Origin of the sequence: Rathayibacter sp. VKM Ac-2754 (assembly GCF_009807095.1) — a bacterium.
GTDB lineage: Bacteria > Actinomycetota > Actinomycetes > Actinomycetales > Microbacteriaceae > Rathayibacter.
Genome location: NZ_WUCC01000011.1, coordinates 1 through 53,987, shown reverse-complemented (window position 1 = coordinate 53,987; position 53,987 = coordinate 1). Strand labels below are relative to the sequence as shown.

Genomic DNA, 53,987 nt, shown 5'->3' with positions numbered 1-53,987 from the left:
ACTGCGGGTCTCCTACGGCTCCGTGACCGCCGTCGAGGACGCCGACCTCGTGGTCCACCGCGGCCAGCGGGTGGCGATCGTCGGTGAGTCGGGATCCGGCAAGACCAGCCTCGGGAACGCGATAGGCGGGTTCATCGATCCGCTGGCGGGACAGGTGACCGCCGAGACCCTCCTGCTCGACGGGCGCCCGCTCGAGCGGACCTTCGAGATCGGGACGCCGGAGCGGATCCCGCGCCGCACTCCCGGGCTCTCGATGGTGTTCCAGGACGCCATGTCCTCCCTCGACCCGGTCTGGACGATCGGCAGTCAGCTCACCGCGGTGCTCCGAGGTGTGCGCGCGATGTCGATGAAGCAGGCCAGGCTCGAGGCCGTCGCCTGGCTCCGCGAGGTCGGGATCACCGAGCCGGAGCGGGTGATGCACGACCGTCCGCACCAGCTCTCGGGAGGGATGCGGCAGCGCGTCATGATGGCGATCGCGCTGTCCTCGAAGCCGAGCCTCCTGATCGCCGACGAGCCGACCAGCGCACTCGACGCTTCGCTCGCGGTGGTGGCGATGGAGCTCATGGTGGATCTCGCGCAGCGCGAGGGGACAGCTGTGCTGATGGTCACCCACGACATCGCGCTGTGCCGCAGGTTCACCGATGTGGTCGTGGTGATGCATCGCGGCAGGATCGTCGAGACTCTCGCCTCGACCGACCTCGACCGGGCGCAGCACCCCTACACGCGCGGACTCGTGCAGTGCGTGCCCACGCTCGCCTCTGCGGGGCTCGATCGCCTCCCCACGCTCGAGTCGGTAGCTGGAGCGGCGGCGTGAGCGCCGTCTCCGCGCCGAGCCCCTCCGGTGTGCGGATCGAGTGCTCGCACGTCCGCAAGGAGTACCGGAGCACGACCGCCGTCGACGACGTGAGCTTCGCCGTCGACGCGGGAGCACGCGTCGGCATCGTCGGCGAATCGGGCTCGGGCAAGTCGACGATGGCGAAGATCATCACCGGCCTCGAGCGTGCGACGAGCGGCACCGTGACGGTCGACGGGACGGATCTCGCCTCGCTCCTCTCGACCCGCGCAGGACGTCTCGAGTACCGACGGCGCGTGCAGCTGATCGCTCAGGACACCACCTCGACCTTCGATCCGAAGTCGCGCATCCGAGAGTCGCTGCGCGTCCCCGCGCAGATCCTCAGCGGCCTCGACCGCGCCGGCGCCGACAGCGCGATCGACGCGATCACGGCCGAGCTCGAGATCGACCCGTCCCTCGTCGACCGCTACCCCTCGGCGCTGTCGGGGGGTCAGCGGCAGCGGATGGCGATCGCACGGGCGCTCGTCGTGCGTCCCGGGCTCCTCGTGTGCGACGAGGCGGTCAGTGCACTCGACGTCTCGGTGCAGGGCGTCGTCCTGAACCTCCTCAAGCGCTACTCGGAGGACCACGGTGCGGGGCTGCTCTTCGTCTCGCACGGACTCCCCGCGACCGCGTTCCTCACCTCGGAGCTCGTCGTCATGCACTCGGGCACTGTCGTCGAGGCCGGCCGCACCCACGAGGTGATCACGAACCCCGCCCACCCCTACACGTCCCAGCTCGTCGGCGCCTACACGGCCCTCGAGACCCGGGCCTGAGCCGCTCGTCGCGGCATCCGCATCCCCGATCCACCCACACATCTCTGGAGTTCACATGTTTCATCTCGCTTGGTTCCTCGGCGACGGCTTCGGCATCCACGCGTGGAGCTCGACGAACGGCGACGGCCCCTGGGCCGGGAACGGCGCCTCCGAATGGATGAAGCCGGGCATCCACATCGACCTGGCCACGAGCCTCGAGCGGGCCGGCTTCGACTACATCCTCATCGAGGACACCGCCATGGTCGAGGACAGCTACAACGGCAGCGCGGACACCAGCCTCCGACGCGGCTTCATGGCTCCCAAGAACGACCCGATGCCGCTCGTTCCTCTGATGACGCAGGCCACCAAGCACATCGGCATCGTGCCGACCGTGTCGACCATCCAGTACCCGCCGTACCTCGCGGCGCGCCTGTTCACGACGCTGGACCACTTGACCGAGGGGCGGGTGGGGATGAACGTCGTCACGAGCGTCACCGACCGGGTCGCGCAGAACTTCGGCTACGAGCGTCACCTCGAGCACGATGAGCGCTACACGATGGCGATGGAGTGGACCGAGGTCGTGCAGCAGCTACAGACCTCGTGGAAGCCCGGAGCCGTGATCGCCGACGGCGAGGCCGGGATCTACGCCGACCACACCAAGGTGGAGCCGATCGACTTCGAGGGGACCTACTTCCGGTCGCGCGGGCCGCTCAACACCATCCCCGGGCCGCAAGGACTCGTGCCCATCTGCTCGGCGGGCAGCTCGCCGGCGGGGCGAGAGCTCGCGGCGAAGTACGACGACACCATGATCTCGATGGTCAAGACCGGAGCGCTCGGTCGGGCCTACCGGGAGGACATGCGGCGGCGGGTCGCCGAGCTCGGTCGCGACCCCGACGCCGTCAAGTTCATGTTCCTGATCAACCCGATCCTGGGTGCCACCGATGCCGAGGCGCAGGCCGCTGCAGACGCCTACGCCGCCTACCGGCGCAGCGACAAGGGCATCGAGTACAACCTCTGGAACATGTCGTACACCTCGGGCGGTCGCATCGACTTCGGAGGCATCGACCCGGACACCCTGGTCAGGGACATCGACCTTTCGAAGCAGAACGGCGAGCACACGTCGATCCTCGAGCTGTTCCGCGGTTACGAGGACCGGACTCTGCGCGAGGCGGTCTCGGAGTCGCACCAGGTCTCGGACATGGGGCTGATCGGATCCCCCGACACGGTCGCGGCGAAGATGGGCGAGCTGATGGACGAGATCGGCGGTGACGGGTTCCTGGTGTACATGCCCACCACGCGCGTCAACATGGCGATGGTGGCGGACGGTCTCGCACCCGCTCTGCGGCGCCGCGGTCTGATCCGCGAGGAGTACACCGGCGGCACGCTACGCGACAACCTGCTGCAGTTCTGACTCGCAGAAGGCCTGAGGTCGTTCCGCGCGCTAGCCCTCACCCCAGCGCGCGGAACGCCTCGTCGGCGACGTCGAGCGTCCGCGCGATGTCGGCCGAGGTCAGCGCGGCGTTGACGAAGTGGTTGTGGTGAGAGCTGAAGAAGACGCCGCGGCGCACGCACTGGGCGATCCACTGCTGGTGCAGCATCAGCGAGCCGTCGTCGACGAGGCGCAGGTAGAACAGGGCGGGCTCGCCGGAGGTGACGAGGGTGCGGCCGTGCGAGGACGCGACGTCGACGAGTCCGGTCGTGAGCTCGGTGCCGAGCTCGCGGAAGAGCCGGGGGGCGTCGAGCTCGACGAGCCGGCGCTGCGTCGCGATGCCCGCGGCGAACGGCACGGCGCTCATCCAGTAGCTGCCGGTGTAGGTGATGCCGCCGACCGTCGCCCGCAGGCTCTCCTTCCCGCACAGCGCCGAGACGTTGTAGCCGTTCGCGATCGCCTTGCAGAAGCAGATCAGGTCGGCCTCGAAGCCGTAGTAGTGGTCGCTGCCGGCCAGGTCGAGGCGGAAGCCGGCGCGGACGTCGTCGATGATCAGGACGACGCCGAACTCGTCGCACAGCGCGCGCACCGCGGGCCAGTACCCCTCGGCGGGCAGCTCGTTGTCGGCGAAGTTGCCGTGCATGTAGGGCTGCCCGATCAGGGCGGCGATCTCGCCCCGGTGCTCGGTGAAGACGGCGCGCAACGCGGCGAGGTCGTTCCACGGGATCTCGAGGTTGCCCTCGACGTCCTGCGGGAGGACGCCCGGGTAGTCGAGCTTCTGCGACCACGGGTCGACCCCGTGGTAGTAGCCCGAGATCATGACGATGCGCTGCCGGCCCGTCGCCGCCCGCGCGGTCATGATCGCGAGCGTGGTGACGTCTCCGCCGTTCTTGGCGAAGAAGGCCCAGTCAGCGCTCGCCACCTGGTCGACGAGCAGCTCGGCGAAGTCGATCATCACGGTCGAGGGGAGCGACACCACGTCCTCGTGCGCGGTCTGCGCGGCCGCCGCGGCGGTCACGCCGGGGTCGACGTAGCCGAGCACGTTGGGCCCGTAGCCGCACATGTAGTCGAGGTACTCGTTGCCGTCGAGGTCCCAGAACCGCGTGCCCTCGGCGCGCTCGGAGAACAGCGGGTAGGCCGAGCGCGGGATCATGCCGCCGCCGGCCGGGCCGAGGTGACCGGGGACGCCGCCGGGGATGACCCGCGAGGCGCGGGCGAACGCCTCCTGGCTGCGCGGATACGTGAAGGGGACCGTGGTCATGATGCTCCGAGGTAGGCCCCGACGCGGTCGAGGAGTCGATTGGTGTTGTCGATGAGGGGGATGTAGCCGCGCATCGTGACCCGGCCGTCGCCGACGCAGGCGAGCGCCGTCTCGCGGCCCGAGAGCACGTCGCCGGCGACGCGGAGGTCGTCGAAGCGCAGGGCGGCGCGCGGGCAGCCGACGGGATCGCTCAGGCGGGAGAGACGGTGGTCGCGGACCCGGATGCGGTAGCGGAGGTCGTCGCCCACCTCGATGTCGAGGTCGCCGTCGGCCATGTGCGCCGCCGACACGCGGCCCGAGCGGTCGCCGTTCGCGACGACGGTCAGGGCGGAGGCGACGACCTCGAGCGTGAGCAGGGTCGTGCGCTCGGTGACCGCCGGGTCCTCGGACTTCAGTGCCTCGCCGAGCAGCGCGCTGATCGGCGTGAACACGTTGGCGAGGAAGGCGATCCCCCGAGGCCCGGCGACCGGAACCGGCTGCGCGGCGCCCGCGATGACGGCGTTGAGGTGCTTCGCCGAGGTGAACAGCAGCGTCGGTCCGGACGCTCCCCCACCGCGCCGGATCGCGGTGCTGGTGAAGGTGTAGCTCGCGCGGAGGCCGCCGGGGGCGATCAGGGTCAGCGTCGTGGGCCTCGCCACCGGAGCGAGAGCGCGAGCGGCCTCGGGCGACAGCTCGACGAGGCGCGGCAGGGCGCCGAGGACGGCGTGCAGGTTGATCGCGGCGAGGACGCGGTCATCGATCTCGGTGAGCATCGTGTCCTTCGGGAGTGGGGTCGGCGGGAACGGTGAGCGCCGCGAAGGCGCCGGCGACGAACGCGATGTAGGCGCGGGCGGCGTCGCCGTCGCGGTCGGCGAGCCAGGTGAGGGTGAGGCCGTCGAGCGAGCGGGTGAGGGAGTGGGCGAGCTCGTCGACGGGACGCGTCCAGCGGACGTCGGCGATCTCGGCGGCGTAGGCGAGCGCCTCCTCGGACGCGGCCCGGTAGACCGCCCACTGCGCGCGCACGGCGTCGGGGTCGTGCCGGACGGCGTAGAGGGCGACCTCGAGGAGCGCGAGCTCACCGCTGGGCGAGCTCTCGAGGAGCGCGAGGTAGCCCTCGAGGCCGTCGGTGAGCACCGCGGCGATGTCGGCCGGGTGCTCCGCGTCGGCGTGGTCGGCGTGCAGGATCGCGGCGAGGCGCTCGCTGTCGGTCACCTGCTCGATCACCGCCGAGACGAGCTCGTCGCGCGAGTCGAAGGAGTAGTGGAACGCACCGAGGGGCATGCCGGCCTCGGCGACGATGGCCCGCGTGGTCGCGGCGGCCAGCCCGTCGCGGGCGATGACGCGGATCGCGGCGTCGACGAGCTCGGCGCGGCGCTGGGTGACGGGGATGCGGCGCATCAGCGCGACCCCGTGAGCCGGGCGCCGACGGCGAGCGTCAGCCACCGGGGGGCGAGCGTGGCGCCGAGCGCGCGGATCCGGTTGCCGAGTCCGACAGTCAGCACCGGCCCCGTGCCGCGGTCGAGGTGCCGGAACGCCGCGTCGACCACCTCGTCGACGGTGTCCACCGAGCCGACCTTGAAGCTGTCGGAGCCAGCGGCCTCGAAGAACTCGGTCTCGGTCGGGCCCGGGCACAGCGCCAGCACGCGCAGCCCGCTCCCCCGCGTCTCCTGCCAGATCGCCGCCGTCAGGGAGGTGACGAAGGCCTTGCAGGCGGCGTACGCGGCGGCACCGGGCAGCGGCTGGAACGAGGCGGTGCTCGAGACCATCAGCAGGGTCCCGCGGGGTGAGGCGAGCAGATCGGGCAGGAGGAGGCGCGCGAGGAGCGCCGGGGCGAGCACGTCGACGACGATCTCGTCCGCGAGCCGCGCGGCATCCTCCTCGGCGAACGGCCCGGCCGTGCCGAACCCGGCGCAGTTCACCAGGACGTCGGCGCGGAGCCCCTGCGCGCGCAGCGTCTCGACGATCGCGGACGGGGCGGCGGGGTCGGCGAGGTCGGCGGTCACGACGGAGACCGCCGCTCCGAAGCGCTCGCGGACGTCGGCGGCGAGGGCCTCGAGGCGGTCGCGGCGGCGCGCGACGACGACGATGTCGTGCCCGCGCTCGGCGTAGCGGAGGGCGAACTCGCGGCCGAGTCCGGAGCTGGCTCCGGTGACGACGGCGAGGGGGCGGTGGTGCGGCATGGATACCTCCGTGGAGTTGGACGGCTGTCCAACTCCGTCGAGTAAAGCCTGCTGAGCGGCGGGCGTCAAGGACGGGGTCCACCCCTCCGCCCCTCGTTTCGGCCGCGTTTCGGATGCGTGAAGACTTCTCGTCGCGCTTGCCCGCACCCGCCGCCTGGGCTTCTCTTGACCAGAGTTGGACAACGGTCCAACTCTGCCGCACGACCGCAGCCCAGGAGCCGCCCGTGTCCGTCCTCACGCCTCCGCGCACCCGCAGCGGCACCGATCCTCGCGGCCTCGCCATCGGCGCCGGTTTCGCCGCGCAGGGGCTCGGCTACGCGGCGATCATGACCTCGCTGCCCTCCTCCTCCGCGCGCTGGCAGCTCGATGCCGCGGCCGTCGCTCTCATCGTGCTGGGCACCTGCGTCGCGGCCGCCGTCGGATCGCTGCTCGCGGATCTCGTCGCCGTGCGCCGCGGCAGCCGGGCGGCGATGTGCCTCGCCCTGCTCGTGCAGGCCGTCACGATCCTCGGCATCGCCGTCGCCCCGGTCTTCCCGGTGTTCCTCGCGGCGATCGTGGTCTACGGAGTCGGGCTCGGCATGCTCGACGCCGCGCAGAACATGCAGGGCGTGCTGCACGAGCGCTCCGGCGGCCGGGCGCTGATGGGCCGCTTCTACGCGGCGTACACGGCCGCGGCCATCGTCGGCGCGCTGTGCATGTCGGCGTTCCTCGCCTCCAGCGGGGCGATCACCGGGGCCCTCGTGGTCGCGGCGGCGGTCGATGCGGCCGTCCTCGTGATCGGGATGCTGTGGCTCGATCCGACGCGGGCGGCCCGGCCCGCGGGCGCCGTCGATCGGGCCCCGCTCCCGCGCCGCCGACTCGTCGCGGTCGGGATGATCGTCCTGGTGGCGTTCCTGCTCGACTCCGCCGTCTCGACCTGGAGCACGGCCTATCTGCAGACGGGGCTCGGAGTCGCGGCGGCGATCGCGCCCCTCGGCTACGCCGCCTACCAGGGCGCGATCCTGCTCACCCGGCTGACGACCGATCCGCTCGAGTCGCGGCTCGGACGCGAGCGCCTCGCGGCCCTCGCCCTCGCCGCGGGAGTGCTCGGGCTGGTCGTGGTCGCCGCCGTCCCGTCGGCCGTCGGCGCGATCGTCGGGTTCGCCGTGGCCGGGCTCGCCACGGGAGCGCTCGTGCCGCTCGCCTTCAGCGCGGCGGGCACGATCGTGCCCGCGCGGAGCGACGAGGTGATCGCGCGGGTGAACCTGTTCAACTACGGAGGCGCCGTGGCGGGCGCGGTCGTGCTCGGGCTGATCGCGGCCGGGCCGTCGCTCGGTCCGGCGTTCCTGCTGCCGGCGGTGGCGCTGCTGCTCTGCCTGCCGCTCCTGCGCGCGCTGCGACCGGTCTGAGCCGCCGAAGGAGCTGTCGATCGCCGTTCGCCCTGACATGTTGAGGAGTCTTCACCCGATCTGGTAGGAAGTTCGCGTGAACGGGGTGCGCGGGCGGGTATCGGCGATGCTGGGGGCGGCTGTCGCCGTGGTTCTGACGGTGAGCGCCTGCACGGCGTCTCCCGTCGATCCTCCGCCGAGCACTGCCGCTGCAGAGCCCGCCTCGACGAGCCCGGCGCTCTCGACGCCTCCCGAAGTGGAGCCGGTGCCGACCCGGAGTGCGTCCGACGGCTTCCGCGAGTGGCTGACGGCCTCCCGCGCTCCGGACGCGGCCACGGCCTGCGCCCGGCTCTCCCCGGAGCTCGCGGCGCGGATGGTGGATGAGCTCAACGCCACCGGCCCGCTCCAGGTCGCGAGCTGCGACGAGATGATCACCGCCACCGCGGAGCTCTACCGCGCGACCGGTCAGAGCGCCGAGGTCGACATCGAGGTCGAGCAGGAGACAGCGACCGCCGCCACTCTCTTCGTGACCTACCTCTCCTCCGGCGACTGCGGCACCGTGGTGCTGGAGCGCCCGGCGACGACCTGGATCCTCACGGAGCAGTCGCAGGAGTGCGCCGGCTGAGACCGACGCGGCTCAGCGCCCGAGCAGCCCGCGCAGCCCCTCCACGACGAGGTCGTGGTCGTCCATCGACGCGAGGCCCGAGACGGTGGCCGCGGCGACGACTCCGACGCCGCGCACCCTGAGAGGGAACGAGCCGCCGGTGAGGGCGTAGTCGGGGCCGAGCCAGCCGCCGGTCGAGGGGTCTCCCCCGCCCGCGGTGAAGCGGGCGGCGGCGAGGGCGCTGCTCGACTCCAGGCGCAGCACGACGGCCGACTTGCGGGCGATCCACGACTCCTGGTCGGGGACGCTGCCGGGGAGCGCGGCGCGGAAGAGGATCAGCCCGGGGCGGCGGATGTCGACCGCCACCGCGGCTCCGGCGGCGCGGGCGAGCTCGGTGATGCGGGAGCCCAGCTCCCACGCGGTGTCGTGGTCGAAGGCGTCGAGCACGAGCTCGCGCTCCTGCTGCTCGAGTTCGGCGAGGGCGTCGGCGTCGGTCACGGGGCCTCCTGGGGATCGGGCGGGACTGTCCCTCCTGAGGGAACCACGTCGCGGCGGGTCGGCACGACGGAGGGCGCCCGGGGTTGCGCCGCCGAGGATCCCGCTGCCGACGGCAGACTGGAGGGCACGGTGCGGGCAGCGCTCCGCCGACTCGAGGACGAGAGCGAGGACCCGATGACCGAGGAGACACTGCTGCACGGTGACGGGACGCTGGAGCGACTGGCCACGGGTGCCGTCTGGAGCGAGGGTCCGCTCTGGATGCCCGCCGAGAGACGTCTGCGCTGGAGCGACATCCCGAACGACCGGATCCTGCAGTGGGACAGCGCCACCGGCGAGACCTCGGTGCACCGCGAGGGCGTCGAGTTCACCAACGGCCGCCTCCTGGACGCCGACGGGAGTGTCGTGCAGTGCTCGCACGGGCGCCGCCGCCTGGAGCGCGAGCGGCCGGACGGCACACTCGAGGAGCTCGTGGCGAGCTGGGACGGCGGGCGACTCAACTCCCCCAACGACGTCGCGCAGGCGCCCGACGGCTCCTACTGGTTCACCGATCCGGACTACGGCATCAGTCAGCCGCGCGAGGGACACCCGGGCGAGCTCGAATACGGGGCCCGCTGGGTGTTCCGATGGTCGGCCGCGGACGGCCTCTCTCCCGTCATCACCGACATCGTCCAGCCGAACGGCATCGCCTTCTCTCCCGACGGAGGGACGGTCTACGTGACCGACACCGCACGCGCGAACGACGACGGCCCCGGCCACGGGATCCGCGCCTACGACGTCGTGGATCGCGGGGCCGGCGCCCGGGAGGGCCGGCTCTTCACCGACCTCGACCGCGGCGTCCCCGACGGCATCACCGTCGACGAGGCCGGGCGGGTCTGGTCGTCGGCCGGCGACGGCGTGCACGTCTTCACCCCCGACGGAGCCGAGGTGCTGTTCGTGCCCGTGCCCGAGGTCGTGTCGAACGTCTGCTTCGGCGGCTCGGACGGGAGCGATCTGTTCCTCACGGCGACGACGAGCCTGTACCGCCTGCGGACGCGCACCCGGGCGGCGGGAGCGGTCGGGGGCCGGCGCGAGGTGTCTGAGGCGCGAACCGGCCCGCTCGACGATACGGTCGCAGGATGAGCGAGACGTTCCTCGAGATCCACGTGCCCCTGACCCGCGAGCCCGGAGCGCCGGAGCAGGCCGACGACGACGAGTACCTGTTCCCCTGGATCGACGAGATCGAGACGCTGCTCTCGGATCTCGAGGGGCCGGTCGAGGAGTACGACAGCGGTGAGGAGTGGGCGAACGCCGCGGGCGAGCCCGAGTACCTCTTCTTCGTCACGGGCGGCACGGAGTCGGAGCTCTCGGCGGTCGCGCGCAGCGTCGCGCTGCTGCCGAACGTGCCGACGGGCGTCTACGCGACGATGAACGACTCCGCCGGCGAGATGGGCGAGGGCACGCCGGTCGACATCGGGCTGTAGCGCCGTTCGGCGTTCGGAACCGAGGGTGGGACGAGCTGTCGCCGCGTCAGGCGGTCGTCACCCCTTCTGAACCTCGGTTCTGCACGCGGTCAGGAGGCGCCGGGCGCCAGCAGGCCGCTCTCGTAGGCCAGGATCACCAGCTGCGCGCGATCGTGCGCTCCGAGCTTGGTCATCGTGCGGTTCACGTGCGTCTTGGCGGTGTGCGGCGAGATGAACAGCTCCTGCGCGATCTCCTGGTTGGAGCGCCCGCGCGCCACGAGCAGCAGCACCTCGCGCTCGCGCTCGGTCAGGTGCTCGAACTCGGGCGGCACGATCAGCGTCGACGACGGCGCGAGGACGTAGCGGGTGATCAGGCTGCGGGTCGCGGCGGGCGAGAGCAGGCTGTCGCCCGCGTGGACGGAGCGGACGGCCGCGGCGATCTCCTCGGGCTCGGCGCCCTTGCCGATGAAGCCGCTGGCCCCGGAGCGCAGGGCCGAGACGAGGTACTCGTCCTCCTCGAACGTGGTGAGGATGAGGACGCGCGTGCCGGCGAGACCGGGGTCGGCGCAGATCTCGGCGGTGGCGCCGATGCCGTCGAGCTCGGGCATGCGGATGTCCATCAGCACGACGTCGGGGCGGAGGCTTCGCGCCAGATCGACGGCCTCGCGCCCGGTGCGGGCCTCGCCGACCACCTCGATGTCGGAGGTGCCTCCGAGGATGTCCGACACGGCCTGGCGGATGAGCGCCTGGTCGTCGACGACGAGCACGGTGGTCATGAGGGGCCGTCCGTTCCGTGGTCGTCCGGTGCGAGGGAGGGAGAGGCAGCAGGATGCGCGTGAGTCAGCGGCAGGGGCAGCGCCGCCGCGAGGCGGTAGCCGCCGGGCGCCGGGCCGGTGGTGACGGAGCCGCGCACGGAGGCGACGCGCTCGCGGAGGCCGAGCAGGCCGTGGCCGGCTCCCCGGGGCGCGGGCGCGGACTCGGCCGGCACGGGGTTCGTGACGACGATCTCGACGCGGTCGTCGCCGACATCGACGAGGACGTGGGCGCGGTGCTCGGCGCCGTGCTTGTGGGCGTTGGTGAGCGCCTCCTGGACCACACGGTACGCGACGAGATCGACCGCTCCCGTGACCGCGTCCGGCTCGCCCTCGGTGCGCAGGGTGACCTGCAGGCCGTCGGCCTCGAAGCGGCGGACCAGCTCGTCGAGGCGGTCGAGCCCCGGCTGCGGGCCCGCGGACTCGGCGATCCGCTCGTCGCTGCGCAGCACCTCGAGGAGGTCGCCGATCTCGCCGAGCACCGAGCGCGCGGCCGTCCGGATGGTGCCGAGCGCCTCGCGCGCCTTCTCGGGTCTCGTCTCGAGCGCGGAGGAGGCCACTCCGGCGTTGAGGCTGATCACCGAGATCTGGTGGGCGACGGCGTCGTGCAGGTCGCGGGCGATGCGCAGCCGCTCCTCCGTGACCCGTCGCCGGGCCTCGGACTCGCGGGTCTGCTCGGCGCGCTCGGCCCGCTCGGTGACGGCCTCGATGTACTCGCGGCGCGAGCGGGTCGCATCGCCCGCGGCCGCGGCGAACGCGATGACGACGGCGAACTGGACGACCCGCGCGTCGAGGGCGCCGACCGTCGCCGCCAGGAGGCTGAGGAGCAGGATCGAGGCGGCCGTCGCGAGCATCACGATCAGGCTCACCCGCCGGGGATGGCGGTTCGACACGGCGAACATCGCGACGGCAGCTGCGACGGCGACGCCCGGCGACAGGGTGCCGGTGAGGGCCGCCGCCCCGTAGAGCGCGACGACGGCGACGAGCACGGCGATCGGCCGGCGCCTCCGCAGCGGGAGCAGCACGATCGGGGTGAGCGTCAGGCCGAGCGCCAGAGCGCTCGTCGCGCGGTACTCGCGCCCCGGGAACGGGGCCAGGGCGAGCGCCGCGATGACGACGGCCGCGATCACGTCACCGACCCACCCCGGGGGCCTGCGGCGCCCGGGGAGGTGCCAGGGTCCGACCGTCTCCATGCCCTCATTCTCCCGGGCCCGGTCCCGGGGGCGAGTCCCCCGGGCGCGGTGCGGCGACTACCGCGGCTGCGGTACGCGGATGGCGCGGGCGGGGGACGCGGCCGGCGGCCCGCTCGCCGAGTCTGGACGGAGCGCCCCGGACCCTCCGGGCCGCACCGCGAGGGAGAACCCCATGAGCACGCCCATCATCTCGGTGAGAGATGTCCACCGGTCCTACGGGAAGGGCCAGAACCGCTTCGAGGCACTCAAGGGCGTGAGCTTCGACATCCGCGAGGGCGAGAGCGTCGCGATCGTCGGCAAGAGCGGATCGGGCAAGTCCACGCTGATGCACGTCCTGGCGCTGCTCGACGCGCCGTCGTCGGGCGTCGTCGAGCTCGAGGGGGTCGACACGCGCACGCTCAAGGGCCGCCGGCTCAACACCACGCGCAACCGCACCTTCGGCTTCGTGTTCCAGCAGTTCTTCCTGACCGCCAACGCCTCGGTGCTCGACAACGTCGTGCTGCCGATGAAGATCGCCGGAGTAGGCCGGGCCGAGCGCAAGCGCCGCGGCATCGCCGCCCTCGCCCAGCTCGAGCTCGACGACAAGGCGAGGAACAAGGCGGTCGACCTCTCGGGCGGCCAGAAGCAGCGCACCGTGATCGCGCGGGCCCTCGTCAACAACCCGCGGATCATCTTCGCGGACGAGCCCACCGGCAACCTCGACACGGCGACCGGAGCCGTCGTCGAGGACATCCTGTTCGCGCTGAACCGCGAGAACGGCATCACCCTGATCGTGGTGACCCACGACGAGGAGCTGGCGGCGCGCTGCGACCGGCGGATCCTCATCCGCGACGGCGTGCTCGTCGAGGACTCGGCGGCGGTGGCCGCATGAAGACCGTCGACCTCATCGGGACCGCCGTCGCGAACACGTTCCGCTCGAAGACGCGCACGCTGCTGACGATCCTCGCGATCTTCGTCGGCGCCTTCACCCTCACCCTCACCAACGGCCTCGGCACGGGCATCAACGCCTACATCGACGACACGGTCAACGGCGTCGGCGCCTCCGACGTGATGACCGTCACGAAGACGTCGGACGAGGCGGCCGGGCTCGACTCCGGCCCCACCGAGTACGACCCCGACGCGATCGCGAGCGGCGGAGTCGGCGCGCCCGGCCGGACGGTCGTCGCCCTCACTCCCGACGACCTCGACGCCCTCGCCGGCATCGACGGCGTGCTCGACGTGCAGGCGGTGAAGTCGATCTCGGCCGACTACATCGCCGAGGGAGACGGCACGAAGTACGTCGCGAGCGTCGGGAGCCTCGTCGAGGGCCAGACGATCCAGCTGACGGCGGGCGAGGACCCGGACGACTCCTCCTCGGCGCTGCAGGTCGTGCTGCCCACCTCGTTCGTCGAGCCGCTCGGCTTCGCGGACGACGCGGCCGCCGTCGGGCAGACGCTCTCGATCGGCATCACCGACGCCCAGCGGACGCAGCACGTCGTCGAGGCGACCATCGTCGGCGTCGCGGAGGAGAGCGTCGCCTCGCCCGCCGGTGCGAGCATCGTCCCGAACGACTCCCTCACCGACGAGCTCTTCACGACGCAGAGCATCGGAGTGCCGGCCGACCAGGTCGATCGCTACGCCCAGGCCAGCGTGCGGTTCGCTGCCGATGCGAGCGACGATCAGATCACGGCGCTCAAGGACAGGCTCGCCGACGCCGGCTACACCGGCTCGACGGTCGCCGACCAGCTCGGCACCGTCAAGACCGTGGTCGACGGCATCGTGCTGGTGCTCAACGCCTTCGCGATCATCGCGCTGCTCGCGGCGAGCTTCGGCATCGTCAACACGCTGCTGATGAGCGTGCAGGAGCGCACCCGCGAGATCGGCCTGATGAAGGCGATGGGCATGGGCAGCGGACGGGTGTTCTCGCTGTTCAGCATCGAGGCCGCGTTCATCGGCTTCCTCGGCAGCGCGATCGGCGCCCTGCTCGCCGTCGTGGCGGGCACGGCGATCAGCGGGGTGCTCTCGGGCTCGCTGCTGGCGGATCTGCCCGGGCTCGACCTGATCGCGTTCGATCCGGGGTCGATCCTGCTGGTGATCCTCGTCGTGATGGCGATCGCGTTCCTCGCCGGGACGCTGCCGGCGGCGCGGGCCGCGAAGGCCGATCCGGTGACGTCGCTCCGCTACGAGTGACGCGGGGGAACCGGTTCGTGCTCGACGAGCGCAGAACCGGTTCCCTCGGCGGAGCCCGCACGCAGCAGGCGCTCGCCGACCTCCGTTAGCGCCGCGCGCAGGTCACCGCCGTCGAGCACGTCGAAGTCGATGCCCGTCGTGCCTATGTACAGCGCGAACTGCTCCGGAGACTCAGCTCCCGCCTCCAGCTCGCAGGAGTCGTCGTCGAGGGCCGTCACCCTCGCCACCGCCGGCCCGAAGAGCGCCGAGATCCGGGCGGCCGGGGCGTGCATCCGCACCCGGTAGCGATGCGGGTAGGGCGCGACCGAGATGCTGCGGGAGGCGAAGTCGCGGACCGCCTCGTCGGGGATCTCCTGCGGCGTGAAGGGCTCGGCGAGCGGGAGGCGCGGCACCAGCCGGTCGAGGCGCAGCGTCCGCCAGGCGTCGCGGTCGGCGTCGCGCGCGACCACGTACCAGCGCGCGCCGGTGTGCACGATCCGGTGGGGCTGGATCGTGCGGCGCACCTGCTCGCCGTCGTGCCGGGTGTAGTCGATCCGGAGGCTCCGCGAGTCGCGGATGGCCCGCGCGATCGTCACCACCGTGTCGAGATCGACCGGGTCGACGGAGCCGCCGAGGGTCAGCACGGCGCGCTCGATCGCAGTGATCCGCTCGCGGGTCCCGGCCGAGAGCGACTGCTCGAGCTTGACCAGAGCGCGCGCCGCCGCATCCTCGATGCCGGTGACCGTCGTGCTCGCGGCGGCGCGCAGCCCGACGGCGATCGCGACCGCCTCCTCGGTCGACAGGACCAGCGGAGGCACGGACGCGCCGATCCCGAGGCGGTACCCGCCGCCGACACCGGGCACCGAGTCGATGCCGTAGCCGAGGCCGCGGAGATCCTCGATGTCGCGGCGGAGGGTCCGCGCGCTGACCGCGAGCCGCGAGCAGAGCTCGGCGCTGCTCCAGTCCCGGCGGGTCTGCAGCAGCCCGAGCAGATCGAGGGTGCGTCCGGTGGTGCGGGTCATGCTCCATCGTGGCATTGCGGCCGTGTTCTGACCGCGATGGCAGGCACGCTCGAGTCATGACCGAAGCAGCGAGCATCCACCCCTTCCGCGTCGACATCGCGGCGAGCGCCGTCGACGACCTCCGCATCCGGCTCCGGAGCACGCGCCTCCCCCAGCCCCTGCCCGGTGACGACTGGGACACCGGGGTCCCGAACGGCTACCTCCGCGGACTCGTCGAGGCGTGGGCCGGGTTCGACTGGGCCGAGTACCAGGAACGGCTGAACCGGGTGCCGCAGTTCACGACCGGGATCGACGGGCAGACGATCCACTTCGTGCACGTGCGGTCCCAGGCGCCCGGCGCGGTGCCGCTGCTGCTCACGCACGGCTGGCCCGGCTCGTACCTCGAGCTGCTCGGGCTGATCGAGCCGCTGACCGAGGCGGGCTTCGACGTGGTGATGCCCTCGCTCCCGGGCTTCGGTTTCTCGGCGCCGCTGACCTCCGGCGGCTGGACGACGCGGCGGATCGCCGAGACCTGGGCGACCCTGATGACGCGGCTCGGCTACGACCGGTTCGCGGTACAGGGCGGCGACCTCGGCGCCGGAGTGTCGCCCGAGGTCGCGCGGGTCGCCCCCGAGCGCGTGATCGGCGTGCACGTCAACGGCACCCTCGGCTTCGTGCCCGAGGTCGACGACGAGACCGCCGCCTCCCTCACTCCGCTCGAGCAGGACCGGCTGCGGCGGATCGGCGAGTTCATGCGGGACGAGTTCGGCTACATCGCGCTCCAGTCGACGCGGCCGGGACTCGTGGGCGAGCTGCTCGGCGACTCCCCCGTCGCGCAGCTCGCGTGGATGATCGACAAGTTCCGGGCATGGACGCACCCGCTGGAAACCGCAGCGGAGGACGTGGTGGGGCTCGAGTTCCTGCTCGCGAACGCGTCGCTGTACTGGTTCACCGCGACGGGGGGCTCGGCCGCGTACGTCGGCTACGCGCAGGAGTCGGAGTGGGGCGCCGTGCCGGAGGACTCGGGCGTGCCGACCGCGGTGATCTGCTTCGCCCACGACATCGGCATCCGCCGGTTCGTCGAGGACGCGCACACGATCGTGCGGTGGACCGACGTGCCCGACCGCGGCGGCCACTTCGCGGCGCTCGAGGAGCCGGAGCTGCTGGTGGCGGACATCCGCGAGTTCGTGCGCGGCCTGCGGGAGAGCTGACTGCGCACGGCGGGATCCGGCCCGCTGTTCGAGCCCGCAGCCCTGCAGGCGCGTATCGAGCAGCGAAGCCGCTTCGCGTCTCATTCGAGCGGTGGGGGAGAAGTCGGCGCCCGTCGCCACCCCCGCTGGTCGAGTAGCCCCGCAGGGGCGTATCGAGACCCACCAGCTTCAGCAGATCAGGCTTCTGATCCGGCCTTCTGACGCTGGTGGATCTCGATACGCCCGCTGCGCGGGCTACTCGATCAGCAGGGAGGGGGCGAGCCGCGGCTCACCTCCGGGAGAAGAGCAGCGTCCGCAGCGGCGGAGCGATCGACTCGCGCCGGAGCACGGCCGTGGCCAGCAGCAGGAGCAGCAGCACGGAGCCGCGGACCAGGCCCTGCCAGTAGAAGGAGACGCCGAGCAGCACGAGGCCGTTGTTGATCAGGCCGAAGATCAGCACGCCGATCGCGGTGCCGAGCACGTTCGGCCGCCCGTGCGCCGAGAGCGTCGCGCCGATGAACACGGCTCCGATCGCGTCGAGCACGTAGAGCTGGCCGCTCGCCGGCGAGTAGCCGTAGCTGCGCGACGCGAGCACGACGCCGGCCAGAGCGGCGATGAGCGCCGCGACGACGAAGGCGGAGGCGAGCGAGATCCCCACGCGGCGGCCGGCGATCCGGGTGGCGCCCGACTGCTCCCCCGCCGCGGTCACGACGCGGCCCCAGCGGGTGTGGTCGAGCAGCAGCCAGACCACCACGGCGGCGCCGATCGCCAGCAGCACCGGCACGCCGATGCCGAGGACGGTCGCGTTGCCCCAGGCGGCGAAGGCGTCGGGCGTCTGCTGACGGCGCAGGTAGATCGGCGCGCCGCCTCCCGTGAGCAGCTGCTGCGCGCTGGTGCCGATGAACCAGACCGAGAGCGTCGCGAGGAACGCGCGGATGCGGAGGACGACCACCAGCACCGCGTTGACGACCCCCGCGAGCGTCCCGAAGCCGAGCCCGATCAGCACGGCGAACCAGGTCACGTAGCCGTCGGCGATCAGCGCCGTCGACGCCAGAGCGGCGAGGTCGATCGCGATGCCGATCGACAGGTCGATGCCGCCGGCGCGGACCACGAGGGTCATCGCGCAGGCCGCCATCAGCAGCAGCGCGCCGGCACTGGCGACGTTGAGCAGGTTGGTCGGCGCGAAGTAGCCGGGGACGCCGGCGCCGAAGACGGCGAGGAGGATCACGACGGTCGCGGGGGCGAGCAGGCGCACGGCGAGCGCGCGGCGCGACTCCCCGAGCGGCAGGGCGATGGCGGTCACGAGCGGACCCCTCTCTCGCGGAGCGCCGCGAGGCCGAGGACGAGGAGGATGAGCAGCCCCTTGATCGCGCCGACCCATTGACTGTCGACTCCGATCAGGGTGAAGCCGTTGCCGAGCGCGGCCACGAAGACCGCGGCGAGCAGCGTGCCTCCGATGGTCACCACGAAGCGGCGAGAGAACACGACCGAGAGGTAGGCGGTGACGATGATGTCGAGCAGGATCTGGTTGCCGATCCCCGGCACCGCGGCGGCGAGTCGGGCGGCGAGCAGCAGCCCCGCGATGCCCGCGAGCAGCCCCGAGAGCAGGTAGCTGGTGAAGACGTAGCGCCAGACGGCCACTCCCGCGACGCTCGCCGCGGTCGGGTTCTGCCCGACGGCGTAGCTCCGTGTCCCCCACGGCGTCCGCCCGACGGCGAGCGCCGTCACCAGGGTGACCACCGCGAGCACCGCGACGGGCGCCGGGACGCCGAGCACGGCCCCGCCGCGCAGCCAGTCGAACAGCGGATCCGCGACCGGCACCTTCACGTTGTCGGTGGCCAGGAAGACCACGGAGCCGACGATGCCGGACACGGCCAGGGTTGCCAGCAGCGGCCGCAGCCCGAGCACGACGGCGGTGCCGCTGATCGCGCCGAAGCCCACCGAGACGAGCAGGGCGAGCAGCACGGCCGGGATCGCCCCGAGACCGGCGGTCAGCGCGACGGCCGCGACGACTCCCGAGAGGCCGACGATCGGGCCGGAGGCGAGGTCGATGCCGCCGCGCACCACGTCGTCGCCGCCCGTGATCACGACGATCGCCAGGCCGAAGCCGGCGATCGCGGGCACCACGGCCTGGATGAGGATCGTCGAGACGTTGCCGCCCGTCGCGAACACCGGCGAGGCCACGCTGAACAGCACGATCTCGACGAGGACGACGAGGTAGCCGATCAGGGCGAGCGCCCCGATGCCGCGACGTCGCGCCCGCGGCGCGGGAGGCGCCTCCGTCCGACTGGGCGTGTCGATGAGGGTCATGATGCGTGCTCCAGGGCGCCCGACGCGATCGCGAGCACCCGGTCGATGCTGAGCTCGGCGCGCGGCAGCTCGGCGCGAACCTCGCCGCGGTGCAGCACCACGACGCGGTCAGCGAGGCCGACGAGCTCCTCGAGGTCGAGCGAGACGAGCAGGATGCCGGCGCCCTCGTCGACGAGCCGGTTGACCAGTGCGTACAGGGCGGCGCGGCTGCCGACGTCGACGCCCGCGGTGGGCTGGTCGAGCACGAACACGCGCGATCCGGCGGCGAGCCACTTGCCGACGGCGACCTTCTGCTGGTTGCCGCCGGAGAGCGTGCCGACCACGGCCTCGGGATCCGCGGGACGCACGTCCAGCGCGGCGATCTGCTCGGCGGCGACCGCCCGGTCGCGCCGGCGGCTGGGCACGATGCCGCCCAGGCTGATCCGGCCGAGGGAGGCGATCGAGAGGTTCTCGCGGACGGTGTGCGCCACGAGCACCCCGTCGCGGCGACGGTCGCTGGGCACGTAGCCGCCGCCCGCGGCGACGAAGGCCCGAGCTGTCGCGGTGGCCCGGCCGGCCACGCGCACCCGGCCGCCGCGGCGGACGAGGCCGACCACGGCATCGGCCAGCACGTCGACGCCGGAGCCGACGAGGCCGGTCACTCCGACGATCTCGCCGGGCCGCAGCACCAGGTCGAGCGCGGCGAGGGCACCCGGCACGCTGAGCGCCTCGAGCTCGAGAAGCGGGGCGACCTCGGAGGCGACCGTGCGGTCGGAGCGGATCGCGAACTCCTCGACGTCGCGGCCGAGCATCAGCTCGACGATCCGGGCGCCCTGCTCGGCGTCGCCCTCGCGCAGGTCGATCTCTCCGACGTTGGCGCCGTTGCGCAGCACCACCACGCGGCTCGCGATGCGCTGCACCTCCTGCAGGTAGTGCGAGATGTAGATCACCGAGACTCCGCGCGCCTGCAGCCGGCGGATCGACGCGAACAGTGCCGCCACCTCGGCGGCGGCCAGCGGCGCGGTCGGCTCGTCGAGCACGAGGATGCGCGGCTCGACCAGCAGCGCCCGCGCGATCTGCAGCTGCTGCTGCTCGGCGACGGTGAGATCGTCGACCAGGGTGTCGCCGCGGACGGAGAGTCCGACCAGGTCGGCGAGCACCGACTCGGCCGAGACGCCCCTGCGGCGGAGCCTCTCGTGACCGAGGTAGAGCTGCTCGGCCACGGTGAGCCGCCCCGCCAGGTGGCGGTCCTGGTGCACGACCCGGATGCCGGCCCGCTCGGCGTCGCGCGGCGCGGTGATCGCGACCGGCGCGCCGTCGATCGCGATCGATCCGTCGTCGGCCGAGTACAGCCCCGTGAGGATCTTGATGAGAGTCGACTTGCCGGCGCCGTTCTCGCCGACGAGCGCGACGACCTCGCCGCGGCCGAGGGTGAGCCCGACCCCGCGCAGCACCGGCACCCCGGCGAAGGACTTGGTGACGCCCTCCATCACGAGGGCCGGCGCACTACTCACTGAGACCGAGCTCCTCGGTCTTCTCGGCGATGTTCGCCTTGTCGATCAGCACCGGCGCGAAGTAGGTCGTCGGAGTGACCGCGTCCGCCTCGCCGCCGAGGAAACGGGCGACGTTGTCGGCCGAGCCCGCGCCGATGGCGACGTTCTGCTGCGCGACGGTGGCGGTGTAGGAGGAGTCGGGGTCGGCGATCAGGTCGAGCGCGCCCTGGTCGGCGTCGACTCCGTAGATCTTGATCTCGTCGCGGCCCGCGGCGTCGACGGCCTGGGCGGCGCCGATCTGCGGGGTGTCCCAGCACGACCAGATCGCCGAGATCTCGCCCTCCGGGTAGCGCGAGAGCGCGTCGCCGATCTGCTGCTTCGCATCCTCGATCGTGCCCTCGTACTTGTCCTGCAGCTCGGGCTGGATGATCTGGATGTCCGGGTAGTCCTCGAGCACGAGCTTCAGCTCGTTGTAGCGGATGCGGCAGGGCGCGACGCCCGGGAAGCCGTTGAAGACCAGGATCTGGCCCGAGCCGCCGATGTCCTCGGCGATGGTGCGGGCGAGCGTCGAGCCGATCTGCCAGTTGTCGCTGGTGACGTTGTTCTCGGAGTACTCCGACACGTTGTCGATGGTGAACAGCGGGATGCCCGCGTCGTGCACCTCCTTCAGCGCCGGCGCGAGGGTCGTCGCGTCGCCGAGGATCACGATGATCGCGTCGGGCTTCTGCGACACCAGGTTCTCGATGTCCGAGACGTGCTTGTCGTCCTTCGCCTCGGCCTGCGTGGCGACGACGGTGCCGCCGAGCGCCTCGACCCGGTCCTGGACCGACTGGTACACGATGCGGGAGAAGTCGTGCACGATGTCCTTCGCCGCGATGCCGACCGTCTTGCCCTCGAGGCTGGGGACGTCGGCGGTGGAGGTGGTCGCCGCCGCGTTGGCCGCGGTCTCGGCGGAGGCGCCGGACGACTCCTCCTTCAGGGAGCAGCCGGTGAGGACCAGAGTCGCTGCGGCGAGGATCGCCACCGCGGAGGAGAGGGTGCGGAATCGCATGGGGTGCCTGCTTCGGGAGTGAGGGATGCCGTGGGAGCCCCGCGGAGGATCGGAGGGGCCGCACCACATGGTCGCGGCGACGCGCTCCCGCGTCATTCCGGCCGGTCACGTGACGCAACCGAGCGTCACACGGCGCAAACAGGGCGGGCGGATCGCGCGGTTCTGGTAGAGGAACCGCATCGGCGCCCTGCGTTACGCCGGGTTGCGCCCGATCCGGCGCGCCCGCCGCCCGCTCGCCTAACGTCCGGGGCGGAGTATTCGCGAACCGAACGGAACCACACATGGCGTCCCGCATCGTCCTCAACGCCTTCGACATGACCTGTGTCGGCCATCAGGCGCCCGGCCTCTGGCGGCACCCCGACTCGCACGCCGACCGCTACAACGACCTCGAGTACTGGGTCGACCTGGCGAGGACTCTCGAGCGCGGCACCTTCGACGCCCTCTTCCTCGCCGACGTGCTGGGCGTGTACGACGTGTACCGCGGCTCCGTCGGCCCGGCGCTGATCGACTCCGCGCAGGTCCCGGTCAACGACCCGCTGCTGCAGATCCCCGCGATGGCCGCCGCCACGACGAACCTCGGCTTCGGCGTCACGATCTCGCCGACCTACGAGCAGCCCTACGCCCTCGCGCGCCGCCTCTCGACCCTCGACCACCTCACCAAGGGCCGCATCGGCTGGAACGTGGTCACCTCGTACCTCGAGTCCGCCGCGCAGAACCTCGGGCTCGAGCGGCAGATCCCGCACGACGAGCGCTACGAGATCGCGGAGGAGTTCCTCGACGTGGCCTACAAGCTCTGGGAGGGCTCGTGGGAGGAGGGTGCGGTGCTGCGCGACCGCGAGCGCGGCGTGTTCACGGACCCGCGGAAGGTGCATCCGATCGGGCACTCCGGCACGCACTACCGCGTGCCCGGGATCCACCTCTCGGAGCCGTCGCCGCAGCGGACCCCCGTGATCTTCCAGGCCGGCGCCTCGCCGCGGGGCATCGACTTCTCGGCGAAGCACGGGGAGGCCGTGTTCATCAACGCGCTCCAGCCCGAGCTGACCCGCCGCACCACCGACGCGATCCGCGACCGAGCCGAGGCGCACGGCCGGAAGCGCACGGATCCGAAGATCCTCATCCTCGCGACCGTGATCGTCGCCGAGACCGACGCGGAGGCGCAGGCGAAGTACGCGGACTACAAGACCTACTCGTCCCGCGAGGGCGCGATGGCGTTCTACGGCGGCTGGTCGGGCCTCGACCTCTCGCAGTTCCCGGCCGACGAGCCGCTCGGCTACGTCGACACGGACGCGGTGCGCAGCGCCCTCTCGATCTTCACCAAGGCCGACCCCGACCGCGCCTGGACCCCGAACGACATCGCCGAGTACCTCGGCATCGGCGGCATCGGCCCGGTGATCGTCGGCTCGCCGAGCACCGTCGCCGACGAGCTCGAGCGCTGGGTCGACGTGGCCGGCATCGACGGGTTCAACCTCGCCTACGTGGTCACCCCCGGCACCTTCGAGGACTTCGTCGACCTCGCCGTGCCCGAGCTGCGCCGCCGCGGCCGGGTCTGGGAGGAGTACGAGGGCTCGACCCTCCGCGAGTACCTGAGCGGCCCCGGTAGCGCCCGCGTCGCGGACTCGCACCCCGCGGCCGCCTACCGCGGCGCCTACGTCGGTGCCGCCAGCGCCGCCGACGGCCTGCCCGAGGACGTCCTCCGCCTCCTCCCCGACCTGGAGCCCGCACGATGAATCAGCCACGTTCCCACTGGAACCACGTCGCCACCGCCGCCGAGCACGAGCACTGGGACGCCGTCGCGTACGGCGTCGCCGAGACGCTCGCCGAGGACGTGCTCGACCGCGACCGCGCGAACCTCGACCCGACGGTGGAGCTCGAGCCGCTGCGCTCCTCCGGACTGGTGAACCTGCTCGACCCCGCCGAGTACGGCGGCGGCGGCGCGGTCTGGAGCACGGGGTTCCGAGTGATCCGCATCCTCGCGTCGGCGGACGCGTCGCTCGCGCAGATCCTGCTGTACCACTACGTCAACTCGTCGAACATCGCGTTCTCGGCACCTGAGGCGGAACGCGAGCGCTTCTTCCGCGCGACGATCGAGGGGCAGTGGCTCTGGGGCGACTCGGTGAACCCGGTCGACCCCGATCTGGAGCTGACTCCCGCCGGCGACGGCTTCGAGCTGAACGGGCTCAAGCGCTTCTCGACCGGGGTCTCCTCGGGCGACGCGGTGCTGGTCAACGCGGTGATCGCCTCCGGAGACCGCGCCGGCGAGACGCTGACCTTCGTGATCCCGCGCGACCGCGAGGGGATCGAGCCGCTCGGGGACTGGGACTACCTCGGGCAGCGGCAGAGCGCCTCCGGGTCGGTGCGCTTCACCGGGGTTCGGGTCGACGCGTCCGAGATCCTCGGCGCACTGGTCGACGAGCCGTTCGCGACCCTGGTCACGCCGTCGATCCAGCTCGGCTTCGGCAACCTCTACCTCGGGATCGCGCAGGGCGCGCTGGCGAAGGGGCGCGGGCTGACACTCGCGCGGAAGAACTCGTGGTTCCTCTCGGGCGTCGAGACGTACGCCCAGGATCCGTTCGTGCGGAGGCTCTACGGCGAGCTGGTCGCGCACACGGCCGCCGCGGAGGCGCTGGCCGACCGCGCGGGTGCGCTGCACGACGCCGAGATCGCCCGGGGCTGGGACGTGACGGCCGAGTCGCGCGCCGCCCAGGCGATCGAGATCGCCAAGGTGAAGATCGTGACGGATGCGCTCGCTCTCGACGTGACGACGCGCATCTACGAGGCCACCGGCTCCTCCTCCGCGAAGAGCTCGGTGGGCCTCGACCTCTACTGGCGCAACGTCCGGACCCACTCGCTGCACGACCCGGTGGACTACAAGAAGCTCGAGGTCGGCGCGAACTACCTGACCGGCGACGTGCAGCCGCTGTCGCTGTACACGTGAGCGCCGGACACGTGAGCATCGCGGAGGCGCGGGCCGCGTTCCGGCCGATCTTCGATGAGATCGCCGCGGGGGCCGTCCAGCGCGAGATCGATCGCGAGCTGCCGTTCGAGCCGATCGCGCGGCTGCGGGAGGCGCGCTTCGGCGGCCTCCGGGTGCCGGCGCAGTTCGGCGGCTGGGGGCTCACCCTGCGCGAGACCGCGTCGCTCCTGATCGAGCTGGCGACAGCCGACTCGAACGTCGCGCAGGCGCTGCGCGGGCACTTCGCGTTCGTCGAGGACCAGCTCTCGTTCGCGCCGTCGCCGTCCCGCGACGGCTGGCTGCGGAGGCTCGCCGCGGGCGAGCTGGTCGGCAACGCGTGGAGCGAGATCGGCACCGCCGCGGTCGGCGTCACGCAGACGACGCTCACCCGTCGCGGCGACGACCTGGTCGTCAACGGCACGAAGTACTACTGCACCGGCACGATCTTCGCCGACTGGACCGACGTCACCGTGCGTCTCGAGGACGGCACGGACACCGCCGTGGTCGTCCGCGTCGATCAGCCCGGCGTCGTCGCGACGGACGACTGGACGGGCTTCGGCCAGCGGCTCTCGGGCAGCGGCACGACCGTCTTCACGGACGCGCGGGTCGAACCGGAGCACGTCTTCGACTCGATCCTGCGGGCCCCACACCAGACGCCGTTCTTCCAGCTGGAGCTGCTCGCCGTGCTGGCGGGCATCGCCGCGGCGGTCGAGCGGGACGCGGTCGCCGCGGTGCAGGGGCGCTCGCGGGTGTACAGCCACGGACTCGCCGACCACGGTCGCGACGACGCGCAGATCCAGGAGGTCGTCGGCGAGGTCTCGGCGATCGCGTTCGGGGCGCGCGCCGCGGTGCTGATCGCGGCGGAGGCGGTGGGCGAGGCGGCGGCGGATCCGTCGCTCGTGCCCGCGGCGGGCGCGGAGGTGTACCGGGCGCAGGTGCTGCTCACCGAGTCGGTGCCGCGGGCCGCGACCCTCCTCTTCGACGCGCTCGGATCCTCCGGAGTCGCCGCCGGCGCCGCGCTCGACCGGCACTGGCGCAACGCCCGCACCGTCGGCGCGCACAACCCGGTGATCTACAAGCAGCGGATCGTGGGCGACTGGGCCCTGAACGGCACGCCGCCACCCCTCGCGTGGTCGATCGGCGTCGGCCGCCCGCGCTGATCCCAGGCTCCCGTCCGACCCGATCGATCCGGCACTAACGCACCGTCCGAGTCGACGACACGGTGCATCTGCGCCGGATCGATCGGCGTCAGCGGGGGGGCGCAGCACGCTCGCGACCGGGCCCGTCTTGGGTGAGGACGCCGTTCAGGCGACCGACTGCGTGGGCTCGAGCCACACGTCGAGCGCCACAATTCCTTCTGGGTACGGCGCGAGGCGTGCTGCCAGACGCGGAGTGATGTGCTGCACCCAGGCCGTGACCCGATACCGTCCCTGCGAGTCCATCCCCTCGCCGGACATGAACAGCCCCGCGGGTTCCTCCTCGTCGGACAAGATCTGGTCGACCGCGTCGAGATCAGCCCGTGACCATCGGCTCGGCACCACTACCAGGGCGTCCTGCAGCATCGGCCGCAACGCACGCTCCACCTGCGCCGGATCGACCGCATTCACCACTACGGCAACACCGTTTCCAGAACGCACGCGTACGAAGTGCAGGACGGCCCCGACGTCGATGAGCGATCCGATCACGTCGTTGGCCGAGGCCGTGTCTTCGGGCGAGGAGGGCCTATCAAGAACCGGAAGAGCCAGGTCGAGCTGTTCGCGGTGCGAGGACGCGAGCCGGAAGCTCACGAAGTCGAGCTCGACGGGTTCCACAGCGGCGACGTCGACTGCGGTACCGTTCCAGGTTCCGGCAACGCGAGCGCCCGAAGTCGGCACCGCGCCATGCCATCCGACGAGGTCGACAGCCATCGAATCGACAGCTTCGCGCTGCTCGGACGGATCAGTCCACACCGGGGCAAGGCGAAGGGTCGGCCCGCCGGTCAGCAGCTGCCCGGCTACTCGAACCCGGCTGCCTCGACTCAGAGTTCTTGAATCGATATCCATGACGTCCCCCTTCGCCACCTACGTTGGTGGCCGCTTCGAATAATCCTCGTTTTCGACCGGTCTGTCCTCGTTCTGTTCATACTGTTCACGAGTTTCTCTCGACACCGATTCGATCGCTGTCGGCGAGATCGCAGATCGCGTCGAGCGAGTGATCGAAGTGAGCGACGGTCTCGCTCCCTTGATCTCGTCCCACAGTTCGCCGTCGGTGACGGATCGATCGGCGCGGGGCTGCGGAAGGACGGCCCGGCGAACGCCGAACACGGAGACGTGACGGATCAGAGGCGCGGCGCGTCGGCGAGCAGCCGGCGCGTGTACTCCTCGCGCGGCGCGCTCAGGACGGCCGCCGCCGCCCCCGTCTCGACGAGGCGCCCGTCGCGCATGACCGCGATGCGGTCGCTCATGTGGGCGATCACGCCGAGATCGTGCGAGATCAGCAGCAGCGCCAGCCCGTGGCTCCGCTGCAGGTCGTCGAGCAGGTCGAGGATCTGCGCCTGCACCGAGACGTCGAGCGCCGACACCGGCTCGTCGCAGATCAGCACGTCGGGGCGCGAGGCGAGCGCGCGGGCGATCGAGACGCGCTGCCGCTGCCCGCCCGAGAGCGTGCGCGGAGAGCGCCCCTCCAGCGCGGGCGAGAGGCCGACGCTCGTCAGCAGCTCGGGCACGGAGGCGTGCGGCCCGTCGCCGCGACCTCCCGCGTCGCGGAGGAGCCGGCCCACGCTCCAGCGCGGATCGAACGACGAGAGGCTGTCCTGGTAGATCGCGCCGATCCGCGGCCGCAGTGGGCGACGATCGCGCTCGCGCGCCTGGGACCACGGCTCGCCGGCGAACTCGACCGACCCCGCGTCGGGCCGGCGGAGCGCCAGCAGCAGCCGCGCCACCGTGCTCTTGCCCGACCCCGACTCGCCGACCAGACCGAGGGTCTCGCCGCGGCGCAGCTCGAGGTCGACGCCGTCGACGGCGGTGCGAGAGCCGAAGCGGGCGACGAGCCCGGAGGCGCGCAGCACGACGTCGCCGGGCGGCGCGGGCGCGACGGTGGGCGCGTCGGGGTCCGTCAGCCGCGACCCGCGCGGGCGCCCGGCCGGAACGGCGGCGACGAGGGCGCGCGCCTCGGCGCTGACCGGCGCGCGCAGCACCTGCTCGGCGGTCCCCTCCTCGACGACGCGGCCGTCGGCGAGCACCAGGATGCGGTCGGCGAGCCCCGCCACGACCGCGAGGTCGTGCGACACCAGCAGCAGCGCGCGTCCCCGCGCCTTCTGCTCGGCGAACAGCTCGAGCACGCGCGCCTGCACGGTCACGTCGAGCGCGGTGGTGGGCTCGTCGGCGACGAGCAGCGGCGGGTCGAGCACGATCGCGGAGGCGAGCAGCGCGCGCTGGCGGAGCCCGCCCGACAGCTCGCCCGAGCGGTCGCGCATCCGTTCGACGGGATCGGGCATGCCGACGCTCGCGAGCGCCTCCGCGACCCGGTGCGACGCCTCCGCCGCGGGCAGCCGGCCGTGCAGCCGCAGCACGTCGCCGATCTCGCGCCCGATCGGCCGCAGCGGGTCGAGCGACTGCAGCGCATCCTGCGGCACGAAGCCGACGGCCGCCCCGCGGAGGCGCCGCAGCGCCCGCTCGCCCGCGCCGACCACCTCCTGATCGCCGACCCGGATGCTGCCCGACACCGCGCCTCCGCCGAGCCCGAGCAGTGCCCGCGCGGTCACGCTCTTGCCCGAGCCCGACTCGCCCACGATCGCCACGCACTCGCCGGGCTCGACGCGGAACGAGACCCCGTGCACGACCTCGACGCCGTCGAAGGCGACGCGCAGGCCCTCGACCACGACCGCCGCCCTCACCGCGCACCCCGCAGTCGCCCGCCGAGCACCGTCGTCGCGATCGTCGTCAGCACGATCACGAGCCCCGGGAACACCGTCAGCCACCACGCGCTCGCGAGATAGGTGCGGCCCGCCGACAGCATGGCGCCCCACTCCGGAGCCGGCGGCTCGGCACCGAGGCCCAGGTAGCTGAGCGCCGACGCCCAGACGATCGCCTGGCCGACTCCGAGGGTCGCCAGCACCGCGAGGGGCCCGAAGGTGTTGGGCAGCACGGTGCCGAACAGGATGCGTGGCGCCGAGTGGCCGAGCACGCGTGCCGCCTCGACGTAGCCGGAGTCGCGGATGCCCAGCAGCTGGGTGCGCAGGATGCGGGCGTAGCCGGGCGCGGTCGAGAGGCCGACCGCGATCGTCGCGGGGACGACTCCGGGGCCCGTGACCACGATCACCAGCAGCGCGAGCAGCAGCGCCGGGAACGCGAACAGCACCTCGAGGACCCGCCCGATCACGCCGTCCACGAACCGCCCGCCGAACGCCGCGACCACGCCGAGCACAGCACCGAGGGCGAGCCCGATACCCGTCGCGCTGACGCCGATGAGAAGCGACGCGCCCGCGCCCGCGATCAGCCGGCTGAGCACATCGCGCCCCGACTCGTCGGTGCCCAGCAGGTGCGCGAGCGTCGGCGGCGAGAAGGCGTCGCGGGGAGCGACCGCGAGCGGATCGGCGGGCGCGAGGAGGCCGGGCGCGACGGCGGCCAGCAGCAGCAGGCCGACGAAGGCGAGGGCCAGCAGCTCGCCCGGGCGGAGGCGTCCGGCGCGGCTCCGGGGCAGACGCAGCTCGAGCTCGCTCATGCGCGCACCGCCGGGCGCGAGGCGGTCCGCGGATCGACGAGCCGGGTCACGAGGTCGGTCGCCAGCGTCACGACGATGTACGCGAGCGCGGTGACGAGCACGACGCCGGTCACCACCGGCACGTCGCGGACGGTGACCGCCGAGAGCAGAGTCCGCCCGAGGCCGGGCCGGGCGAAGATCGTCTCGACGACGACCGCGCCGCCGATCAGGTAGCCGAACGCCCAGCCCGAGAGCGAGACGCCCGGCAGCACCGCGTGGCGCAGGGCGTGACGGAGGCGGATGCCGAGCTCGCCCTCGCCGCGCGCGCGGGCGGCCAGCACGAACGGCGACTCGAGGGCGTCGAGCAGGGAGCGGCGCATCACCTGGCCGAGGAAGCCGGCGAGCGGGATCGCGAGGGTGAGGGCGGGCAGCACGAGCCCGTTCGGCGCGTTCGTGCTCACCGGGGGCAGCCAGCGCAGCGCGGTCGCGAAGACCGCGATGAGCACGGTCGCCAGCCAGAAGTGCGGCAGGGCGGCGGCCGTCAGCTCGAGCCCGGCGCCGAGCGCGGCGGCGACGCGTCCGCCGCGGGTCGACCAGAGGGCGGTCGCGAGGGCGAGGATCCACGCGAGCGTCAGAGCGAGGGCGGCGAGGAGGAGCGTGCCGGGCAGCTGCTGCCCGAGCAGGTCGACGACGGGGGTGCGGAGGGAGTAGGAGGTTCCGAGGTCACCGCGCGCGAGGCGGCCGAGCTGCGTGAGGTACTGCGCGAGCAGCGGCTGGTCGAGGCCGTACTCCGCGCGGACGGCGGCGAGCGCCTCCGGGGATGCCTGCGAGCCCGGGCCGCCGAGGATCGCCTGCGCCGGATCGCCGGGGATCAGCCGGATGAGGAAGAACACCGCGGTCGCGACCGCCCACAGCACGACGAGGGCGCCGCCGAGGCGCGCGAGCACGCGTCGGATCATGCGGTGGCTCCTCTCGTCTCTCGCTGACCGCGGGACACCCGCGCCCCTCGCCGCCCGCTGATCGAGTAGCCCGCGCAGCGGGCGTATCGAGATCGACCAGCGTCAGAAGGCCGAGCCCGAGGACCGATCTGCTGACGCTGGTGGGTCTCGATACGCCCCTGCGGGGCTACTCGACCAGCATGCTTGCGAGCAGCCGGTAATGAAGCATCAGAACCCGCCCGCTGATCGAGTAGCCCGCGAAGCGGGCGTATCGAGATCCACCAGCTTCAGCAGGCTGGCGGGCCCGCTCGCTCGACCGCTCGCTACGACACCCAGGCGTCCGCGAACCACGGGGTCGAGACCGTCGCCAGGGCGGCGACGCCCTGCACGGCCGAGCGGTGCAGGTAGTGGTTCTGCTGGTCGTAGAGCGGCAGGATCCAGTAGCCGTCGAGCACGACCTTCTGCGCCTGCTGGTAGAGGTCGGCGCGCTCGGCCTCGTCGGTCGTCGCGCTCGCCTGCTCGAGCAGGGCGTCGAGCGCCGGGTCGTCGATCTGGGCGTGGTTCGCGAAGTAGCCGCTCGGCGCCGGCGTGATGCCGGAGGACGAGTAGAGGATGCGCAGCACGTCGGGTCCGACCTTCGTGTACGGCGCGCTGACCAGCTCGTACTCGTTCGCCGCGAGCGCCGCGTACCAGCTCGAGAGGTCGAGCAGGCTGATCTGCACGTCGAAGCCGGCGGTCCTCGCCGACGCCTGGATCTGCTCGAACAGCGACTGCTCGGCCGGGATCGACTGGTTGGTGCTCACGGGCAGGCGCAGCGTGAGCGGCGTCCCGTCCTTCTCGCGGATTCCGTCGCCGTCCGGGTCGACCCAGCCGGCCGACTCGAGGAGGTCCTCGGCGGCGGCGACCTCGTCGTCGGATCCGGCGTCCTCGAAGAGCGACGGCTCGGAGTAGGCGGTCGCCTCGCTGCTCGACAGCGGCGAGTACGAGCGCTCGGCGGTGCCGAAGAAGAGGGAGTCGATCGCGTCGTTCACCCCGACCGCTCGGATGAACGCCTCGCGCACGCTCGCATCGTCGAACGGCGACTGGCCCGAGTTGAGCTCGAGGCGGTTGACCGAGCCGGGGCGCGGCGCGTCGATCTCGACGAGGTCGGAGGCATCGGTCGCCGCCGCGAGCGTGTCGGGCTGGGCGTTGTCGATCACGTCGACCTCGCCCGCCTGCAGCGCGGCGTAGCGGGTGGCGGAGTCGGGGATGAAGCGCCAGGTGATGCTCGAGAGGTAGGCGGGGCCGTCGTGCCCGTCGCCGGTCGGGCCGGTGGCGGAGTCGTAGGCGTCGTTGCGGGTGAGGGTCACGTGGTCCTGCTTGACCCACTCCGTCACCGTGAACGGGCCGGTGCCGACGGGGGCCTCGCAGTTCGACTCCTCGCCGCGGGCGATGCCGGCGGGCGACTGGATCGCGGTCCACGGCTGGGCGAGCGACTCGAGCAGCGCGCTGTCGGGGGCGCTGAGGGTGAAGCGGGCGACGGTCGGCGACACGGCGGTGACCGAGGCGACCTTGGCGACGGCGAGGTAGCCGGTGGACGACTTGGTCGCCGGATCCTGGAGGTGCGCGATGTTCGCGGCGACCGCCTCCGCATCCAGCGGCGTGCCGTCGGTGAAGGTGACGCCCTCGCGGAGGGTGAAGTCGTAGCTCAGCGCGTCGTCGGCGACGGTCCACGACTCGGCGAGCCACGGCGTGATCGCGCCCGTGTCGTCGCGGGAGACGAGCGACTCGAGCACCTGCGTCGCGAGCAGCGCCTGCGGGTAGTTGCCGCCGACGTGCGGGTCGAGGCAGGTGGGCTCGGCGTCGCCGGACGCGTACGTCAGCGTGCCGTCGGCGACCGGACCGGCGGCCGACCCTCCGGCGTCGTCGGAGGCGGCGGTGCAGCCGCTCAGGAGGAGGGCGGAGGCCGCGAGGACGGCGACGGGAAGAAGGGAGCGCAGAGACATGACGGCTTTCGACGGGGGAGGTTCCGGATATCTGCACCCGGCCCATAAACGGTACCAGCCGCGCCGCGCCCCATGCGGAGGTCCGCGAGAGAGGTCAGCCGGAGGTGGAGGCGCGCACGACGAGCTCGGGCTGGAAGACGACCTGGCGCGGGGAGGGATCGAGCAGGAGCTCGACCGCCGTCGCCCCGATCAGCGCACTCGGCTGGCGGATGCTCGACAGCGGCACCACCGTCGCGGTCGCGAACGCGATGTCGTCGTAGCCGATCAGCGCCACATCCTCCGGCACTCTGATCTCGCCCAGCAGCACCAGCGCCTGCAGCACCCCGACGGCAAGGAGGTCGTTGGCGCAGAAGATCGCATCGGGGCGATCGGAGGCGACGCGCTCGGCGATCGCGCGCCCCGCCTCGCGCCCGGCGAGCACCGACAGCGCCTCGGTCGGGATCTCCTCGAGCGTCGCCCCGTCGACGGCCGCGACCGCCTGCCGCGCCCCCGCGACGCGATCGGCGACCTGACGGATCGACTCCGGCCCGCCGACCACCGCGATGCGGCGGCGCCCGAGCTGCAGCAGGTGCTCGACGGCGAGACGCCCGCCGGCGATGTCGTCGACAGCCACCGACGAGAACGCGGGGTCGCTCGACTCCCGGTCGACGAGCACGCACGGGATGCCGTGCGAGCGGAGGCGGGCGAGGCGCGCCGACTCCTCCCCCTGCGGCGAGATGAGCACCCCGCTGACGCGCTGCTCCTCGAAGAGGTCGAGGTACGAGTCCTCGCGGGCGGCGTCGGAGTCGGTGCTCGCGAGCAGCACCGCGAGCCCCGCCTCCGCGGCCCTGGCCTGCGCTCCGCGCGCGAGATCCGAGAAGAAGGGGTTGCCGGCGTCGAGCACGACCAGCCCGACGCTGCGACTGCGGCCCGCGCGGAGCTGCCGGGCCGCGTCGTTGCGGACGAAGCCGAGCGCGGCGATCGCCTCGTGCACGCGCTCGACGGACTCGCTGCCGACCTTCTCGGGCCGGTTGAGGACGTTCGACACCGTGCCCACCGACACACCGGCGCGGGCGGCGACGTCGCGGATGCTCACGGACGGCACGGCTCCTCCTCGAGAGATCGACTCCTGGGCGTCCCGGAAGTATGGCACCGGGCCGCGCGGCGAGGGCTTTGACAGCCTCCGTCGCCGCGCGCTAGCCTGCGGTGAAACGATTCACACCCCCCTCCGCACCGAAGGAGCCGCTCGATGACGAGTGACACCCCCCTCACCCGGGCCTGCTTCCAGCTCCGCGTGAAGCCCGAGCGCCTCGCGGAGTACCGCGAGCGGCACTGGGCCGTCTGGCCCGACATGCTCCGCGCTCTCAAGGCCGCCGGCTGGAACAACTACTCGCTCTTCGTCAGCGACGACGGCCTCCTGATCGGCTACGTCGAGACGCCGTCGCTCGCCGACGCGCAGGCCGCGATGGCCGAGACCGACGTCAACGCGCGCTGGCAGGCCGAGATGGCCGAGTTCTTCGTCGACCTCGACGGCGCCCCCGATGAGGGCTTCCTCCCGCTCACCGAGGTCTTCCACCTCGAGGACCAGCTCACCGCCCTCTCCCCCACCACCAGCACCGAAGGAACCGCACCGTGACCGCTCTCAGCCCCGACATCCTCCGCCAGCTCGAGCAGCAGGCCATCGAGCTGCCCTCGTGGGCCTTCGGCAACTCCGGGACCCGCTTCAAGGTCTTCTCGACCCCCGGCACGCCGCGCACCATCGAGGAGAAGATCGCCGACGCCGCGAAGGTCAACGAACTGACCGGCCTCGCCCCGAGCGTCGCACTGCACATCCCGTGGGACAAGGTCGACGACTACAGCGCGCTCGGCGACTACGCGGCCTCCGTCGGAGTGAGTCTCGGCACCATCAACTCGAACACGTTCCAGGACGACGACTACAAGTTCGGCTCGCTGACCCACTCCGACCCCGTGATCCGCCAGAAGGCGATCGACCACCACCTCGCGTGCATCGACATCATGGACGCGACCGGATCGCGCGACCTCAAGATCTGGCTCGCCGACGGCTCGAACTACCCGGGCCAGCAGGACATCCGCGGCCGCCAGGACCGCCTCGCCGACTCCCTCGCCGCGATCTACGAGCGCCTCGGGGCCGAGCAGCGCCTCGTGCTCGAGTACAAGTTCTTCGAGCCCGCCTTCTACCACACGGATGTGCCGGACTGGGGCACCTCGTACGCCCACGTCGCCGCCCTCGGCGACCGCGCGCTGGTCTGCCTCGACACCGGTCACCACGCGCCCGGCACCAACATCGAGTTCATCGTCGCCCAGCTGCTGCGCCTCGGGAAGCTCGGCTCGTTCGACTTCAACTCGCGCTTCTACGCCGACGACGACCTCATCGTCGGCGCGGCCGACCCGTTCCAGCTCTTCCGCATCCTCTTCGAGGTCGTGCGCGGAGGCGGCTACGGCCCGGACTCGCCCGTCGCCTTCATGCTCGACCAGTGCCACAACGTCGAGGACAAGATCCCCGGTCAGATCCGCTCGGTGCTCAACGTGCAGGAGATGACGGCGCGCGCGCTGCTCGTCGACCGCGCCGCCCTCGAGGAGGCGCAGCTCGCCGGCGACGTGCTGGGCGCGAACGGGATCTTCATGGACGCCTTCTACTCGGACGTGCGCCCGGCGCTGGCCGAGTGGCGCTCGTCCCGTGGCCTGCCGGCCGACCCGATGGCGGCCTACGCCGCCTCCGGCCACGCCCAGGCCCTCGCCGACGAGCGCGTCGGCGGCACCCAGTCGAGCTGGGGCGCCTGAGCCCCGCACAACGAAGGCTGAACGCCCCGGATCCGCGAGAACGTCGCGATTCGGAGCGTTCAGCCTTCTTTCTGCGGTCGCAGCCCCGGCAACGGCCAGGATCGAGGGATGGACCTCGATGACCTCGGCGATCGCCTCTGCATCATCGGCCCGTCGAGCAGCGGCAAGTCGACTCTCGCCGCGGCTATCGGCCGCGCCCGAGGGATGCGGGTCGTCCACCTCGACCAGTACCGGCATCTTCCCGGCAGGCACTGGGTCGAGCGGGGCGACGACGAGTTCGCCGCGCTCCATGCCGCGGCCATCGCCGGCGAGTGCTGGGTGATCGAGGGCAACTACTCGCGCTGGCTGCCCGAGCGCCTCGACCGGGCGACGGGCCTGATCGCGCTCGAGTCCACCACGACCGCGACCGTGATCCGCTACCTCCACCGCACCTGGAGCGGGCAGGAACGCGTCGGCGGCCTGGAGGAGACGCGCGACCGGGTGAGCCTCGCGATGCTGCGGTTCCTCCTCGGTCCCTCGCGCCGGAGCAGGGGGCGCTGCCGGAGGCTGCACGAGGAGTCAGCCGTCCCCTCGGTGCTCCTGCCGGACCGCGCCGCGCTGGACCGCTTCGCGCGCGCCAACGGGCTCCGCTGACCGGTCCTCGTCCGCGAACCACCGGATCCGGCCGCTTCGCGAACGTGACTTCCGTGTCGCACGGCCAACACCCGCACAACTGAGGCTGGATGCCCCGAATCCTCCCGAATCTCGCGATTCGGGGCGTTCAGCCTTGGTTGCGCAGACGAATCGACTCTCAGTGCGGCCGCAGGGCCGCGACGATGTCGCACTGCGCCGCGCGGCCGGCGCGAGTCGGCACCAGCGGATACACGTGCACCTGGCCGACGGCCTCGTGCAGCGTGAGCGGCACTCCCGCGGCCTCAGCCTTCGACGCGAGCACGTGCGCATCGGGGTTCAGCACGTCGCGGGTGCCGGTGAAGACCGTCAGAGGCCCGAGCCCGGTGAGGTCGCCGAAGAGCGGGCTCACCACCGGATCGACGAGCTCGAGGGAGCCGCGCCAGCGGTCGGCGAGCACCCGGCCACCGGGAGTCGCCAGCCACGGGTCCGTCGGCTGGACGAGCGGGATGCGCGGGTTGCTCCAGGTGAGATCCAGCGCGGGCGAGATCAGCAGGGTCTGCGGGAGGGTCACGCCGTGGTCGCGGAGGGCGAGCGCCGTCGAGAGGGCGATCTGCCCGCCGGCCGAGTCACCGGCCAGCGCGGTCGGTCCGTGGCGCTCGAGACTGCGCCGCACGAGCGCGAGCACGCCGTCGCGCGCCTCCAGCGCGGTGCCGAACGGCACGAGCGGGTAGATCGGGAGGGTCACCGCCACTGACGCCTTGTCCGCGATCCGCGCGGCGAGCCACCAGTGCTGCGGCGCGATCTCGTTGACCCAGCCGCCGCCGTGCGCGTAGACGACTCCGCCGAGGATGCGCTGCGGCCGGATCGAGTAGACCGGCCAGCCGCCGACCTGCTCCACGTCGACCCGCACTCCGGGTCGCAGGCGTGGCGGGGGACCGTACGGCGCCGGCCGCAGCGCGTTCTCGCGGATGCGCCGGCGAGCACCGTCGGCCGTGACGAAGGTGCGGTCGGCCCGGATCAGCCGCAGCGCGAGCGGGACGAGGGCGTCGGGCACGGCGGGAGTCATCCTCCGAGGATCGCGCACGCCAGTGGGGAGTCGCTGGGTGGAATCAGCCCTCGGGAGTGCGCTCCGGCGCTCGAGCAGCCAGAGTGGCCGGATGGACATCGCACCGCTGCTCACCTGGACCCTCGCCCAAGAGATCGCCGTCCCCGATGACGTCGGAGCGCTGCTCGTCGAGGGCGAGACGGCGGTCGCCGCCTTCCGCACCCTGCGCGACTCGGCGACGTTCACTACGAAGCGGCTGATCGTCCGCGACGCGCAGGGCATCACCGGCAAGAAGGTCGAGATCTACTCGCTGCCCTACAGCTCGATCAACATGTGGTCGACCGAGAACGCGGGCACGTTCGACATCAACTCCGAGGTCGAGCTCTGGACCCGCGCGGGCCACATCAAGATCAAGCTCGGCCGCGGCGCCGATGTGCGTCGTCTCGACTCGCTCTTCGCCTGGGCGGTCCTGCACTCGCACTGACGAGAGCCTCAGTCGTCCTCGAGCACCATGCCGACGGAGGTGGCGCACGCGTCGCCGCGCCACGCCTCCACGCCCTCGCGCAGCGCGAAGACGACGATCACGAGCCCGGCGACCGGATCCGCCCACCACCAGCCGAGCAGGCCGTCGAGCACCAGCCCGATCAGCACCGCGGCCGACAGCCACGTGCAGACCAGGGTCTGCTTCGAGTCGGCCACGACGCTGGCCGACCCGAGCTCGCGGCCGGTGCGGCGCTCGGCGAACGAGAGGAACGGCATCACGATCACGCTCAGCGCTGTGATGACGAGCCCGAGCGGGCTGTGCTCCGCCTCCCGGGCGCCGGCGAGCGCCAGCACGGACGAGAACGCGACGTAGGCGGCGAGCGCGAAGAAGGCCACCGCGATCACGCGCAGCGTGCCCTTCTCGTAGCGCTCGGGATCGCGACGCGTGAACTGCCAGGCGACCGCGGCGGCCGACAGCACCTCGATGCCGGAGTCGAGCCCGAAGCCGATCAGCGCCGTCGAGGACGCCGCGGCGCCGGCGCTCAGCGCGACGATCGCCTCGACGAGGTTGTAGCCGATGGTGGCGGCGACCAGGAGGCGCACCCGGCGCCGGAGGAGCGTGCGGCGGTCCGCGGTGAGCGTCGTCATGAGCAGCTGCACCCCTCGCCCTCGCAGCAGTCGGGGTCGACGTACAGCACCACCCGCAGCAGGTCGTCGAGCGCGGGCGCGAGGTGCGGGTCGGCGAGGCGGTACCAGGTGCGCCGCCCCTCCGGGATCGCGGCGACCAGGCCGCAGCCGCGGAGGCAGGCGAGGTGGTTCGACATCACCTGGCGCGAGACGTCGAGCGCGTCGGCGAGGTCGGAGGGGAACGCCGGCGCCTCACGCAGCATCAGCAGGATGCTCGCGCGGGTCTGGTCGGACAGCGCCGAGCCGAGGCGGGCGAGCGCGGCGGTGTGGGTGAGGGTCGCGGTGACGGGCAGGGCGGCTGGCACGACTCCGATAGTACAGCGATCGCTGTATCCACGTCCTAAGCTGGAGCGATGGACGACGCGAGCGGCACCGACGTGCGCGCGGCGACCGTCGTGGTGATCGGCGTCGGCCAGGCGGGGCTCTCGGCCGGCCACCACCTCGCGCGCCGCGGATTCTCGAGCGCCCTCGCCGATCCCTCCGGCGCCCGGACCTTCGTGATGCTCGACGCGAATCCCGCCCCCGGAGGCGCGTGGCAGCACCGCTGGGAGTCGCTGCGGATGGCGACGGTGAACGGCATCTTCGACCTGCCCGGCTTCCCGGTCCCACCCGTCGATCCCGCAGAGCCGTCGCGCGCCGCGGTGCCGAGGTACTTCGCCGACTTCGAGCGCGCCGAGCAGCTGCCGATCCTCCGCCCCGTGACCGCGCGGAGCGTCGAGGCCGTCGACGACGATCCGGAGGGCGACCTCGTCGTCCGGACCGACGCGGGCGACTGGGCCACCCGCGCCGTGATCAACGCCACCGGCACCTGGAACAACCCGCTGCTCCCCCATCACCCCGGGCAGGAGACGTTCCGCGGGCGGTCGCTGCACACCCGCGACTACGTCCGCGCCGAGGACTTCGCCGGCCGGCGCGTGGCCGTCGTCGGTGGCGGCATCTCGGCGGTACAGCAGCTCGAGGAGATCTCGCGCGGCGCGACCACGTTCTGGTACACCCGCCGCGAGCCGGTCTGGCTGCCCGGCGCCTTCACTCCCGAGACCGAGGGCCGCGACATCATCGCGCGCGTCACCGCCGACGTCGAGGCGGGGAACCCGGCCGGGAGCGTCGTCTCGTACACCGGACTCGCCTGGACCCCGTACGCGGTCGCCGCCCGCGAGCGGGGCGCGCTCGTGCGCCGGCCGATGTTCACCGCGATCGAGCCGGACGGCGTGCGCGAGGCCGACGGGACGCTCACGCCGGTCGACGACATCCTCTGGGCCACCGGCTTCCGCGGCGATCTCGCGCACCTCGATCCGCTCGCCCTGCGCAACGATCGCGGCGGCATCACGATGACCGGGACCCGGGTCGACGCCGACCCGCGCGTGCACCTGATCGGCTTCGGCCCCTCGCAGTCGACCGTCGGCGCGAACCGCGCCGGACGCGACGCCGCGCGCGTCCTCTCGCGGTATCTCGAGCCCTCGGTGTGATGCGGAGCCCTAGGGTGAACCGCATGACCGGTGCCCCCGAGCCGTCCCGGCCGAGGCTGTCCCGCGAGGACGCCTCCAGCCGCATCACGGCCTACGTCTACGGCAACATCGTGACGCTCGCCACCATCGCACCGCTGACCACGGTGGCCGCCGAGAACGGGCAGGGCTTCTGGTATGTGCTCGCCACCGCGTTCTCGACCTTCCTCGCGCACACCTTCGCCGAGTCGATCGGCCGTCGGGCGCGGACCGACGAGCGGCTCTCCGCGGCGGTCCTCCGCGCCGAGCTCCGCGACTCCCTCCCCGTGCTCACTTCGGGGATCCTCCCCGCCGCCGTCCTGGGGCTCGCCTGGCTGACGGCCGTCCCCGGCTCGACGGCAGAGATCATCGCGCTGACCTACCTCGTGATCCGCCTCGCCCTGATCGGCCCGATCGTGGCGCGGATCCGCGGCGAGCGCCCGTCCTTCCGCACCTTCGTGGCGGGGATCGTGCTCGCGCTCGTCGGGATCGCCGTGGCACTGGTCAAGGTCGGTCTCGGGTCCTGAGCCGTCGCCTGCCGGCGCGTTCCCGCGCCCACCGCATCCCGACGAGCACCGCGCCCGCCACCAGGATGTGCAGCAGGACGAGGGCGATGGCGTCCGGCTCGACGAACTCGACCCTCCAGCCCGACGGCGCCCACGTCATCCCGCCCAACAGGGTGCGCGTGACGGTGAGCTGGGTGGCGTGGAACGCGATCGCGACCAGGAGGGCCCCCTCGATCGGCAGCCGGCGCGCGGCGACGAGCGCCAGCCCGAACAGCACGAGCTGCAGCACGTAGACGACCGGGTCGTTCCCCGCCGGGAACACCGCCGGCTCCTCGCCCGCCCCGCCGAGCACCGTCGTCACGGCCCACCGCACCGGGCCGATGACGAGACCGAGGAACGGGAACAGCGCGGTGGTCACGACGGTCGCGACGGCCGGGCCCCACCCATCGCGGAGGTTCGTCCACGCGTACCCGCGCAGCGCGAGCTCCTCGGGCAGGGCCTCGTAGAGGACGATGACGACGCCGTTCAGCAGCAGGAACCCCGCGAAGGCGACCGGATCGACGGCCTCGACGCGGATCCAGCCGGCCAGCGCCGCGGGCAGCCAGACCGCGAGGCCCGAGCCCGCGCCGACGGCGACGCCCACGGAGAGCGGACGCAGCGCCCGCCGGGTCAGACCCAGCCCCCTCAGATCGCGCCGGTCGACCCGGCGGCGCAGCAGCGCGATCGCGGGGACCACGAGGGCCGACATCAGCACCGCCTGCACGAGCACGACGGCGAGGAGGGGCAGTCCGAGCGCCTGGTCGAGGGCGTCCGCCGCACCGATCGTGGCTCCGAGCCCGGCCCCGAGGATCAGCCACGCGACGACCGCCCGGAGGAGCGCGGCACCGCGCGGCACCGTCCTGCGAACGACACCGACGGCGACGCTCATGCGACGGCTCGCTCCGCGCGGGACTCCACCGGCGCCGGCCGTGGCCAGATCGAGTAGCCGACGGCCGTGACGACCTCGATCGCCACGACGAGGAGCAGGATCGGGAAGACGCCCTCGAGCGCCCCGGTCCGCGCGGGGTCTCCGGCGATCGCGCCGAGCAGGAGGACGACCCCGGCCGCGATCGCCGCGGCGAGGGTCGTGCGCGCGAGGTCCTTCCAGCACGAGCGCGCGTGGGCGGAGCCGGAGAGCTTCTGCGGGGCCGGGCCCCCGGCGAAGCGGTGGGCGAAGCGCAGGTCGGCGGCGCGGACGAGCGCGTGGCCGTAGGCGATCGAGAAGCCGAGGTAGACGGCCGAGAGCGAGTGCGCGAGGGAGGCCGTCGCTCCGTTGTGCAGATCGATCGCGGTCGCGACGAGCAGGACGACGTCGACCACGGGGGTCAGCGCGAGCAGCACGGCTCCGGTGCGCTTCCAGCGGAGGGCGTAGCGCGCGATCAGGCCCAGGGCGATGACCACCCAGAATCCGATCTCGCACGCGATGACGATGGCCAGGATCATGGTTCCCCCGTTGCTCCGGTCGATCAGCACGACTGTGCTAATCGAGATCGAACGCTAGCACGCTCGTGCTAATCTCGCGGAGTGCCCCTCGACCGCGATGCCCGCAAGGCCCAGCTGGCCGAGGCGGTCTGGCGCGTGGTGCGCGAGCGCGGCATCGGCGCCGTCTCGGTCCGCACCGTCGCGGAGGAGGCGGGCGTCGTCGTCGGCTCGCTCCGGCACGTGTTCCCCACCCGCACCGAGCTCGTCGCCTTCTCGGCCGAGCTGATGGTGACGCGCGCGACCGAGCGGATCCTCGCCACTGCGCGCACGGGCGACGCGCTCGCCGACGCGGTGGCGATGCTGCGCCACCTGCTGCCGCTCGAACCCGACAGCCGCGCCGAGCTCGAGGTGAACATCGCGCTGATCGCCGAGACGCCGGCCCTGCCCGAGCTGCGCGGGATCCGCGACGAGGCGCACCGGGGGCTGGCCGAGATGTGCGTGCTGCTCTGCGCCTCCGTGGCGGGGCGACACCCGGATGCCGAGCTGCTCGACTCCGCGCGCCGCCTGCACGCGCTCGTCGACGGACTCGCCGTGCACCTGCTCCTGCGCGAGGGCGAGGGCGAGTGGGCGGTCGGCGTGCTGAGGGCCGAGCTGGAGCGGCTGCGCGGCTGACTAGCGCGTCGGGCCGGCGGACGCCCCGGTCACGACGTCAGCCGCTCGCGGGACGCGGGATCGACGATGTCGAGCCACTCGCGGTGATCGCCGATGTAGGCCGCGATGAACGGGCACTGCGGGACCACCTCGTAGCCCTGGGCGCGGGCGTCGGCGAGCACCGCCGCCGCGAGCGCACTGCCCAGGCCGTGGCCCCCGAACTCCGGGAAGACGACCGTGTGGGTGAAGGTGCGCACTCGGCCGCGCTGCTCGTAGGCGGCCACTCCGGCCCGCTCCCCGTCGAGGAGCACCTCGAACCGCGACCGGTCGCGGTCCTCCTCGACGGTGACGTGCTGCTCGTCGCTCATGCGGTCCTCCCGGTGTCGCTGCTCCGTGCGCTCACTGTACGACCGCGCCGACCCGCGCCACCGGTACCGGTCAGTCCCGCGAGGCGAGGTGCGCCCGGAGCGCGAGCATCGCCTCCTGCACCGCGGCGAGCTGATCGGAGGAGAGCCCCGCGACGAAGGTCTCCTGGACCGCTCGGAAGTGCGGCGCCGTCGCGGAGCGGAACGCCTCGGCACCCGGCGCGGCGAGCACGACCTCGGCCCCGCGGCTGTCATCGGAGGCCTGCTCGCGGGTGAGGAGACCGCGCCGCTCCATCCGTCCTAGGTGGTGCGAGAGCCGGCTGCGCTCCCAGCCGATGTCCTCGGCGAGCTGCGACGAGCGGAGGCGGTGCTCGGGGTGCTCGGTCAGGGCGAGGAGGACCGCGTAGTCGCCCTGCGAGAGCCCGGAGTCCTCCTGGAGCCGCGAGGCGACGACTCCGCGCACGCGCTCGGACGTCTCGATGAACAGGCGCCACGCGGCGAGCTCGCTCGGCGTGGGAGAGCGTCGGCGGCGCCGGTCGTCGGGAATAGCCATCGCCGGTCCTCTGTTTGACATGTCAAGTACCTCGGTTCCGAGGTGACACGTCAACTGTAGGAGAACGGCCGGCCGAGAGGCCCACGACCTCCCCGGGAAGAGCCCCGCCATGCCTGATCTCGAATTCGGACTCGACACCTTCGGCGACATCCCCGAGAAGTCCCCCGGCGTCCTCGCCACCCATCCCGAGGCGATCCGCCAGGTCGTCGTCGAGGCCGTCCTCGCCGACGAGCTCGGCGTCGACGTCTTCGCCGTCGGCGAGCACCACCGGCCCGAGTACGCGATCTCGTCGCCCGAGACCGTCCTCGCCGGGATCGCGACCGCGACCGAGCGCATCCGCCTCGCCTCCGGAGTCACGGTGCTCAGCTCGGACGACCCGGTGCGGGTGTTCCAGCGCTTCGCGACCCTCGACGCGCTCTCGAACGGCCGGGCCGAGGTGATCCTCGGCCGCGGCTCCTTCACCGAGTCGTTCCCCCTCTTCGGCTACGACCTGAAGGACTACGACACGCTCTTCGAGGAGAAGATCGACCTCTTCGCCGAGCTGCTCACCGAGAAGCCCGTCACCTGGAGCGGGACAACGAGGCCCGCACTCCATGACGCGGACGTCTTCCCCAAGACCGAGTCGGGCAACCTGTCGACCTGGGTCGGCGTCGGCGGCTCGCCGCAGTCGGTCGTGCGCACCGCCAAGTACGGCTTCCCGCTGATGCTCGCGATCATCGGCGGCAGCCCCGAGCGCTTCGCGCCCTACACCGACCTGTACCGGCGCGCCGCCGAGCAGTTCGGCACCACCGCGCACCCCATCGGCATGCACTCGCCGGGCTTCATCGCCGACACCGACGAGGCGGCCCGCGAGATCTTCTTCCCGCCCTACAAGATCGTCCGCGACCGCATCGGCGCCCTCCGCGGCTGGCCGCCGGTCACCCGGGCCGAGTTCGACCAGGAGGTGGAGCACGGATCGATGTACGTCGGCTCGCCGTCGACGGTCGCCCGCCGCATCGCCGCCGCGATCTCGACCCTCGACGTCGGACGCTTCGACCTCATCTACTCCGCGGGCCCGATCCCGATGAAGGACCGGATGCGCGCGGTCCAGCTCTACGGAGCAGAGGTCATCCCGATGGTCCGCGACATCCTCGGACGCTGACAGGGTGGTGACCATGACCACGCGGACATCCACCACCATCGGCATCCTCGGCGCAGGCAAAGTCGGCACCGTCCTCGCCCGCCTGGCACTCGCCGCGGGGTACAGGGTGCTCGTCAGCAGCTCCCGCGACCCCTCCGCCATCGCCCTGACCGTCGATGTCCTCGCGCCCGGGGCAGAGGCGGTGACGGCCACCGACGCCGCCGCGGAGGCCGACATCGTGATCCTCGCCCTCCCGCTCGGCAAGCTCGGCTCGGTCCCGGTCGACGCCCTCGCCGGGAAGCTCGTGATCGACTCGATGAACTACTGGTGGGAGGTCGACGGCCCGCGCCCCGACCTGACCGACCCCGAGGTGACGACGAGCGAGATCGTCAGCCGGTCCCTCCCCCGCTCGCGCGTCGTCAAGGCGTTCAACCACATGGGCTACCACGACCTCGACGAGGAGCCGCGCCCCGCCGGCGCCCCCGGTCGCAAGGGCATCGCGATCGTGGGCGACGATCCCGACGACCGGCGCGCGGTCGCCGCCGTGGTCGACGCGTTCGGCTTCGACCCGGTCGATCTGGGCGGGCTGCGTGAGGGACGGCTCCTGCAGCCGGGAGGCGCTCTCTTCGGGGCCGACATCAGCGCGGAGGAGATCCGGGCCGTGCATGCGGAGGCGTCACGGGATCCGGATGAGGTTCGCGCTTCCTAGGAATAATTGACGCGTCAATCAGTTGTACCGGACATGAGCATCGACGCGGGCGCAACGCCCTCAGCATCCCTCGGAGTCCTCGGCGTCGGAGCGATGGGCGGCGCGATCGCGCGCGCCCTCGCCGCGAAGGGCCTCCCCGTCCTGATCGCGAACAGCCGCGGTCCCGAGACCCTCACCGACCTCGCCGCAGAATCGGAGTTCCTCCGCCCGGTCACGATCGAGGAGGCCGGGCAGGCCGACATCGTGATCCTCACCGTCCCCTGGGTCGCCGTCGAGGGCGTCCTCGGCCGCCTCTCCAGCTGGGAGGGCCGCATCCTGGTCGACGCATCGAACGCGGTGATCTTCCTCGCTCCCGACTCGCCCGAGCTGCAGGATCCCGCGAACCCGCTGGCCGCGATGGGCCTGAAGGCGGCGGACACGCAGGGACGCACCTCGAGCGAGCTCGTCCGCGAGCTCGCTCCGGGCGCCCGCGTCGTGAAGACCTTCAACCACATCGAGCCGCCGGTGCTCGCCGAGCCCCGCCGCGCCGGCGGACAGTCCGTCGTCTTCCTCAGCGGCGACGACGCCTCGGCCAACACCGAGATCGCAGCGCTCCAGGCGCGACTCGGGCTCTTCCCCGTCGACCTCGGCGCCCTCTCCGTCGGCGCCCCGCTGACGGCGTTCCCGGGCGGGCCGCTGCTGGGTCTCGACCTGCTCAAGCCGTGACCTGAGCGGGAGGAGCTCCGGCTCGCAGGATCGCGAGCCGGAGGTCGTCCGGCGCCTCAGTCGGCCGTGGCCGCCGCGGCGACCAGCGCCGTGTCGACGAACTGCTCGAAGCGCACGATGAGCCCGCCGCGCACCACGAAGTGGTGGGCCACCCGAGCGTCGAGCGCCTTGCCGGTGCTGCGGTGCGTCGCGGTGTAGCGCGCGAGCACGACGACGTTCTCGCCCTCGACGACGTAGTGGTCGTCGTGGGCGGCCCAGCCCTCCCAGTCGCGGCCCAGGATCTCCATCACGTTCGAGGTGACTCCCTCGGGCGTGCGGTAGGTGCCCGCGAGCGGGAAGCCCGCCATCTCGGTCCACTCGACGTCGGGGGCCATCGTGGCCCGCAGCGCGTCGAGGTCTCCGGCGGCGGAGGCGAGGTACTGGCGGCGGACGACGTCGCGCGGTGCGGTGCTCGCGGTGTCTGCGGTGCTCACGGTCTCGGCGGTGCTCTCGTTCAGCCCCATGTCATCTCTCCCTTGGCGACCTTCGGCCCGATCTGGGCTGCGATCATCATCCCCGCGTCGGGATGCTTCGCGGCGAGCAGCGCGGTGGCGGCGGCACCGTCCGCCGCCTCGGCGAGCACGTCCTCGAACTCCACGAGGTAGTCGCGGGTGTACTGCAGGGCGCTCGCGTCGGTCGCGGTGCCGGGCAGGCGGTGGCCCGGGACGACGAGGGCGGGCTCGAGGGCGAGCATCTCGTCGAGCAGGTCGACCCAGGCCGAGCGCTGCTCGGGGGTCGCGGTGTCGGCGGTCCAGACGTGCTCCTGCTGGAACACGAGCACGCCGCCGAGGATCGCGCGCTGCGCGGGGTGCCAGAGGTAGTGGCGGTCGGGCAGGATCCCGGAGCCGCCGCGCAGCTCGAGCGCCTCGCCGTCGACCTCGATCGTGTCGGAGGCGAGCGGCGAGATCTCGACGAGGCGCGTCGGCAGGTTCGCGCCGAACGCGGCCCACGCCTTGAGCTTGCCCTCGAACGAGGCGTGGATGTGCCCGATGACGATCGGAGTGGCGACGATCGCCGCCTCCGGGAACGCGTCGGCGACGACCTCGAGGCCGAAGTAGAAGTCGGGGTCGGCGTGGCTGACGAACACGGTGGTCAGGGTCCTGCCGGAGTCGAGGATCGCCGCGACGAGGCGGTGTCCGTCGGCGCGGGTGAAGCCGGCATCGACGAGGACGGCCTCAGTCGGGCCGGTCACGAGGACGGCGGACTTGTTCGGGGATCCGACCGGGAAGTCGAGATCGAAGACGTCGAAGGAGAGGGTCATGCTGAGCGGTCGCTTTCTCGGGATGCCGGCGGCGGTCGCCGTGCACCCGAGACAACTTAGCTGCGCAGTCAGCTATTCCCGACGACGGTGAACGCGATCACGGCATGACGGGGAGCGCCCGCGCCGCGCCCTTGCTGAGCGCCTCGACGGCGGCCGCGAACGACTCCCGGTGCTCCGCGGGCAGCACGGCGAGCATCGTCCGCTCGATATTGGCGGCATGGACCGCACTGGCCCGCAGCAGCATCCGCTCCCCCTCCTCGGTGAGCTCGACGAGCTGCACGCGAGCGTCGTCGGAAGAGGGCCGGCGCTCGACGAGCCCGCGCTGCACGCCGCGCTGCACCAGCCGCGTCGCGCCGCCGGAGGTGAGCACCCGCGCCTGCGCGATGTCGCGGACCGCGATGCCGCCCTCGCCCGCCCGACCGACCACGACGAGCAGCTCGAACAGCGTGTGGTCGAGCCCCGTCTCCTCCTCGAGCGCCCTGGCGAGGAGGTGCTCCCAGCCGTTCGCGGCGCCGAGGAGTCGGCCGAAGACGAGGATCCGCGGGTCGCCCACGGCCGCGCGCACGCTGGGCATGGCCGGTTCTGAGCTCATGCGCTCACCCTAGACACCGCTGGAGCGGCGCTCACCCCCCGTTCGACTGCGGGATCCCCTCGCCGAGCGCCTCGAAGCGGTAGACGAAGCCGCCGTCCGCACCGCTGATCGTCGCGTAGGCGTCGGTCCCGCCCGGCTCGATCGCGACGTTGGTGGCCGAGGCGAGCCCGGTCGCCTCTCCCTCCGGGACCGTGACCGTGGTGAGGAGCGCGCCCTCAGTGTCGTAGACGAGGATCTCGGGCCGGTTGTGCAGTCCGACGTAGAGGCGCCCGTCGGCGTCGACCGCGATCGAGTCGACCTGCCCGATGCCGGCGGAGGCGACGATCGCGGGGTGCGCGGTCGCGACCTCGGTCCCCTCCGGTGAGAGCGTGAGCCTGTCGATGCGGTTGCCGGTGTTGAGGCTCACCCAGAGTGCGTCGTAGTCGGGCGAGAAGCCGACGCCGTTGGGCGAGGGCAGATCGGAGGCGAGCACGGTCGCCTCCGCGGTCGCCGGGTCGATGCGCACGACGCGTCCGCTCGCCTCCCAGTACGGCGCGGTCGCCCCGGCCGCATCGGTGACGTAGAGCGCTCCGTCTGGTCCGAACGCGATGTCGTCCGGCTGCATCGGCACCCCGTCGACCGGCCCGGAGAAGACCTCGCGCACGTCGGTGCCGTCGGTGGTCATGCTGCGGATCGCGCCGCCGACGAAGTCGGTCACGTACAGGCGCCCGTCGGCCGGTCCGAACTGGGCGGAGGTCAGGACGGCGGCGTCATCGGTGTGGACCGTCTCAACGCTGTCGTCCTCGAGGTCGACGCGGAGCACCTTCCCGGCACCGGGCGGGGCCACCACGTCGACGACGTACAGGCTCCCGTCGGGCCCGAAGACGGGACCCTCGAGCAGGGTCATGCCCGTCGCCTCGTGGACCTCGGAGACCTGCAGCACTCGCTCGGCCGTGATCTCGCCGCCCGTCGCCGCCGATCCGTCCGGGGCGGCGTCGTCGGGGGCGGCGGCGGTGCAGCCGGCGAGCGCGAGCACCGCCGGCACCGCGAGCAGGCGCGCGTTCCTCATCGGGCCGCCTCGACGTCGGCGCCGACCAGCACGTCGCCCATGCCGCCGTCGCGCCACTCGCGCAGGAGGCGGTGGAAGGCGATCGGCCCCGGGCTGTAGGAGGCTCCTCCGATCGAGCGGGTGCCCTCGCCGTTGTAGTAGCCGGGCGTGCACTCGGCCTGGAACGCCCGCGTGTCGGCGGCGGTCTCGTGGACGGTGCGGACCCACGCCTCCTCGGCCTCGGCGGACGGCTCGAGGTAGCGCGCGCCGACCTCGCGGCCGCGGGCGATCACGGCGGCGATGTGCTCGGCCTGCTCGAGCAGGATGTGGGCGAAGTTGACCGAGTTGGCGTTCTGGATGCCGCTGAGGTGGAACAGGTTCGGGAAGCCGTGCGACGAGAAGCCGTGCAGCGTGCGCGGGCCGCGGGCCCACGCCTCCAGGAGGGTGCGGCCGTCGCGGCCGGTCACGGGCAGCGTGCCCGACACGACGCCCGAGACGCCGACCTCGAAACCGGTCGCGAAGATCAGGCAGTCGACCTCGTACTCGGCGTCGCCGACGACGACGCTCGTCTCGGTCACCCGGGTGATCCCGCCGGCATCGGCCGTGTCGACGAGGGTGACGTCCGGGAGGTTGAAGGTGGGCAGGTAGGTGTCGCTGAAGCCCGGGCGCTTGCACATGTAGCGGTACCAGGGCTTGAGCGCCTCGGCCGTCGCGGGGTCGTCGACCACCTGGTCGATCCGGGCACGGAGGCGGTTCATCGTCGCGAGGTCGTCGAGCTCGTCGCGCCGCTCGCGCTCCTCGGGAGTGAGCGTCCCGTCGACCGCGCCGGAGAGGATCTGCCGCTGCAGCGCGGTCGTCGCGGTCCAGCCGTCCTCGACGAGGCTCTCCTCGACGGGCTCGCCGGCGAGCACGGCGAGGAAGTTCTCCATCCGCTCGCGCTGCCAGCCGGGCTCGAGCGATGCCGCCCACTCCGGATCGGTCGGCCGGTTGTCGCGGACGTCGACCGTCGACGGCGTGCGCTGGAAGACGATCAGCTCGCGCGCGTCGGCGCCGACGTGCGGCACGACCTGGAGGCCGGTCGCCCCGGTGCCGACCACGGCGACCCGCTTGTCGGCGAGACCCGTGAGGCCGCCGTCGGCCGAGCCTCCGGTGTAGCCGTAGTCCCAGCGGCTGGTGTGGAAGGTGTGGCCGCGGAAGGTCTCGATCCCGGGGATGCCGGGGAGCTTCGCCTGGGTCATCGTGCCGGAGGAGGTGACGACGAAGCGCGCGCGGAACCGGTCGCCGCGGTCGGTGCCGACGATCCACTCGTCCGCCTCCTCGTCCCAGTCGAGCGAGGTCGCGCGGGTCTGGAAGAGTGCGTCGCGGTACAGCCCGTAGTGCTCGGCGATCGCGACGGCGTGCCGGCGGATCTCGTCGCCCGGGGCGTAGCGCTCGGTGGGCATGGTGCCGACCTCTTCGAGCAGCGGCATGTAGACGTACGACTCGATGTCGCAGCGCACCCCCGGGTAGCGGTTCCAGTACCAGGTGCCGCCGACGTCGCCCGCCTCGTCCATCAGGCGGATCGACTCGACGCCCGACTCGCGGAGGCGCGCGGCCGTGAGCAGCCCGCCGAAGCCGGCTCCGATCACGAGAGCCTCGACGCGGTCGGCGACGGGCTCGCGCTCGACGCGCTCGGTGTACGGGTCCTTCGCGTAGTAGCCGAACTCCCCCGCGGCGCGGCGGTACTGCGTCGCGCCGTCGGGGCGCAGGCGGCGGTCGCGCTCGCGGCGGTACCTCTCGCGAGCGGCGTCGAGGTCGAGCGTGTCGGTGGTGCCGGCGGTCATCGTGTCTCGCTTTCGTCGCGCCGCGCGGCGCATCGACCGCGGGAGACCGGGCCTTCGGCGGGGAGCGACTGCTCCCGGCCTGACGCGCCGACACGGCTCCGGATCGGGTGATGTCTCAAAAGGTTAGCCTCGAGCTAACCATTTGTGCTGGGCGTCGGCTGGGACCTACGGTGAGCGCATGCCCTCCGACGACAGCCGCGCTCGAACGATGGCCGACATCGAGGCGCTGTCGATCGCGATCACCGTCCGCTCCATCCCGCGGGTGCTCGAGCCGCTGCTGACGACGGACCTCACGATCCAGCAGCTCAAGGCGCTCAGCGTCGTGGTGACGACGGAGGAGGGGGCGACCGGCGCCGGACTCGCCGACCGCTTCGGTGTCTCGATGCCCTCGATGTCGAAGCTCGTCGACCGGCTCGCGGCCGCCGAGCTCGTGACCCGGTCGGGCGACCCGGTCGACCACCGCGTGCGGCGGATCCACGCGACCTCCCTCGGGCGGGCGGTCGTCCGCGAGCTGATGGCCGCGCGCCCGGAGCTCGGCGAGGACGTGCTGTCACGGCTGAGCGAGGACGAGCTCGAGGCCCTCGCGACCGGGCTCCGGGCGATCAGCCGCGAGCTGCGCGCGCCGCGTCCCTGACGCGGACACCCGGGCGCGGGCTACTGCACCGACCAGCCGCCGTCCGAGGCGAGGACGATCCCGTTCACGTTCGCGGAGTCGTCGCTGAGCAGCCAGGTGATCGAGGCCGCCATCGTGTCGGCCGAGACCACCGGCGGGATCAGCTTCATGAACGGCGTCAGGCGCTCGCGCGCCGACTCCGCCATCGACCCCTCGATCGCGGTGGCCGTCGGGCCGGGGGCGACGGCGTTCGTGCGGATTCCGGCGGGACCGTAGAAGAACGCCGCCGACTTCGTGATGCCCACCACCGCGTGCTTCGAGGCCGTGTAGGCCGTGCCGGCCGCGTTGCCGCGCAGCGACGCCTCCGACGCGATGTTCACCACCGAGCCGCGGCCCTGCGCCAGCATCACCGGCAGCACCGCGCGGCTCAGCGCGAACGTGCCGTCGACGTTCACCGAGAACACCCGGCGCCACAGGGCGTCCTCCGTCTCGTGCAGCGGAGTCATCCCGTCCATGATCCCCGCGATGTTCGCGAGGCCGTCGATCCGCTCGCCCGCCGCGGCGACGATCGCCGCGACTCCGTCGGCCGAGGTGATGTCGGCGGTCACGGTCACGACCGAGCCCTCGGGAGACGCGGCCGCCAGCTCGTCGATGCCCTTCGGCACGACGTCGACCGCGACCACCCGCGCGCCCTCGCGGACGAGTCGGCGCGCGGTCGCCCGGCCGATGCCCGAGCCCGCGCCGGTGACGACCACCGTGCGCCCGGCGAAGCGGGACGACTCCGACGCCGACTCCTCCGCCTCCTCCTCCGGGATCACGCCGCCGTTCGCCTGGCGGACGAGCGTGTCGACGAGCTCCTGGGGGAAGCGTCCGCCGCCGAGCTCGACGAGCGTCTGCAGGCTGAGGCCCGCCGCGGGCTTCAGGTCGTCGGCCGACTGGCCGCCCTGGGCGAGGATGCCGCGGAGGATCGGGCCGCCGACCGCGTCGTCGAGCCATTCCTGGACGGTGTTCTTCGAAGTGAGCACGGGCTTCTCCTTGTGAGTGGTGATCGGATGCGGGAGGTGGTCAGGTCGTGGGGAGCAGGGCGAGCACGTCCTCCGTGCTGCCGGTCTCGCCGAGGACCGGCAGCACGCGGCTGACGCTGCCCTCGTGCGAGGCGGCCTGCAGGTCGGTGACGGCGTCGGTCGCGACGACCACCGAGTAGCCGAGGTCGTAGGCGGCGCGCGCGGTCGACTCGATGCCGAAGCTCGTGGTGAGGCCGGCGAGCACGATCTGGGTGACGCCGCGGGCGGCGAGCAGCTCGTGCAGACCCGTGCCGCCGAAGGCGCTCCAGGCGCTCTTCACGAGCACGAGGTCGTCGTCGGCGCGGCCGAGAGCGGGCAGCGGAGCGATCGCCTCGGGCGGGAGGACCGGCACCGCCCGTCCGCGGCCCACCTCGGTGCGCCCCGGGTTCGGGCGGCCGAGATCGGCCGTGACCAGGGCGACGGTGAGTCCGTGCGCGCGGAAGGCCGAGGCCAGCTCGGCCGCGCGCGCGACGACGTCGCCGATCGGGTGGACCAGCGGATTCGCGGCGGTCGCGGGCTGCAGATCGACGACGACCAGCGCGGTCACCGGATCGAGGGCGCTGATCGTCATCGCGGGCCGGGGCCGAAGGCGACGACGACCTTGTCGGCCGCGCCCGGCGTCGAGGCGGTGACGAAGGCCTGGTCGACCTCGGCGAAGTCGACGACATCGCTGACGATCACCGCGTACTTCTCCCAGTTCGCGACCAGATCCTCCGTCACCTCGAAGATCTCGGTGGGGTATCCCATCGCGAGCACGAGGGTCAGCTCGGAGCCGAGGATCGCGCCGAAGTCCACCTCGACGGGCGTCTTGTGCACCGCCACGATGCCGACGGTCGCACCGTGCTTGGCGGCGCCGAGGATGGTCCGGACCACGATCGGGGCCCCCGCGGCGTCGAGGTAGACGTCGGTCGCGGGCTTGCGCTGCCCACGCCGCGCGGGCGCCTCGCCCTGCAGCGCGATGAGGCGCTCGACGACGTCCTCGCGGGAGGAGTCGACGACCGCGTCGGCGCCGACCATCAGCGCCTTCTCGAGGCGGGACGGGATCACGTCGACGACCGTGATGTGGCCGGCTCCGAGCGCGCGGTAGGCGAGCACCGCGCCCAGGCCGATGGGGCCGGCCCCGAAGACGACGACCGCGTCACCCGGCTCGGGCGCGGTGCGGTTCACCGCGTGGCGCGCGACGGCCATCGGCTCGTTGAGCGCCGCGACCTCGAAGGGCACGTGGTCGGGCACGATCTGCAGGCTCCGCCCGAGCACCGCGTCCTCGATCAGGAGGAACTCGGCCATGCCTCCGGTCGTGCCGCCGGAGCCGATGATGCCGGTGCGCGCCGCCATCGGGTTGATCACGACGCGGGCGCCGAGGGGGATGCCCTCGACGCCGGAGCCGACCGCGACGACCTCGCCCGCCGGCTCGTGGCCCAGCGGCGTGCGCCCCTCGAGGCCCGGCAGCCCGCCGAGGGAGATGTACAGCGCATCGGAGCCGCAGATGCCGCACGCGCGCACCCGCACCAGCACGTCGGCCGGTCCGGGTGTCGGGGTGTCGACCTCGACCGTCGTCGTCTCGCCGGGGGCCGTGACCATCGAGAGCTTCATCCGCCGCTCCTCCTCTTCGCAGGTGATCCAGGTGATCTGCGGCAAAGCTAGCCGATCGGCTAGCTTTCGACAATGCGCGTCTAGGATCTTCAGCGAACGAGGAGGAGCGATGGCCCGACCGGTCGGCAAGCGCGGCGAATCGCGGGCGCGCCTCCTGCAGACGGCACTGCGCCTCTTCGGCGAGCGCGGCGTCAACGGCACCTCGCTGCAGCTCATCGCGGACGAGCTCGGGGTCACCAAGGCGGCCGTCTACCACCAGTTCGCCTCGAAGGACGAGATCGTCCTGGCAGTCGTCGAGCCCGCCTTCACGCGCATGGCCGAGCTCGTCCGCGACGCCGATGCGGCGCCTCCCGAGCGCGCGTTCGACGTCACGCTCGAGGGGCTGGTCGCGCTCGCGGTCGACCACCGCGAGTTCGCCGCCGCCATCCAGCGCGACCCGGCCGTCGTGCAGCTCCTCTGGCGCGACCCCGCCTTCGTCGAGGCGACGACCGGCATCAACCGGCACCTCATCGGCCCCGACCCGTCGGAGGAGGCGCGCATCGCGCTCGCCGTCGCGGGCGGCGGCCTCATGATCGCCGGCATGGACCCCTCGCTCCGCTCGGCCGACCGCGACGTCCTGGCGCGCGTCCTCCTCGAGTCGGCGCGCACCGTGCTGACGCCCTACCGCGCGGCGGCGCCCACCGTCCGCGTGGGCGGCCCTGCGGCAGGGACTCCGGCCGCAGCGAGCCCGCTGGTCGAG

Annotated in this window: 58 protein-coding genes (1 of these 58 running past the window's edge); 25 read left to right on the top strand and 33 right to left on the bottom strand. The window is 72.5% G+C overall.

Features of this window, described 5'->3' with window-relative positions:
* The 3 genes in view from GRS92_RS16140 to GRS92_RS16130 are tightly spaced (at most 55 nt apart) and all read left to right on the top strand, a layout consistent with a single transcriptional unit that may run on beyond the window.
* On the top strand, positions 1–814 hold the 3' portion of the coding sequence (locus tag GRS92_RS16140) for an ABC transporter ATP-binding protein (protein ID WP_159858301.1). The gene continues 44 nt to the left of window position 1, outside the view; 814 of the gene's 858 nt are visible here — the last part of the coding sequence; its start codon lies beyond the left edge, outside the window; the stop codon is at positions 812–814.
* Positions 811–1,608 (top strand): ABC transporter ATP-binding protein, encoded by a 798-nt coding sequence (locus GRS92_RS16135; protein ID WP_204162038.1) that lies wholly within the window; start codon positions 811–813, stop codon positions 1,606–1,608. Before GRS92_RS16140 ends, GRS92_RS16135 begins: the two co-directional genes overlap by 4 nt.
* A gap of 55 nt (positions 1,609–1,663) precedes the next feature.
* Positions 1,664–2,998, top strand: coding sequence for an NtaA/DmoA family FMN-dependent monooxygenase (locus GRS92_RS16130; RefSeq protein WP_159858299.1), 1,335 nt, complete (start codon positions 1,664–1,666; stop codon positions 2,996–2,998).
* Between the two features lie 37 nt (positions 2,999–3,035).
* Here the strand turns inward: GRS92_RS16130 and GRS92_RS16125 are convergent, their stop codons facing one another.
* The 4 genes from GRS92_RS16125 to GRS92_RS16110 are packed head-to-tail and all read right to left on the bottom strand — an operon-like array spanning position 3,036 to position 6,436.
* Positions 3,036–4,277, bottom strand: coding sequence for an aminotransferase class III-fold pyridoxal phosphate-dependent enzyme (locus GRS92_RS16125; protein WP_159858297.1), 1,242 nt, complete (start codon positions 4,275–4,277; stop codon positions 3,036–3,038).
* Positions 4,274–5,029: a hypothetical protein gene (locus GRS92_RS16120; protein ID WP_159858295.1), complete on the bottom strand. Its 756-nt coding sequence runs from the start codon at positions 5,027–5,029 to the stop codon at positions 4,274–4,276. The genes GRS92_RS16125 and GRS92_RS16120 overlap by 4 nt, the downstream gene beginning before the upstream one ends.
* The gene (locus tag GRS92_RS16115; RefSeq protein WP_159858293.1) at positions 5,010–5,654 is read right to left on the bottom strand and encodes a TetR/AcrR family transcriptional regulator; all 645 of its coding nucleotides are present in this window, start codon (positions 5,652–5,654) and stop codon (positions 5,010–5,012) included. The genes GRS92_RS16120 and GRS92_RS16115 overlap by 20 nt, the downstream gene beginning before the upstream one ends.
* Positions 5,654–6,436 carry an SDR family NAD(P)-dependent oxidoreductase gene (locus GRS92_RS16110; RefSeq protein ID WP_159858290.1) on the bottom strand — a complete coding sequence of 261 codons (783 nt, stop codon included), beginning with the start codon at positions 6,434–6,436 and terminating at the stop codon, positions 5,654–5,656. The genes GRS92_RS16115 and GRS92_RS16110 overlap by 1 nt, the downstream gene beginning before the upstream one ends.
* Before the next feature lie 224 nt (positions 6,437–6,660).
* Between GRS92_RS16110 and GRS92_RS16105 the strand changes: the two genes are divergently transcribed.
* The gene (locus GRS92_RS16105) at positions 6,661–7,824 is read left to right on the top strand and encodes an MFS transporter (protein WP_159858288.1); all 1,164 of its coding nucleotides are present in this window, start codon (positions 6,661–6,663) and stop codon (positions 7,822–7,824) included.
* Between the two features lie 76 nt (positions 7,825–7,900).
* On the top strand, positions 7,901–8,428 hold the full coding sequence (locus GRS92_RS16100) for a hypothetical protein (RefSeq protein ID WP_159858286.1): 528 nt from the start codon (positions 7,901–7,903) through the stop codon (positions 8,426–8,428).
* A 12-nt stretch (positions 8,429–8,440) separates the two neighbouring features.
* Here GRS92_RS16100 and GRS92_RS16095 read toward each other — a convergent pair whose 3' ends face one another.
* Complete coding sequence (locus GRS92_RS16095; protein ID WP_159858284.1) at positions 8,441–8,905, bottom strand: heme-degrading domain-containing protein; 465 nt, start codon at positions 8,903–8,905, stop codon at positions 8,441–8,443.
* A 174-nt stretch (positions 8,906–9,079) separates the two neighbouring features.
* Between GRS92_RS16095 and GRS92_RS16090 the strand changes: the two genes are divergently transcribed.
* Positions 9,080–10,024 (top strand): SMP-30/gluconolactonase/LRE family protein, encoded by a 945-nt coding sequence (locus GRS92_RS16090; RefSeq protein ID WP_159858282.1) that lies wholly within the window; start codon positions 9,080–9,082, stop codon positions 10,022–10,024.
* Positions 10,021–10,365: a hypothetical protein gene (locus GRS92_RS16085; protein ID WP_159858280.1), complete on the top strand. Its 345-nt coding sequence runs from the start codon at positions 10,021–10,023 to the stop codon at positions 10,363–10,365. Before GRS92_RS16090 ends, GRS92_RS16085 begins: the two co-directional genes overlap by 4 nt.
* Positions 10,366–10,454: 89 nt before the next feature.
* On the opposite strand, the gene GRS92_RS16080 is transcribed toward GRS92_RS16085, so the two are convergent.
* The gene (locus GRS92_RS16080) at positions 10,455–11,120 is read right to left on the bottom strand and encodes a response regulator transcription factor (protein WP_159858278.1); all 666 of its coding nucleotides are present in this window, start codon (positions 11,118–11,120) and stop codon (positions 10,455–10,457) included.
* A complete protein-coding gene (locus tag GRS92_RS16075; protein WP_159858276.1) occupies positions 11,117–12,349 on the bottom strand; it encodes a sensor histidine kinase in 1,233 nt (410 codons plus the stop codon). The genes GRS92_RS16080 and GRS92_RS16075 overlap by 4 nt, the downstream gene beginning before the upstream one ends.
* Before the next feature lie 172 nt (positions 12,350–12,521).
* Between GRS92_RS16075 and GRS92_RS16070 the strand changes: the two genes are divergently transcribed.
* Both GRS92_RS16070 and GRS92_RS16065 read left to right on the top strand, forming a co-directional pair.
* Entirely contained in the window at positions 12,522–13,220 is a 699-nt protein-coding gene (locus GRS92_RS16070; RefSeq protein ID WP_159858274.1) for an ABC transporter ATP-binding protein, read from the top strand.
* On the top strand, positions 13,217–14,518 hold the full coding sequence (locus tag GRS92_RS16065; protein ID WP_159858272.1) for an ABC transporter permease: 1,302 nt from the start codon (positions 13,217–13,219) through the stop codon (positions 14,516–14,518). Before GRS92_RS16070 ends, GRS92_RS16065 begins: the two co-directional genes overlap by 4 nt.
* On the opposite strand, the gene GRS92_RS16060 is transcribed toward GRS92_RS16065, so the two are convergent.
* Entirely contained in the window at positions 14,509–15,519 is a 1,011-nt protein-coding gene (locus GRS92_RS16060) for a helix-turn-helix transcriptional regulator (RefSeq protein ID WP_159858270.1), read from the bottom strand. The genes GRS92_RS16065 and GRS92_RS16060 overlap by 10 nt on opposite strands.
* A 56-nt stretch (positions 15,520–15,575) precedes the next feature.
* On the opposite strand from GRS92_RS16060, the gene GRS92_RS16055 reads away from it, so the two are divergent.
* Complete coding sequence (locus GRS92_RS16055; protein ID WP_159858268.1) at positions 15,576–16,709, top strand: epoxide hydrolase family protein; 1,134 nt, start codon at positions 15,576–15,578, stop codon at positions 16,707–16,709.
* A 268-nt stretch (positions 16,710–16,977) separates the two neighbouring features.
* Here GRS92_RS16055 and GRS92_RS16050 read toward each other — a convergent pair whose 3' ends face one another.
* Genes GRS92_RS16050 through GRS92_RS16035 form a run of 4 tightly spaced genes read right to left on the bottom strand, consistent with a single transcriptional unit; the run spans position 16,978 to position 21,521 of the window.
* Positions 16,978–17,991 carry an ABC transporter permease gene (locus tag GRS92_RS16050; protein ID WP_159858266.1) on the bottom strand — a complete coding sequence of 338 codons (1,014 nt, stop codon included), beginning with the start codon at positions 17,989–17,991 and terminating at the stop codon, positions 16,978–16,980.
* Positions 17,988–18,998, bottom strand: coding sequence for an ABC transporter permease (locus GRS92_RS16045; RefSeq protein WP_159858264.1), 1,011 nt, complete (start codon positions 18,996–18,998; stop codon positions 17,988–17,990). Before GRS92_RS16045 ends, GRS92_RS16050 begins: the two co-directional genes overlap by 4 nt.
* Positions 18,995–20,491, bottom strand: coding sequence for a sugar ABC transporter ATP-binding protein (locus tag GRS92_RS16040; protein WP_159858262.1), 1,497 nt, complete (start codon positions 20,489–20,491; stop codon positions 18,995–18,997). Before GRS92_RS16040 ends, GRS92_RS16045 begins: the two co-directional genes overlap by 4 nt.
* The gene (locus GRS92_RS16035) at positions 20,484–21,521 is read right to left on the bottom strand and encodes a sugar ABC transporter substrate-binding protein (protein WP_159858260.1); all 1,038 of its coding nucleotides are present in this window, start codon (positions 21,519–21,521) and stop codon (positions 20,484–20,486) included. The genes GRS92_RS16040 and GRS92_RS16035 overlap by 8 nt, the downstream gene beginning before the upstream one ends.
* Positions 21,522–21,802: 281 nt before the next feature.
* Between GRS92_RS16035 and GRS92_RS16030 the strand changes: the two genes are divergently transcribed.
* From GRS92_RS16030 to GRS92_RS16020, 3 genes are read left to right on the top strand one after another with little or no spacing between them, the layout of a single operon-like run.
* The gene (locus GRS92_RS16030; protein WP_159858258.1) at positions 21,803–23,248 is read left to right on the top strand and encodes an LLM class flavin-dependent oxidoreductase; all 1,446 of its coding nucleotides are present in this window, start codon (positions 21,803–21,805) and stop codon (positions 23,246–23,248) included.
* Positions 23,245–24,456: an acyl-CoA dehydrogenase family protein gene (locus GRS92_RS16025; protein ID WP_159858256.1), complete on the top strand. Its 1,212-nt coding sequence runs from the start codon at positions 23,245–23,247 to the stop codon at positions 24,454–24,456. Before GRS92_RS16030 ends, GRS92_RS16025 begins: the two co-directional genes overlap by 4 nt.
* Complete coding sequence (locus GRS92_RS16020; protein ID WP_159858254.1) at positions 24,453–25,634, top strand: acyl-CoA dehydrogenase family protein; 1,182 nt, start codon at positions 24,453–24,455, stop codon at positions 25,632–25,634. The genes GRS92_RS16025 and GRS92_RS16020 overlap by 4 nt, the downstream gene beginning before the upstream one ends.
* Before the next feature lie 144 nt (positions 25,635–25,778).
* Here the strand turns inward: GRS92_RS16020 and GRS92_RS16015 are convergent, their stop codons facing one another.
* The 6 genes from GRS92_RS16015 to GRS92_RS15990 form a co-directional block, all read right to left on the bottom strand.
* On the bottom strand, positions 25,779–26,516 hold the full coding sequence (locus GRS92_RS16015) for a hypothetical protein (protein WP_159858252.1): 738 nt from the start codon (positions 26,514–26,516) through the stop codon (positions 25,779–25,781).
* A gap of 275 nt (positions 26,517–26,791) precedes the next feature.
* Positions 26,792–28,348, bottom strand: a complete 1,557-nt coding sequence (locus tag GRS92_RS16010; RefSeq protein ID WP_159858250.1) for an ATP-binding cassette domain-containing protein — start codon at positions 28,346–28,348, stop codon at positions 26,792–26,794.
* On the bottom strand, positions 28,345–29,175 hold the full coding sequence (locus GRS92_RS16005; protein WP_159858248.1) for an ABC transporter permease: 831 nt from the start codon (positions 29,173–29,175) through the stop codon (positions 28,345–28,347). Before GRS92_RS16005 ends, GRS92_RS16010 begins: the two co-directional genes overlap by 4 nt.
* Positions 29,172–30,113 carry an ABC transporter permease gene (locus tag GRS92_RS16000; RefSeq protein WP_159858246.1) on the bottom strand — a complete coding sequence of 314 codons (942 nt, stop codon included), beginning with the start codon at positions 30,111–30,113 and terminating at the stop codon, positions 29,172–29,174. The genes GRS92_RS16005 and GRS92_RS16000 overlap by 4 nt, the downstream gene beginning before the upstream one ends.
* Positions 30,114–30,415: 302 nt before the next feature.
* The gene (locus tag GRS92_RS15995; RefSeq protein ID WP_159858244.1) at positions 30,416–32,077 is read right to left on the bottom strand and encodes an ABC transporter substrate-binding protein; all 1,662 of its coding nucleotides are present in this window, start codon (positions 32,075–32,077) and stop codon (positions 30,416–30,418) included.
* A 94-nt stretch (positions 32,078–32,171) separates the two neighbouring features.
* Positions 32,172–33,161, bottom strand: a complete 990-nt coding sequence (locus GRS92_RS15990; protein WP_204162415.1) for a LacI family DNA-binding transcriptional regulator — start codon at positions 33,159–33,161, stop codon at positions 32,172–32,174.
* Positions 33,162–33,305: 144 nt separating this feature from the next.
* On the opposite strand from GRS92_RS15990, the gene GRS92_RS15985 reads away from it, so the two are divergent.
* From GRS92_RS15985 to GRS92_RS15975, 3 genes are all read left to right on the top strand, one after another.
* Complete coding sequence (locus GRS92_RS15985; protein ID WP_159858240.1) at positions 33,306–33,692, top strand: L-rhamnose mutarotase; 387 nt, start codon at positions 33,306–33,308, stop codon at positions 33,690–33,692.
* Positions 33,689–34,858 (top strand): L-rhamnose isomerase, encoded by a 1,170-nt coding sequence (gene rhaI / locus GRS92_RS15980; RefSeq protein WP_159858238.1) that lies wholly within the window; start codon positions 33,689–33,691, stop codon positions 34,856–34,858. The genes GRS92_RS15985 and rhaI overlap by 4 nt, the downstream gene beginning before the upstream one ends.
* Before the next feature lie 108 nt (positions 34,859–34,966).
* A complete protein-coding gene (locus GRS92_RS15975) occupies positions 34,967–35,491 on the top strand; it encodes an AAA family ATPase (protein WP_159858236.1) in 525 nt (174 codons plus the stop codon).
* A gap of 157 nt (positions 35,492–35,648) precedes the next feature.
* Here the strand turns inward: GRS92_RS15975 and GRS92_RS15970 are convergent, their stop codons facing one another.
* Complete coding sequence (locus GRS92_RS15970; RefSeq protein ID WP_159858234.1) at positions 35,649–36,536, bottom strand: alpha/beta hydrolase fold domain-containing protein; 888 nt, start codon at positions 36,534–36,536, stop codon at positions 35,649–35,651.
* 91 nt (positions 36,537–36,627) lie between these two features.
* Between GRS92_RS15970 and GRS92_RS15965 the strand changes: the two genes are divergently transcribed.
* Entirely contained in the window at positions 36,628–36,999 is a 372-nt protein-coding gene (locus GRS92_RS15965; RefSeq protein WP_159858232.1) for a PH domain-containing protein, read from the top strand.
* A gap of 8 nt (positions 37,000–37,007) precedes the next feature.
* Here the strand turns inward: GRS92_RS15965 and GRS92_RS15960 are convergent, their stop codons facing one another.
* Both GRS92_RS15960 and GRS92_RS15955 read right to left on the bottom strand, forming a co-directional pair.
* The gene (locus tag GRS92_RS15960) at positions 37,008–37,646 is read right to left on the bottom strand and encodes a cation diffusion facilitator family transporter (RefSeq protein ID WP_159858230.1); all 639 of its coding nucleotides are present in this window, start codon (positions 37,644–37,646) and stop codon (positions 37,008–37,010) included.
* Entirely contained in the window at positions 37,643–37,990 is a 348-nt protein-coding gene (locus GRS92_RS15955; RefSeq protein WP_235022077.1) for an ArsR/SmtB family transcription factor, read from the bottom strand. The genes GRS92_RS15960 and GRS92_RS15955 overlap by 4 nt, the downstream gene beginning before the upstream one ends.
* A 48-nt stretch (positions 37,991–38,038) precedes the next feature.
* On the opposite strand from GRS92_RS15955, the gene GRS92_RS15950 reads away from it, so the two are divergent.
* The gene (locus tag GRS92_RS15950; RefSeq protein ID WP_159858228.1) at positions 38,039–39,151 is read left to right on the top strand and encodes a flavin-containing monooxygenase; all 1,113 of its coding nucleotides are present in this window, start codon (positions 38,039–38,041) and stop codon (positions 39,149–39,151) included.
* Between the two features lie 23 nt (positions 39,152–39,174).
* Complete coding sequence (locus GRS92_RS15945; RefSeq protein ID WP_159858226.1) at positions 39,175–39,693, top strand: hypothetical protein; 519 nt, start codon at positions 39,175–39,177, stop codon at positions 39,691–39,693.
* Here the strand turns inward: GRS92_RS15945 and GRS92_RS15940 are convergent.
* Both GRS92_RS15940 and GRS92_RS15935 read right to left on the bottom strand, forming a co-directional pair.
* Positions 39,671–40,600, bottom strand: a complete 930-nt coding sequence (locus tag GRS92_RS15940; RefSeq protein WP_159858224.1) for a CPBP family glutamic-type intramembrane protease — start codon at positions 40,598–40,600, stop codon at positions 39,671–39,673. The two genes, GRS92_RS15945 and GRS92_RS15940, sit on opposite strands and share 23 nt — an antisense overlap.
* Positions 40,597–41,154 (bottom strand): hypothetical protein, encoded by a 558-nt coding sequence (locus GRS92_RS15935; RefSeq protein ID WP_159858222.1) that lies wholly within the window; start codon positions 41,152–41,154, stop codon positions 40,597–40,599. Before GRS92_RS15935 ends, GRS92_RS15940 begins: the two co-directional genes overlap by 4 nt.
* Positions 41,155–41,235: 81 nt before the next feature.
* On the opposite strand from GRS92_RS15935, the gene GRS92_RS15930 reads away from it, so the two are divergent.
* Positions 41,236–41,805 (top strand): TetR/AcrR family transcriptional regulator, encoded by a 570-nt coding sequence (locus tag GRS92_RS15930; RefSeq protein WP_159858220.1) that lies wholly within the window; start codon positions 41,236–41,238, stop codon positions 41,803–41,805.
* Positions 41,806–41,834: 29 nt separating this feature from the next.
* On the opposite strand, the gene GRS92_RS15925 is transcribed toward GRS92_RS15930, so the two are convergent.
* On the bottom strand, positions 41,835–42,152 hold the full coding sequence (locus GRS92_RS15925) for a GNAT family N-acetyltransferase (protein ID WP_159858218.1): 318 nt from the start codon (positions 42,150–42,152) through the stop codon (positions 41,835–41,837).
* A gap of 70 nt (positions 42,153–42,222) precedes the next feature.
* Positions 42,223–42,702 carry a MarR family winged helix-turn-helix transcriptional regulator gene (locus GRS92_RS15920; RefSeq protein ID WP_159858216.1) on the bottom strand — a complete coding sequence of 160 codons (480 nt, stop codon included), beginning with the start codon at positions 42,700–42,702 and terminating at the stop codon, positions 42,223–42,225.
* Between the two features lie 109 nt (positions 42,703–42,811).
* Between GRS92_RS15920 and GRS92_RS15915 the strand changes: the two genes are divergently transcribed.
* From GRS92_RS15915 to GRS92_RS15905, 3 genes are read left to right on the top strand one after another with little or no spacing between them, the layout of a single operon-like run.
* Complete coding sequence (locus GRS92_RS15915; protein WP_159858214.1) at positions 42,812–43,843, top strand: LLM class flavin-dependent oxidoreductase; 1,032 nt, start codon at positions 42,812–42,814, stop codon at positions 43,841–43,843.
* 7 nt (positions 43,844–43,850) lie between these two features.
* Positions 43,851–44,531 (top strand): NAD(P)-binding domain-containing protein, encoded by a 681-nt coding sequence (locus tag GRS92_RS15910; protein WP_235022081.1) that lies wholly within the window; start codon positions 43,851–43,853, stop codon positions 44,529–44,531.
* Between the two features lie 33 nt (positions 44,532–44,564).
* Positions 44,565–45,236 carry an NADPH-dependent F420 reductase gene (locus tag GRS92_RS15905; RefSeq protein WP_159858210.1) on the top strand — a complete coding sequence of 224 codons (672 nt, stop codon included), beginning with the start codon at positions 44,565–44,567 and terminating at the stop codon, positions 45,234–45,236.
* Between the two features lie 56 nt (positions 45,237–45,292).
* Here GRS92_RS15905 and GRS92_RS15900 read toward each other — a convergent pair whose 3' ends face one another.
* The 5 genes from GRS92_RS15900 to GRS92_RS15880 form a co-directional block, all read right to left on the bottom strand.
* Positions 45,293–45,739 (bottom strand): nuclear transport factor 2 family protein, encoded by a 447-nt coding sequence (locus GRS92_RS15900; RefSeq protein WP_159858208.1) that lies wholly within the window; start codon positions 45,737–45,739, stop codon positions 45,293–45,295.
* Positions 45,730–46,536: an MBL fold metallo-hydrolase gene (locus tag GRS92_RS15895; protein ID WP_159858206.1), complete on the bottom strand. Its 807-nt coding sequence runs from the start codon at positions 46,534–46,536 to the stop codon at positions 45,730–45,732. Before GRS92_RS15895 ends, GRS92_RS15900 begins: the two co-directional genes overlap by 10 nt.
* A gap of 97 nt (positions 46,537–46,633) precedes the next feature.
* Complete coding sequence (locus GRS92_RS15890; protein WP_159858204.1) at positions 46,634–47,128, bottom strand: MarR family winged helix-turn-helix transcriptional regulator; 495 nt, start codon at positions 47,126–47,128, stop codon at positions 46,634–46,636.
* Between the two features lie 31 nt (positions 47,129–47,159).
* Positions 47,160–48,176 (bottom strand): SMP-30/gluconolactonase/LRE family protein, encoded by a 1,017-nt coding sequence (locus tag GRS92_RS15885; protein ID WP_159858202.1) that lies wholly within the window; start codon positions 48,174–48,176, stop codon positions 47,160–47,162.
* The gene (locus GRS92_RS15880; protein ID WP_159858200.1) at positions 48,173–49,978 is read right to left on the bottom strand and encodes a flavin-containing monooxygenase; all 1,806 of its coding nucleotides are present in this window, start codon (positions 49,976–49,978) and stop codon (positions 48,173–48,175) included. Before GRS92_RS15880 ends, GRS92_RS15885 begins: the two co-directional genes overlap by 4 nt.
* 178 nt (positions 49,979–50,156) lie before the next feature.
* Here GRS92_RS15880 and GRS92_RS15875 point away from each other — a divergent pair, with 178 nt between their 5' ends.
* A complete protein-coding gene (locus GRS92_RS15875; protein WP_159858198.1) occupies positions 50,157–50,612 on the top strand; it encodes a MarR family winged helix-turn-helix transcriptional regulator in 456 nt (151 codons plus the stop codon).
* Between the two features lie 20 nt (positions 50,613–50,632).
* On the opposite strand, the gene GRS92_RS15870 is transcribed toward GRS92_RS15875, so the two are convergent.
* The 3 genes from GRS92_RS15870 to GRS92_RS15860 are packed head-to-tail and all read right to left on the bottom strand — an operon-like array spanning position 50,633 to position 53,248.
* Positions 50,633–51,616: an SDR family NAD(P)-dependent oxidoreductase gene (locus GRS92_RS15870; RefSeq protein WP_204162036.1), complete on the bottom strand. Its 984-nt coding sequence runs from the start codon at positions 51,614–51,616 to the stop codon at positions 50,633–50,635.
* A 40-nt stretch (positions 51,617–51,656) separates the two neighbouring features.
* Positions 51,657–52,226: a cysteine hydrolase gene (locus GRS92_RS15865; RefSeq protein WP_159858196.1), complete on the bottom strand. Its 570-nt coding sequence runs from the start codon at positions 52,224–52,226 to the stop codon at positions 51,657–51,659.
* Positions 52,223–53,248, bottom strand: a complete 1,026-nt coding sequence (locus tag GRS92_RS15860) for a zinc-dependent alcohol dehydrogenase (RefSeq protein ID WP_159858194.1) — start codon at positions 53,246–53,248, stop codon at positions 52,223–52,225. The genes GRS92_RS15865 and GRS92_RS15860 overlap by 4 nt, the downstream gene beginning before the upstream one ends.
* Positions 53,249–53,357: 109 nt before the next feature.
* Between GRS92_RS15860 and GRS92_RS15855 the strand changes: the two genes are divergently transcribed.
* Positions 53,358–53,987, top strand: a 630-nt coding sequence (locus GRS92_RS15855; RefSeq protein ID WP_159858192.1) for a TetR/AcrR family transcriptional regulator, incomplete at its 3' end; no start/stop codon positions are given.

What these genes read in the sequence shown, in the direction of transcription:
- GRS92_RS15935 (WP_159858222.1), bottom strand. Translation starts at nt 41,154, where the DNA reads ATGATCCTGGCCATCGTCATCGCGTGCGAGATCGGATTCTGGGTGGTC.
- GRS92_RS16110 (WP_159858290.1), bottom strand. Translation starts at nt 6,436, where the DNA reads ATGCCGCACCACCGCCCCCTCGCCGTCGTCACCGGAGCCAGCTCCGGA.
- GRS92_RS15905 (WP_159858210.1), top strand. Translation starts at nt 44,565, where the DNA reads ATGAGCATCGACGCGGGCGCAACGCCCTCAGCATCCCTCGGAGTCCTC.
- GRS92_RS15920 (WP_159858216.1), bottom strand. Translation starts at nt 42,702, where the DNA reads ATGGCTATTCCCGACGACCGGCGCCGCCGACGCTCTCCCACGCCGAGC.
- GRS92_RS16055 (WP_159858268.1), top strand. Translation starts at nt 15,576, where the DNA reads ATGACCGAAGCAGCGAGCATCCACCCCTTCCGCGTCGACATCGCGGCG.
- GRS92_RS15985 (WP_159858240.1), top strand. Translation starts at nt 33,306, where the DNA reads ATGACGAGTGACACCCCCCTCACCCGGGCCTGCTTCCAGCTCCGCGTG.
- GRS92_RS15960 (WP_159858230.1), bottom strand. Translation starts at nt 37,646, where the DNA reads ATGACGACGCTCACCGCGGACCGCCGCACGCTCCTCCGGCGCCGGGTG.
- GRS92_RS15950 (WP_159858228.1), top strand. Translation starts at nt 38,039, where the DNA reads ATGGACGACGCGAGCGGCACCGACGTGCGCGCGGCGACCGTCGTGGTG.
- GRS92_RS16060 (WP_159858270.1), bottom strand. Translation starts at nt 15,519, where the DNA reads ATGACCCGCACCACCGGACGCACCCTCGATCTGCTCGGGCTGCTGCAG.
- GRS92_RS15885 (WP_159858202.1), bottom strand. Translation starts at nt 48,176, where the DNA reads ATGAGGAACGCGCGCCTGCTCGCGGTGCCGGCGGTGCTCGCGCTCGCC.
- GRS92_RS16015 (WP_159858252.1), bottom strand. Translation starts at nt 26,516, where the DNA reads ATGGATATCGATTCAAGAACTCTGAGTCGAGGCAGCCGGGTTCGAGTA.
- GRS92_RS16115 (WP_159858293.1), bottom strand. Translation starts at nt 5,654, where the DNA reads ATGCGCCGCATCCCCGTCACCCAGCGCCGCGCCGAGCTCGTCGACGCC.
- GRS92_RS15970 (WP_159858234.1), bottom strand. Translation starts at nt 36,536, where the DNA reads ATGACTCCCGCCGTGCCCGACGCCCTCGTCCCGCTCGCGCTGCGGCTG.
- GRS92_RS16070 (WP_159858274.1), top strand. Translation starts at nt 12,522, where the DNA reads ATGAGCACGCCCATCATCTCGGTGAGAGATGTCCACCGGTCCTACGGG.
- GRS92_RS15975 (WP_159858236.1), top strand. Translation starts at nt 34,967, where the DNA reads ATGGACCTCGATGACCTCGGCGATCGCCTCTGCATCATCGGCCCGTCG.
- GRS92_RS15900 (WP_159858208.1), bottom strand. Translation starts at nt 45,739, where the DNA reads ATGGGGCTGAACGAGAGCACCGCCGAGACCGTGAGCACCGCAGACACC.
- GRS92_RS15925 (WP_159858218.1), bottom strand. Translation starts at nt 42,152, where the DNA reads ATGAGCGACGAGCAGCACGTCACCGTCGAGGAGGACCGCGACCGGTCG.
- GRS92_RS16120 (WP_159858295.1), bottom strand. Translation starts at nt 5,029, where the DNA reads ATGCTCACCGAGATCGATGACCGCGTCCTCGCCGCGATCAACCTGCAC.
- GRS92_RS16045 (WP_159858264.1), bottom strand. Translation starts at nt 18,998, where the DNA reads ATGACCCTCATCGACACGCCCAGTCGGACGGAGGCGCCTCCCGCGCCG.
- GRS92_RS15895 (WP_159858206.1), bottom strand. Translation starts at nt 46,536, where the DNA reads ATGACCCTCTCCTTCGACGTCTTCGATCTCGACTTCCCGGTCGGATCC.
- GRS92_RS16075 (WP_159858276.1), bottom strand. Translation starts at nt 12,349, where the DNA reads ATGGAGACGGTCGGACCCTGGCACCTCCCCGGGCGCCGCAGGCCCCCG.
- GRS92_RS15890 (WP_159858204.1), bottom strand. Translation starts at nt 47,128, where the DNA reads ATGAGCTCAGAACCGGCCATGCCCAGCGTGCGCGCGGCCGTGGGCGAC.
- GRS92_RS15875 (WP_159858198.1), top strand. Translation starts at nt 50,157, where the DNA reads ATGCCCTCCGACGACAGCCGCGCTCGAACGATGGCCGACATCGAGGCG.
- GRS92_RS16030 (WP_159858258.1), top strand. Translation starts at nt 21,803, where the DNA reads ATGGCGTCCCGCATCGTCCTCAACGCCTTCGACATGACCTGTGTCGGC.
- GRS92_RS16080 (WP_159858278.1), bottom strand. Translation starts at nt 11,120, where the DNA reads ATGACCACCGTGCTCGTCGTCGACGACCAGGCGCTCATCCGCCAGGCC.
- GRS92_RS15880 (WP_159858200.1), bottom strand. Translation starts at nt 49,978, where the DNA reads ATGACCGCCGGCACCACCGACACGCTCGACCTCGACGCCGCTCGCGAG.
- GRS92_RS16085 (WP_159858280.1), top strand. Translation starts at nt 10,021, where the DNA reads ATGAGCGAGACGTTCCTCGAGATCCACGTGCCCCTGACCCGCGAGCCC.
- GRS92_RS16005 (WP_159858248.1), bottom strand. Translation starts at nt 29,175, where the DNA reads ATGAGCGAGCTCGAGCTGCGTCTGCCCCGGAGCCGCGCCGGACGCCTC.
- GRS92_RS15860 (WP_159858194.1), bottom strand. Translation starts at nt 53,248, where the DNA reads ATGAAGCTCTCGATGGTCACGGCCCCCGGCGAGACGACGACGGTCGAG.
- GRS92_RS15865 (WP_159858196.1), bottom strand. Translation starts at nt 52,226, where the DNA reads ATGACGATCAGCGCCCTCGATCCGGTGACCGCGCTGGTCGTCGTCGAT.
- GRS92_RS15995 (WP_159858244.1), bottom strand. Translation starts at nt 32,077, where the DNA reads ATGTCTCTGCGCTCCCTTCTTCCCGTCGCCGTCCTCGCGGCCTCCGCC.
- GRS92_RS16125 (WP_159858297.1), bottom strand. Translation starts at nt 4,277, where the DNA reads ATGACCACGGTCCCCTTCACGTATCCGCGCAGCCAGGAGGCGTTCGCC.
- GRS92_RS16090 (WP_159858282.1), top strand. Translation starts at nt 9,080, where the DNA reads ATGACCGAGGAGACACTGCTGCACGGTGACGGGACGCTGGAGCGACTG.
- GRS92_RS16000 (WP_159858246.1), bottom strand. Translation starts at nt 30,113, where the DNA reads ATGATCCGACGCGTGCTCGCGCGCCTCGGCGGCGCCCTCGTCGTGCTG.
- GRS92_RS16130 (WP_159858299.1), top strand. Translation starts at nt 1,664, where the DNA reads ATGTTTCATCTCGCTTGGTTCCTCGGCGACGGCTTCGGCATCCACGCG.
- GRS92_RS15945 (WP_159858226.1), top strand. Translation starts at nt 39,175, where the DNA reads ATGACCGGTGCCCCCGAGCCGTCCCGGCCGAGGCTGTCCCGCGAGGAC.
- GRS92_RS15915 (WP_159858214.1), top strand. Translation starts at nt 42,812, where the DNA reads ATGCCTGATCTCGAATTCGGACTCGACACCTTCGGCGACATCCCCGAG.
- GRS92_RS15940 (WP_159858224.1), bottom strand. Translation starts at nt 40,600, where the DNA reads ATGAGCGTCGCCGTCGGTGTCGTTCGCAGGACGGTGCCGCGCGGTGCC.
- GRS92_RS15965 (WP_159858232.1), top strand. Translation starts at nt 36,628, where the DNA reads ATGGACATCGCACCGCTGCTCACCTGGACCCTCGCCCAAGAGATCGCC.
- GRS92_RS16025 (WP_159858256.1), top strand. Translation starts at nt 23,245, where the DNA reads ATGAATCAGCCACGTTCCCACTGGAACCACGTCGCCACCGCCGCCGAG.
- GRS92_RS16065 (WP_159858272.1), top strand. Translation starts at nt 13,217, where the DNA reads ATGAAGACCGTCGACCTCATCGGGACCGCCGTCGCGAACACGTTCCGC.
- GRS92_RS16035 (WP_159858260.1), bottom strand. Translation starts at nt 21,521, where the DNA reads ATGCGATTCCGCACCCTCTCCTCCGCGGTGGCGATCCTCGCCGCAGCG.